The organism is Advenella incenata, assembly GCF_004217095.1.
Taxonomy (GTDB): domain Bacteria; phylum Pseudomonadota; class Gammaproteobacteria; order Burkholderiales; family Burkholderiaceae_B; genus Advenella; species Advenella incenata.
This window is the reverse complement of record NZ_SHKO01000002.1, coordinates 1-57,671: the sequence shown is the minus strand read 5'-3', so window position 1 is coordinate 57,671 and position 57,671 is coordinate 1. Positions and strand designations below refer to the sequence as shown.

Annotated in this window: 47 protein-coding genes and 1 pseudogene (1 of these 48 running past the window's edge); 26 read left to right on the top strand and 22 right to left on the bottom strand. The window is 51.9% G+C overall.

What is annotated here, in order from left to right; genetic code table 11:
- Both EV681_RS11475 and EV681_RS11470 read left to right on the top strand, forming a co-directional pair.
- Window positions 1-911: the 3' portion of a methionine aminotransferase gene (locus tag EV681_RS11475; protein ID WP_165393039.1), read on the top strand. 265 nt of this gene lie to the left of the window's left edge; only the last 911 of its 1,176 coding nucleotides appear in the window; the start codon falls outside the window, past its left edge; its stop codon occupies window positions 909-911.
- 1,036 nt (window positions 912-1,947) lie between these two features.
- Window positions 1,948-2,367 (top strand): HIT family protein, encoded by a 420-nt coding sequence (locus EV681_RS11470; protein ID WP_130304103.1) that lies wholly within the window; start codon window positions 1,948-1,950, stop codon window positions 2,365-2,367.
- Between the two features lie 155 nt (window positions 2,368-2,522).
- On the opposite strand, the gene EV681_RS11465 is transcribed toward EV681_RS11470, so the two are convergent.
- The 4 genes from EV681_RS11465 to EV681_RS11450 all read right to left on the bottom strand — a co-directional run bounded on the left by EV681_RS11465 (window position 2,523) and on the right by EV681_RS11450 (window position 8,414).
- Window positions 2,523-4,076, bottom strand: a complete 1,554-nt coding sequence (locus EV681_RS11465; protein WP_130304102.1) for a phospholipase D family protein — start codon at window positions 4,074-4,076, stop codon at window positions 2,523-2,525.
- Between the two features lie 397 nt (window positions 4,077-4,473).
- Window positions 4,474-5,985 (bottom strand): DHA2 family efflux MFS transporter permease subunit, encoded by a 1,512-nt coding sequence (locus tag EV681_RS11460; RefSeq protein WP_128393331.1) that lies wholly within the window; start codon window positions 5,983-5,985, stop codon window positions 4,474-4,476.
- On the bottom strand, window positions 5,982-7,010 hold the full coding sequence (locus EV681_RS11455; protein ID WP_128393332.1) for an AbrB family transcriptional regulator: 1,029 nt from the start codon (window positions 7,008-7,010) through the stop codon (window positions 5,982-5,984). Before EV681_RS11455 ends, EV681_RS11460 begins: the two co-directional genes overlap by 4 nt.
- 480 nt (window positions 7,011-7,490) lie before the next feature.
- Window positions 7,491-8,414 (bottom strand): LysR family transcriptional regulator, encoded by a 924-nt coding sequence (locus EV681_RS11450; protein ID WP_130304101.1) that lies wholly within the window; start codon window positions 8,412-8,414, stop codon window positions 7,491-7,493.
- A gap of 201 nt (window positions 8,415-8,615) precedes the next feature.
- Here EV681_RS11450 and EV681_RS11445 point away from each other — a divergent pair, with 201 nt between their 5' ends.
- On the top strand, window positions 8,616-9,041 hold the full coding sequence (locus EV681_RS11445) for a VOC family protein (RefSeq protein WP_130304100.1): 426 nt from the start codon (window positions 8,616-8,618) through the stop codon (window positions 9,039-9,041).
- A 554-nt stretch (window positions 9,042-9,595) separates the two neighbouring features.
- Window positions 9,596-11,002, top strand: a complete 1,407-nt coding sequence (gene mnmE, locus EV681_RS11440; RefSeq protein ID WP_130304099.1) for a tRNA uridine-5-carboxymethylaminomethyl(34) synthesis GTPase MnmE — start codon at window positions 9,596-9,598, stop codon at window positions 11,000-11,002.
- A gap of 131 nt (window positions 11,003-11,133) precedes the next feature.
- Here the strand turns inward: mnmE and EV681_RS11435 are convergent, their stop codons facing one another.
- Both EV681_RS11435 and EV681_RS11430 read right to left on the bottom strand, forming a co-directional pair.
- Complete coding sequence (locus EV681_RS11435) at window positions 11,134-11,775, bottom strand: FMN-dependent NADH-azoreductase (RefSeq protein ID WP_128393336.1); 642 nt, start codon at window positions 11,773-11,775, stop codon at window positions 11,134-11,136.
- A 125-nt stretch (window positions 11,776-11,900) separates the two neighbouring features.
- The gene (locus EV681_RS11430) at window positions 11,901-12,413 is read right to left on the bottom strand and encodes a GNAT family N-acetyltransferase (protein WP_128393337.1); all 513 of its coding nucleotides are present in this window, start codon (window positions 12,411-12,413) and stop codon (window positions 11,901-11,903) included.
- Window positions 12,414-12,510: 97 nt separating this feature from the next.
- Here EV681_RS11430 and pdxR point away from each other — a divergent pair, with 97 nt between their 5' ends.
- Window positions 12,511-13,935 carry a MocR-like pyridoxine biosynthesis transcription factor PdxR gene (gene pdxR, locus EV681_RS11425; RefSeq protein ID WP_130304098.1) on the top strand — a complete coding sequence of 475 codons (1,425 nt, stop codon included), beginning with the start codon at window positions 12,511-12,513 and terminating at the stop codon, window positions 13,933-13,935.
- Between the two features lie 508 nt (window positions 13,936-14,443).
- Window positions 14,444-14,926, top strand: a complete 483-nt coding sequence (locus EV681_RS11420) for a carboxymuconolactone decarboxylase family protein (RefSeq protein ID WP_130304097.1) — start codon at window positions 14,444-14,446, stop codon at window positions 14,924-14,926.
- A 285-nt stretch (window positions 14,927-15,211) separates the two neighbouring features.
- Here EV681_RS11420 and EV681_RS11415 read toward each other — a convergent pair whose 3' ends face one another.
- Genes EV681_RS11415 through EV681_RS11400 form a run of 4 tightly spaced genes read right to left on the bottom strand, consistent with a single transcriptional unit; the run spans window position 15,212 to window position 20,509 of the window.
- Window positions 15,212-16,330 (bottom strand): ABC transporter permease, encoded by a 1,119-nt coding sequence (locus tag EV681_RS11415; RefSeq protein WP_128393957.1) that lies wholly within the window; start codon window positions 16,328-16,330, stop codon window positions 15,212-15,214.
- Window positions 16,331-16,335: 5 nt separating this feature from the next.
- Entirely contained in the window at window positions 16,336-17,502 is a 1,167-nt protein-coding gene (locus EV681_RS11410) for an ABC transporter permease (RefSeq protein WP_130304096.1), read from the bottom strand.
- Window positions 17,499-19,469: an ATP-binding cassette domain-containing protein gene (locus EV681_RS11405; protein ID WP_130304095.1), complete on the bottom strand. Its 1,971-nt coding sequence runs from the start codon at window positions 19,467-19,469 to the stop codon at window positions 17,499-17,501. Before EV681_RS11405 ends, EV681_RS11410 begins: the two co-directional genes overlap by 4 nt.
- On the bottom strand, window positions 19,466-20,509 hold the full coding sequence (locus tag EV681_RS11400; protein WP_130304094.1) for an HlyD family secretion protein: 1,044 nt from the start codon (window positions 20,507-20,509) through the stop codon (window positions 19,466-19,468). Before EV681_RS11400 ends, EV681_RS11405 begins: the two co-directional genes overlap by 4 nt.
- 115 nt (window positions 20,510-20,624) lie before the next feature.
- Here EV681_RS11400 and EV681_RS22775 point away from each other — a divergent pair, with 115 nt between their 5' ends.
- Window positions 20,625-21,344, top strand: a complete 720-nt coding sequence (locus EV681_RS22775; RefSeq protein ID WP_128393343.1) for a TetR/AcrR family transcriptional regulator — start codon at window positions 20,625-20,627, stop codon at window positions 21,342-21,344.
- A gap of 243 nt (window positions 21,345-21,587) precedes the next feature.
- On the opposite strand, the gene EV681_RS11390 is transcribed toward EV681_RS22775, so the two are convergent.
- The 4 genes from EV681_RS11390 to EV681_RS11375 form a co-directional block, all read right to left on the bottom strand.
- Window positions 21,588-22,784 carry a CaiB/BaiF CoA transferase family protein gene (locus EV681_RS11390; RefSeq protein WP_130304093.1) on the bottom strand — a complete coding sequence of 399 codons (1,197 nt, stop codon included), beginning with the start codon at window positions 22,782-22,784 and terminating at the stop codon, window positions 21,588-21,590.
- Complete coding sequence (locus EV681_RS11385; RefSeq protein ID WP_128393345.1) at window positions 22,781-23,710, bottom strand: hydroxymethylglutaryl-CoA lyase; 930 nt, start codon at window positions 23,708-23,710, stop codon at window positions 22,781-22,783. The genes EV681_RS11390 and EV681_RS11385 overlap by 4 nt, the downstream gene beginning before the upstream one ends.
- A gap of 88 nt (window positions 23,711-23,798) precedes the next feature.
- A complete protein-coding gene (locus EV681_RS11380) occupies window positions 23,799-24,788 on the bottom strand; it encodes a LysR substrate-binding domain-containing protein (RefSeq protein WP_242612231.1) in 990 nt (329 codons plus the stop codon).
- 123 nt (window positions 24,789-24,911) lie between these two features.
- The gene (locus tag EV681_RS11375) at window positions 24,912-25,865 is read right to left on the bottom strand and encodes a Bug family tripartite tricarboxylate transporter substrate binding protein (RefSeq protein WP_128393346.1); all 954 of its coding nucleotides are present in this window, start codon (window positions 25,863-25,865) and stop codon (window positions 24,912-24,914) included.
- A gap of 491 nt (window positions 25,866-26,356) precedes the next feature.
- Here EV681_RS11375 and EV681_RS11370 point away from each other — a divergent pair, with 491 nt between their 5' ends.
- From EV681_RS11370 to EV681_RS11345, 6 genes are all read left to right on the top strand, one after another.
- Window positions 26,357-27,700: an MmgE/PrpD family protein gene (locus tag EV681_RS11370; protein ID WP_128393347.1), complete on the top strand. Its 1,344-nt coding sequence runs from the start codon at window positions 26,357-26,359 to the stop codon at window positions 27,698-27,700.
- 45 nt (window positions 27,701-27,745) lie between these two features.
- The gene (locus EV681_RS11365) at window positions 27,746-29,890 is read left to right on the top strand and encodes an acetate--CoA ligase family protein (RefSeq protein ID WP_130304092.1); all 2,145 of its coding nucleotides are present in this window, start codon (window positions 27,746-27,748) and stop codon (window positions 29,888-29,890) included.
- Window positions 29,891-29,929: 39 nt separating this feature from the next.
- On the top strand, window positions 29,930-31,078 hold the full coding sequence (locus EV681_RS11360; protein WP_128393349.1) for an acyl-CoA dehydrogenase family protein: 1,149 nt from the start codon (window positions 29,930-29,932) through the stop codon (window positions 31,076-31,078).
- Between the two features lie 135 nt (window positions 31,079-31,213).
- A complete protein-coding gene (locus EV681_RS11355; protein ID WP_130304091.1) occupies window positions 31,214-31,993 on the top strand; it encodes a class II aldolase/adducin family protein in 780 nt (259 codons plus the stop codon).
- A gap of 233 nt (window positions 31,994-32,226) precedes the next feature.
- Complete coding sequence (locus EV681_RS11350) at window positions 32,227-33,213, top strand: Bug family tripartite tricarboxylate transporter substrate binding protein (RefSeq protein WP_128393351.1); 987 nt, start codon at window positions 32,227-32,229, stop codon at window positions 33,211-33,213.
- A gap of 104 nt (window positions 33,214-33,317) precedes the next feature.
- On the top strand, window positions 33,318-34,322 hold the full coding sequence (locus EV681_RS11345; protein ID WP_130304090.1) for a D-2-hydroxyacid dehydrogenase: 1,005 nt from the start codon (window positions 33,318-33,320) through the stop codon (window positions 34,320-34,322).
- A gap of 226 nt (window positions 34,323-34,548) precedes the next feature.
- Here the strand turns inward: EV681_RS11345 and EV681_RS11340 are convergent, their stop codons facing one another.
- Window positions 34,549-35,433 (bottom strand): LysR family transcriptional regulator, encoded by an 885-nt coding sequence (locus EV681_RS11340; RefSeq protein WP_128393353.1) that lies wholly within the window; start codon window positions 35,431-35,433, stop codon window positions 34,549-34,551.
- Here EV681_RS11340 and EV681_RS22545 point away from each other — a divergent pair.
- Window positions 35,432-35,569, top strand: coding sequence for a hypothetical protein (locus EV681_RS22545; protein ID WP_165393038.1), 138 nt, complete (start codon window positions 35,432-35,434; stop codon window positions 35,567-35,569). The genes EV681_RS11340 and EV681_RS22545 overlap by 2 nt on opposite strands.
- 29 nt (window positions 35,570-35,598) lie before the next feature.
- Here the strand turns inward: EV681_RS22545 and yidC are convergent, their stop codons facing one another.
- From yidC to EV681_RS11315, 5 genes are all read right to left on the bottom strand, one after another.
- Complete coding sequence (yidC, locus tag EV681_RS11335; RefSeq protein ID WP_128393354.1) at window positions 35,599-37,278, bottom strand: membrane protein insertase YidC; 1,680 nt, start codon at window positions 37,276-37,278, stop codon at window positions 35,599-35,601.
- A gap of 93 nt (window positions 37,279-37,371) precedes the next feature.
- Window positions 37,372-37,629 (bottom strand): membrane protein insertion efficiency factor YidD, encoded by a 258-nt coding sequence (yidD, locus tag EV681_RS11330; RefSeq protein WP_128393355.1) that lies wholly within the window; start codon window positions 37,627-37,629, stop codon window positions 37,372-37,374.
- A complete protein-coding gene (rnpA, locus tag EV681_RS11325; RefSeq protein WP_130304089.1) occupies window positions 37,626-38,021 on the bottom strand; it encodes a ribonuclease P protein component in 396 nt (131 codons plus the stop codon). Before rnpA ends, yidD begins: the two co-directional genes overlap by 4 nt.
- A gap of 62 nt (window positions 38,022-38,083) precedes the next feature.
- On the bottom strand, window positions 38,084-38,218 hold the full coding sequence (rpmH, locus tag EV681_RS11320; RefSeq protein WP_006578231.1) for a 50S ribosomal protein L34: 135 nt from the start codon (window positions 38,216-38,218) through the stop codon (window positions 38,084-38,086).
- Between the two features lie 291 nt (window positions 38,219-38,509).
- On the bottom strand, window positions 38,510-38,782 hold the full coding sequence (locus tag EV681_RS11315) for a hypothetical protein (RefSeq protein WP_130304088.1): 273 nt from the start codon (window positions 38,780-38,782) through the stop codon (window positions 38,510-38,512).
- 354 nt (window positions 38,783-39,136) lie between these two features.
- On the opposite strand from EV681_RS11315, the gene dnaA reads away from it, so the two are divergent.
- The 3 genes from dnaA to gyrB all read left to right on the top strand — a co-directional run bounded on the left by dnaA (window position 39,137) and on the right by gyrB (window position 44,412).
- On the top strand, window positions 39,137-40,669 hold the full coding sequence (gene dnaA, locus EV681_RS11310) for a chromosomal replication initiator protein DnaA (protein ID WP_130304087.1): 1,533 nt from the start codon (window positions 39,137-39,139) through the stop codon (window positions 40,667-40,669).
- Between the two features lie 2 nt (window positions 40,670-40,671).
- Window positions 40,672-41,781, top strand: a complete 1,110-nt coding sequence (gene dnaN, locus EV681_RS11305) for a DNA polymerase III subunit beta (RefSeq protein WP_128393358.1) — start codon at window positions 40,672-40,674, stop codon at window positions 41,779-41,781.
- A 180-nt stretch (window positions 41,782-41,961) separates the two neighbouring features.
- A complete protein-coding gene (gyrB, locus tag EV681_RS11300) occupies window positions 41,962-44,412 on the top strand; it encodes a DNA topoisomerase (ATP-hydrolyzing) subunit B (RefSeq protein ID WP_128393359.1) in 2,451 nt (816 codons plus the stop codon).
- Between the two features lie 161 nt (window positions 44,413-44,573).
- On the opposite strand, the gene EV681_RS11295 is transcribed toward gyrB, so the two are convergent.
- Window positions 44,574-45,611 (bottom strand): hypothetical protein, encoded by a 1,038-nt coding sequence (locus EV681_RS11295; RefSeq protein WP_130304086.1) that lies wholly within the window; start codon window positions 45,609-45,611, stop codon window positions 44,574-44,576.
- Window positions 45,612-46,301: 690 nt separating this feature from the next.
- Here EV681_RS11295 and EV681_RS11290 point away from each other — a divergent pair.
- The 6 genes and pseudogenes from EV681_RS11290 (at window position 46,302) to EV681_RS11270 (ending at window position 52,950) form a co-directional block, all read left to right on the top strand.
- Complete coding sequence (locus EV681_RS11290; protein ID WP_165393037.1) at window positions 46,302-47,006, top strand: TnsA endonuclease N-terminal domain-containing protein; 705 nt, start codon at window positions 46,302-46,304, stop codon at window positions 47,004-47,006.
- The gene (locus tag EV681_RS11285; protein ID WP_130304084.1) at window positions 46,969-48,936 is read left to right on the top strand and encodes a Mu transposase C-terminal domain-containing protein; all 1,968 of its coding nucleotides are present in this window, start codon (window positions 46,969-46,971) and stop codon (window positions 48,934-48,936) included. The genes EV681_RS11290 and EV681_RS11285 overlap by 38 nt, the downstream gene beginning before the upstream one ends.
- Window positions 48,933-49,868 carry a TniB family NTP-binding protein gene (locus EV681_RS11280; protein ID WP_130304083.1) on the top strand — a complete coding sequence of 312 codons (936 nt, stop codon included), beginning with the start codon at window positions 48,933-48,935 and terminating at the stop codon, window positions 49,866-49,868. The genes EV681_RS11285 and EV681_RS11280 overlap by 4 nt, the downstream gene beginning before the upstream one ends.
- The gene (locus tag EV681_RS11275; protein ID WP_130304082.1) at window positions 49,865-51,187 is read left to right on the top strand and encodes a TniQ family protein; all 1,323 of its coding nucleotides are present in this window, start codon (window positions 49,865-49,867) and stop codon (window positions 51,185-51,187) included. The genes EV681_RS11280 and EV681_RS11275 overlap by 4 nt, the downstream gene beginning before the upstream one ends.
- A pseudogene (locus EV681_RS22905) lies at window positions 51,184-51,522 on the top strand (TniQ family protein); the annotation flags it as partial. The gene EV681_RS11275 and the pseudogene EV681_RS22905, both read left to right, overlap by 4 nt.
- A 186-nt stretch (window positions 51,523-51,708) precedes the next feature.
- Window positions 51,709-52,950 (top strand): MerR family transcriptional regulator, encoded by a 1,242-nt coding sequence (locus EV681_RS11270; RefSeq protein WP_242612230.1) that lies wholly within the window; start codon window positions 51,709-51,711, stop codon window positions 52,948-52,950.
- A gap of 65 nt (window positions 52,951-53,015) precedes the next feature.
- Here the strand turns inward: EV681_RS11270 and EV681_RS11265 are convergent, their stop codons facing one another.
- Complete coding sequence (locus tag EV681_RS11265; protein ID WP_130304080.1) at window positions 53,016-53,591, bottom strand: HAD family hydrolase; 576 nt, start codon at window positions 53,589-53,591, stop codon at window positions 53,016-53,018.
- Between the two features lie 255 nt (window positions 53,592-53,846).
- Between EV681_RS11265 and EV681_RS11260 the strand changes: the two genes are divergently transcribed.
- From EV681_RS11260 to EV681_RS11250, 3 genes are read left to right on the top strand one after another with little or no spacing between them, the layout of a single operon-like run.
- Window positions 53,847-55,412, top strand: a complete 1,566-nt coding sequence (locus tag EV681_RS11260) for a recombinase family protein (protein WP_242612229.1) — start codon at window positions 53,847-53,849, stop codon at window positions 55,410-55,412.
- Window positions 55,409-56,305 (top strand): plasmid partitioning protein RepB C-terminal domain-containing protein, encoded by an 897-nt coding sequence (locus EV681_RS11255; RefSeq protein ID WP_130304079.1) that lies wholly within the window; start codon window positions 55,409-55,411, stop codon window positions 56,303-56,305. Before EV681_RS11260 ends, EV681_RS11255 begins: the two co-directional genes overlap by 4 nt.
- The gene (locus EV681_RS11250; RefSeq protein WP_130304078.1) at window positions 56,302-57,204 is read left to right on the top strand and encodes a plasmid partitioning protein RepB C-terminal domain-containing protein; all 903 of its coding nucleotides are present in this window, start codon (window positions 56,302-56,304) and stop codon (window positions 57,202-57,204) included. The genes EV681_RS11255 and EV681_RS11250 overlap by 4 nt, the downstream gene beginning before the upstream one ends.
- Window positions 57,205-57,671 lie beyond the last annotated feature (467 nt).

Here is a 57,671-nt window from a genome sequence, read left to right as displayed (position 1 = left end):
CCGAGGTGACTGTTACCAGTGGTGCAACTGAAGCGCTAATGGCTGCAATTCTTGCAGTGGTCAATTCTGGAGATGAAGTTATCATCCTGGAGCCAAGTTACGATTCCTACGTACCGGCAATTCGTCTTGCAGGTGGAATCCCGGTTTTTGTACCACTTGTGGCGCCTGGGGATGAACACAGCAGTTATTCAGTGAATTGGGACAGGGTAGGGGAGGCCATAACCCCAAAAACCAGATTGATAATACTGAATTTCCCCCATAACCCTACTGGGATCACCCTGGCTGCAAGCGATCTGGATGCGTTAGAAACGATTGTTGCTGACACAAAGGTGCTTTTGTTGGCAGACGAAGTTTATGAACATATCGTTTTTGACGACAAACCGTTTCTAAGTCTAAGCAGTCGTCCCTCTTTGGCAGCACGAACCTTTCATATTTCATCATTTGGCAAAACCTATCACACAACCGGCTGGAAAATAGGGTACTGCTGCGCGCCTGCACCTATGACTGCTGAATTAAGAAAAGTGCATCAGTTTATGGTGTTTACCGTGAGCTCTCCAATGCAGGTCGCACTGGGTGTTTATACAGCAGACCCCTCAACCTATCTTACATTGCCTGCTTTCTATCAGGAAAAACACGATTTTCTCTATGAAGAACTGAAAAACACTCGGTTTAAACCGATACGTAGTCAGGGCACCTTTTTTCTTCTGGCAGATTATTCAGAGATATCTCAGGACAATGAACTTGCTTTCGCAAAGTGGTTGACTCAGGAAAAGAAAGTGACCTTGATACCAGTGTCTGCTTTTTACCGAAATCCTGATGATGTTGAATCAAACCATAATCTGGTTCGTTTTTGTTTTGCAAAAAAACAAGAGACCTTGATGCAGGCCATTTCGGTGCTTAAGCACCTCTAGTTATTAAACTGTTTGAATATATAAAAGATTAAGAGATAGATACTCTGTGGATATGTTGAAACGGATGAATTTGCGCGCAGATTCATGTACTTAGCGGGAAATTTGGCTGGTGAATACCTGACTTTTGTCCGGTGTATAAAAATGAACAACTTTGGCACTCGGCAGTTTCCCGCTATTTATCAAGTTTTGATACAGAAGTTATTCACAGAGCTTCGCCCAGAGCTTATCCACAGGGCAGAATCGAATAAAAACACGGTTTTGGATGCTTTTTAGCCGGCTTTTTGTTCGCATTTTGGCGGTCTGCTCGATATAAATAGGGGAGTTTTCCCTGAAAATGTTGCGGCAGGGTAGGGTTTCACTGTGCCGTTGGGGCAGGGATATCGGTTGAACGTAAAGACCTTTTGAACATAATTTGCTTTGTTTGAGGGGCGGATAGGGGAAGTCTGCCTGGGGAAGGCCGGATCGGAGGGCAGGATAGGTAGTCTGATAGTGTCAGTGATGAAGCGGGGGAGGTTTTCTATATCCCAGACGGGGTATAGGGCAGGTGCCTGTCGTTGCCAGCTGGCGTATGCCGATAGCTATCCCAAAGAAGGAAATTAGCTGGCTGATGGATCCACGTAGCGCGCTATTTGAGACAAAAAGCGGGTTTGTTTGTGTGAAAAGAGGGCGGATTAAAGAGGTTGTGTGCTGCCGGCAAATCTGGCAAATGCTTAACTCACTGCCAGAGCACAAAAACGTGAAGCCTTGCAGGGCCAGAGAAAACTACGTTTATGCCGTTATTCTTACAGCTATTGAAGCTGGCTGGAGCGTCTCTTCATTTCAGCTAGCGACCCAAAGAACGTTGATGCATGACGAGTCTATTTGTCTTTAGGCAGCTAATTACGGTTTCCCGATAGCTTCAATCACGTTGTTCACAATTCCTGCTTATAATTCGAGATGGTTCAGCGGTGGTGCATATTGTGCCGGGTTGCCGTAATGTCCAGGGCCCTACAGATGGGACCATCCCCGTTTTTAATCAGGCGATAGAGGAGCAAACATGGCCTACGATAGTCAGAATATTTTCGCGAAAATTCTCCGGACAGAGGCGCCGTCCTTCAAAATCTATGAAGACGACAAGACGTATGCCATGATGGATATCATGCCGCAAACGAGAGGACACTTGCTTATTCTGACCAAGGAACCGGCTGAAACGCTACTCGATTTGTCAGTGGAGGGCGCTCAGGCATGTGTGGCCACTGCAAAAAAAATCGCGCCAGCGCTGCTGGAAGTGACCAAAGCTGACGGCTTTATCTTGTCACAGTTCAATAACGAGATCGCCGGACAAACCGTTTACCACGTGCATTTTCACCTGGTTCCCAGGTATATTGGGCAAACAGTGGAGCGTCATGGTCGTGTAAAAGGGGATATGGACGAGATTGCGGCGCTAGCCCAGCAAATCGCTGCGGCCATAAAATAATTTGCCGGCCCCGCCATTCAATTGAACAGGAGGGGCTATGCTTGCCGGGCCATGGCAATGAACGTGGGTAGAACTTATTATAAGATCGCGTCATTGGCCCTGTGAAATCAGCCTCATAAGACCTGTAGACCTCAAAATGTCATAAGTTTTTGCTATTACAACAACCACTCAATAGGCAGTATCGATAGGAACCAGACGATGCCACGTTTAAACAGGCTGGTCTCGGGTTCAGAGTCGTGGCGGATCAGTTTACCGTCACGGCGCTCTATCCAATATACGTCACCCGCTTCAGACAGACGAACTTCGTACGACGTTTTGGCGATCTCTTTATCAAAGTAGTTTTCGATCTGTATTGCCAGGTTGGGGCTCTCAATGACAAAGCCCATTTCGGTATTAAGATGGGTTGATCGAGGGTCGAAGTTGAACGATCCGACAAATACCCGCTTATGGTCAACCGCAAATGTTTTTGCGTGAAGGCTGGATCCCGAACTGCCAAAAGGCCCAGCGCTGTCATTACGTTTGTCTGTGAAGGATATGCGTCGCAGCTCATAGAGCTTGATCCCTGCGGCCAGCAGATCTTCACGCCGTTTGGCGTAGCCGGCATGGACGGCGGAAACGTCCGTGGCATCCAGTGAATTGGTCAAAATCCGCAGTTTGACACCGTCCCGGGCCATTTTTGTAAATACCTCCACGCCGGCGGCTGTAGGTACAAAGTATGGGGATATCAGATCAACGTTACGGGTGGGGCGCCCGAGAATGTCAGCCAGTTGATAGGTCAGTAAGCCGTTTGACTTTGCCTTGCCCAGGCCTTTGGCAGGGTCATCGCTGACCATCCTGATATCGGCCCACTCGAAACGGAGGTCGCCCTTTAGCATCTTCGAGATAAACGGCGAGGTTCTGATCGCTTGCGTATATTGGGCGGCAGCCTGAGACTTTATCAGGCTTTCGGCCCGGGCTTTGAGCTGGGGCAAGATTGTTGCATCGACCTTTGGCAAGATCAAGTCGACAGGATAAGACGACTTGCTTTCCCAGTAACGATCAAAATCGGTGGAAACGTCGCGTGCAGCCTTGCCGATAGCCAGAACATCCAGATCGGCAAACAAAACGGATTCACCCGCCCCGAAATATTCGTCACCCACATTGCGTCCGCCAATAATGGTTGCCTGGTTGTCTGCAGTAAAAGATTTGTTGTGCATGCGGCGATTGGCACGCATAAAGTCAGTAACGAAGCCAATGGATTTGGGCCAGCGTACAATGAACGGATTGAACAGCCGAATCTCGATATTCGGATGGTTATTCAGGGCTGCAAGCGCTTCATCCAGACCAGCCGTACCGTTGTCGTCGAGCAGAAGGCGGACGCGAACGCCTCTGTCGGCCGCTGTGCGCAGTTCTTCAAGAAGCAGGGTGCCTGTGATATCGTCATGCCAGATGTAGTACTGCACATCCAGCGATTTTTGCGCGGCGCGTGCAATTAGCGAGCGTGCGGCGAACGCTTCATGGGCGTCTGCCAGTGCGTATATACCGCTTTTGCCGGGATGTGCCCGGACCAGGGGCAATATGGCCTGTCCTAATGTCGTATCACTGGTCTGGGCTTCGTTCAATGCCTTGCTGCTTGTTCGATCATCCAGGGAAGGCAAGGAGCAGCCTGCCAGCAGGCAGGCGAGTATGCAAAGTAGAAAAGGTCTGAGCAATGAAAAAATGCTGTTCATATGGGACGACACCGGGCAGTTGATAGCGTACTTTAAGTTAGGCAGTATATTTGGGCACAATATGTTCGGCTCGCTGGGCCTGGTGCTCCAGGAGCAGGAGGTTTTCCGTCAGTGTATCCGCCTTGCGTGTGGTCTGGTTGTTCTTGACGCATCTGGTTCTGACAATGTTGGATATGTAGCCAAGACGCGCCAAGGCGCGGGACGACGTGTTTGGATTTTTCCATAATATTTCAATTGAAATATTATGGAATTGCCCGCGCAGTTGCCAAGCCTGTTTCCTGAAGGAACAAACGAATGAACAGCAGCAATGATGAATGAAAAAACGAACAGGTGGGTGCAGGAACGATTAAGTCGATTTAACACCTGGCACCTGTTCTCCCGGGCTTTTCTGTTGCGTCTACGGCTTTATGTTACCGCTCTGCGCTGGCTTCGCTGGTGATTTACTATCAGGTACTACAACGGACTTGCGCCGGCGTTTGGACCTCACCCGGTTTTTCCGTTCCTTGTGTACAGTAATCCCTTCGCCAGCCTTGGGATCCAGTTTATAAAACCAGTAGGCGGCGACAATGGACAGGAGCCCGATTACCCAGAACCCAGTATGGATATCGCCAATTGAAACTTGACTGGCACCTCTCAGTTGCATGCTCAGATCCAGCGTAACGGTGGCAATACCCATGCCCAGGCTAATGCCGATCTGTTGCGCGGTGGCAGAAAACGAGCTTGCCTGACTCATTTGTTCCGGTTCGATATCTGCGAAGGCAAGGCTGTTTACACCGGTGAACTGCAATGAGCGGAAAAAGCCGCCTATCAAAAGCACGGTGCCCATAAGCAGTACCGGCGTACTCTCGATGAAAAATGCATTTGCGATTGTCATTAACCCGGTAAGCGTGCCATTTATTAAAAGCACCTTGCGAAAGCCCCACCGACCGAATACCGCTGTCGCGATGAATTTCATCATCAGCGATCCGATGGCCATCGAAAAGGTGATCATGCCGCTGGCCAGCGCGGAGTAGCCAAACCCGACCTGGAACAAAAGGGTGAGCAGAAAGGGCATCGCGCCAACCGACAGCCGTGTCATGTTGCCGCCAATTACCGCAGCCGAAAAAGTGGGGAGTTTGAGAAGAGACAGATCGATAATGGGTTCCGGATGGCGCCTGGCATGGCGTATGTACAGCAGTGTGCACACCAACCCAGTAGTAAGCAGCAACAGCGGATACGCATATCCATGGGTATGGTTGCCGATGGCTTCAATGCCGATAACAAACGTGGCCATACCCACGCCGCTGAGCAGGAAACCGAGCCAGTCCAGCCGGGGTTTTTTCTCGCTGCGATACTCAAGCACGTACCTGAGTACAAGTGCAATGCCGATGATGGCGATTGGAATATTGATGAGAAATATCCAGTGCCAGGAGGCATAGGTCACCAGGAAGCCACCCAGCGGCGGGCCCAGAATCGGGCCAAGCAGCGCGGGGATCGACAGAAATGATGTCGCTCTCAGGATCTGGTTACGCGGTATCGTACGCAGCATGATAATACGACCTACCGGTACCATCATTGCACCTGCAATACCCTGAATAAACCGGGATACAGTCAGAGAAGTCAGATCCCAAGACAATGCACAGGTTAGCGAAGTTAGCGCAAACAGGCTGATTGCAAAGAGAAACAGGCGTTTTGCCCCGAACCGGTCGGCAGCCCAGCCGCAGATCGGAACAAACATCGCTACCGCCAGCAAATAAGAGGTAATGGCCACGTTCATGCGAACCGGGGTCGACTGCAGCGATACCGCCATCATGGGAAGGGCAGTAGCCACCACGGTTGCGTCGAGCATTTGCATGAACAACGCGCAGCCAACTATAAATGGTATTAATTTGACAGCAATATCTTGCTGGACGGGAGCGCGGCTTTTCATGTGAGTTGATATTTTTTTGAAAGTAACCGATACAACGGCCCTGTAACGAGTAACACAAATACCATTCGTGATACATGGAAGGCCGTCACAACGGGCGGGCCCAATTGCAGCACTTTTGCTGTGATGGTCATTTCTGCGATGCCACCCGGGCTATTTGCCAGATACAGCGTTGCCAGCGGAATATCGGAAATCAATGTCAGCAAGGCGCAAAAAACCAGCGCCAGGCACAGGGATCCAACGCAAACCAGCGCCACCACGCCCAGGTATTTTGGTGCGCGCCTGAAGAAGTCTGGCCCGAATTTGTCACCAAGCGACCAGCCGATGAACATCTGCCCGGCGTGTTGAACTTCCGGGGGAATGACAGACAGCTCAATATGGTTGCTTGTTAACACAGTCATGATAAACAGTGGACCAAGCACCCAGGGGTTGGGAATACGCAGTTTGCCAAATGCAAAACTGAATGCACACGTAATGGCGACCATTTGAAAAAAGCCGCTGTAGGAAAATGGGATCGCGGCCGTTGTGTTCACGGTCAGGCCGTGCAACCCAAGAAATTTATACACAAATGGAATGGTCACCACGACAAGTAATACACGCAGACTATGGGCGGAGGCCACTCTGTCTATCCGTGCATTATTGCGCTCGGCAAGATTGGCCATTTCGCTGGCGCCGCCGATAGCCGAAGCGAACCAGGCAGTTTTGAAATCCACCTCGCCCCAGCGGCGCAGGGCTAAAGCGCCCGCGCTGCCCAGAAACAGGGCGAACAGCATGCCCAGCACAATAGCAACTGTGTTATCCAGAACAATGTGCAGGACTTCCTCGGTGAAATACAGGCCCAGGGAGGTGCCGATCACCCACTGGCCCATACTTCGGAAGGCCACATGCGATTGTGTGCGTGCGCCGCGTAACTTGCTTATCGCGGTGACAAGCAGTGGCCCGATCATCCACGGCAGAGGCAGATGCAGCCAGTTCGCCAGCAAAGCACCAGCAAGTGCGAACAGAAACCCGGCTAAATAGCGCTGCATCATATTCCGAAGATAATTGACATACTTTAAGCGTTCATTGTACGTTTTCAAATGAAAAAATGCGAAGGAAAACTGTTTATATTTGAAAAGTCTTATATAAGACTGCGCCATAACGTCGTTTTTTTCACGCCATGAATGCAACTGCCCGAAACAGGATCGGTCGGGTTCAATGAATATGCCCAGTAAATACATCTGAAGTGGGCGCTCAATGAACATGCCAAATGAATACATCACCGGCAGGTTGATCCGCTGCGCCGCAGCGACCCCGGAACCCTTCGTGCTATTTGAAGATATCGGGCGTCCCAGGACGATCAGATGCCTGCGGGCTACAACGTGGCTTGCGGTGCAGTCCCGATCAATCTCCTGGCAGCCTCAATTCCGGTAGCGCTAACGATTCGTACGGAGGTTTTTATGATTGTTGATGCGACTTTTCTTTGTGCTGATGCTGTTCGCGTTGAGTCTATGGCATCCGCCTGCTGCTCAATGGCCAGTTAGACGGCTATTGAGGCGTGGCGGGGATGCTGCCATGACTTGCTGGTGTGCTGCACATTTCATGATCGCTTGAATAAGCTGGCGAACCGGTTCGGCCAGGCTTTGTTCCTGTCGATGAAGCAACCCGGTTTCGCGATAGAAGGTATGGACGCCTAAATCAATGGCGCGAACTTTCACAGGCCAGTGCGCGAACGCGGCGGTTTGCGGGAACAGGGCGACGCCAGCACCGTTTGCCACCAGCTTGACGATCGTTTCAAGTTCATCACATTCGCAAATTTCGTGCAGGGCGACATGCATTTGCCGCAGGAAACGATCAACCAGCCGTCCACCGAAGGAAGCACGGTCGTAGCGGATAAACGGCTGCTCAGACAGCAATTGGGTCCAGTCGCTACCGGCAACATGAGAAGGAACAATAAGCCTGAATGGTTCGCGTGCCAGCGTCTGCCATTGCAATTCGCTTTGCAACTGAAACGGCGGACGGATAATCGCCGCCATGTCTATGTCACCCGCATCGACCAGGTTCACCATATCCATGGATACGCCGGGGATGATGCGGGTATGGCAACCCGGGCTGGTGCTGTGAAAATCTGCCAGCGCATCAGGCAAGACAGTTCGTTGCAGCGTTGCGATGGCGCCCACGTTGATATGCATGGCTTTGGCGCTAGCGACAGGCGTGGCTCCCAGATTGCTGTAAAGCTGGATCAATTCCTGCGCCTGCAACAGCAACTGTTGCCCCTTTGCATTTATTTTCGCCGATCGTCCGTGCCGGTCAAACAGCGCGAACCCCAGCTCAACCTCCAGACGCTGCATCTGGGCGCTTACTGCTGCCTGGGTCAGACCTACTTTCTGCGCGGCCCCTGCGAACGTGCCCTCACGGGATACCGCAATAAATGTTTTGAGCTCCCGGATCATTGCACTCTCAATATATAAATAATATTTGTACATATTACAAATATATATTGATTTTATTTTTTTAAAGTCGGGCCTACAATAAAAAATATCGAGTACCGTGCCGAACATGCTGGCGCTTACCAAGCGTGATGGCATTTGCAATAAGCGTTGTCGGCCGCAATTTTGCTAAACCCATATCACTTATATCAACCAGGAAAACCAATGAGCTTGTCACCTTTTCATCTAGCCATTCCCGTCTACGATCTGGCGGCTGCCCGCCATTTTTATGGCGATGTGTTCGGCCTGTCCGAAGGACGTTCCAGTGAGCAATGGGTGGATTTTGATTTTTACGGACACCAATTGGTGATTCACGAACATCCGCAAACGGCGAGCCAGCAACAGGCGCATACCAATGCCGTAGACGGCCATAACGTGCCTGTGCCGCACTTTGGCGTCGTGCTTGAGTGGGACCAGTGGGAAGCCCTATCGGAGCGCCTGAGAGCGCGTAATACCAAGTTTGTGATAGAACCGGGCATTCGCTTCAAAGGCCAGGTTGGTGAACAGGCCACCATGTTTCTGTTTGACCCCTGTGGTAACGCACTGGAATTCAAGGCCTTCAGGGACATGAACCAGTTGTTTGCCAAGTAAAAAGCAAATCGAAGCCTGGCGGCAGGGCAGGGAGACGGAGACGCGTGGGCTCGGCCGGCAGTATTTAAGGCGCTTTATGAGAAAAAGGAAGGAGGCAGGCGCATTAAGGGAAGGTGCCATAAGCGCGGGTTCGCAGCAATGTCAAACGAACTGTTGTAAATTCTGGTGTGCCAGACCTTCTGGCAACGCAGAAAATCCGTGCTGCAGAATACGGTTTAAACAGTGGATTTAATCACTGTACGAGAGACACTGTAATCTGCACCTGTTCCTGTACCGACTACACCGACCATAGGCGAAAAAAATGCCCGCACAATGTGCGGGCAAGTGGCTGAGATTTAATTCTATCACTATTTGCAAAAAAATCTACGGTTCGCCGCCATAAACCTGTTTCAGTCGTCTTAACGACCTGATTGTGGTGATGAGGCCGATTGCCGGGTACATATCAGCATTTGCCCAGTATTCTCTGCGCCGGGACACCTGAATTATTGGGCAAGTTTGCCGATCAGCCCCTGAAATAACCGATATAATAGGCTAACTTCACTGATGTTTCGCCTATGTCCGCACCTGCCAACGATCCCATTGCTGCTATCGCAACCGCGCCAGGGCGCGGCGGTATCGGCGTCATTCGTATCTCCGGCCCCGATCTGACCGGCCTGATCTCGCAGCTGTTCGGGCGGGAACTGGCGGCGCGCCATGCCTATTTTCTGCCATTTTGCGACAGCAAGGGCGAGCCCATTGACGAAGGCATCGCCATCTATTTCCGCGCGCCGCATTCGTACACCGGCGAAGATGTGCTGGAATTGCAGGGACACGGTGGTCCGGCAGTGTTGAAAAGAATACTCGATCGTTGTTTGCAGGTGGGCGTGCCATTACGTATGCGTCACGCCGAACCCGGTGAATTTACTCAGCGCGCTTTTCTGAACAACCGTCTGGATCTGGCACAGGCCGAGGCCGTGGCCGACTTGATCGACGCTTCCTCAGAGGCAGCCGCGCGCAGTGCCATGGCCTCTTTGAGCGGTTCCTTTTCTGCACAGGTGAACAATCTGGCAGATCAAATCATTCATCTGCGCATGTTGGTAGAGGCTACGCTGGATTTTCCCGAGGAAGAAATCGAATTTCTGGAAAAATACCAGGCGCGCGAAACATTAGGCGGCATTCTTGGCGACATGGCAGAACTGGTGCAGCAGGCGCGCCAGGGCATGATTCTGCGTGAAGGCTTGCATGTCGTGCTGGCGGGCCAGCCCAATGTTGGTAAATCCAGCCTGCTTAATGCCCTGGCAGGAGACGATATTGCAATTGTCACTCCAATTGCCGGCACCACGCGTGACAAGGTCACGCAGCAGATTCATATTGAAGGCGTACCCATTCATATCGTGGATACGGCAGGCCTGCGCGACACTGACGACACTGTAGAAAGTATTGGTATCGCACGCAGTTGGGCGGAAATAGCCAAGGCAAATGTGATTATTCACTTGCAGGATGCACGTACGCCAAATGACGAGCTGGATGCTGGTATTACACGCCGCCTGCCACAACGCACGCCGGTGCTGGAAGTATTCAACAAAATCGATCTGCTTGACGAGGCGGCCCTCAAAGCGTTGATTGCGCGACCCGCGGCAAATGGCAATACAGCCAGCACGCACGAAGTCTCGCGCATTCTGATCTCAGCGGTTCACGAAACCGGCCTGGATGTGTTGCGCAGCAAACTGTTGCAGATTGCCGGCTGGAATCCGGGTGCCGAGTCCCCGTGGCTGGCTCGCGAACGGCACCTGGAAGCGTTGCAAAAAGCTGCGCAGCATTTGCTTAACGCCAAGGAACATGCTGCGCAGAATGATCGCGTGCTGGATCTTTTTGCCGAGGAATTACGCCTTGCACACGAGTCGCTGTGGAGTATTACCGGTCAGTTTTCCAGCGATGATTTGCTGGGCGAGATATTTTCGAATTTTTGTATTGGGAAGTGAGACGGGGTCGCTGAAATTTCATCGACGTCTGCTGGCATACCCTCGCGAGATATCCATATTTGGCCGCCAAAGCTGGGAGCACTGAGAAAGGGCCACAGGCTGTGGCACAAAGCTGCCAAGCGCTGGGACCATCAGCATGACTCTTTGGATTCAGCTATTGCGGGGCCAATATTCATCACATGATCAAGCGCATCTTGCCGCTGAACTTTGACTTTATTCACATCTAGTGCCATTCCCTGAGCCGAAAAAAATCGCAAATCGTGCAATCCGATCGTTGCCAGAATGGCTTTCAGATAGGGCGTGAGAAAATCCGGCTGGCGACTGTGTTCACTGCCGAAGAAGCCCCCAGATGCGATCGCGATATAAACTGGTTTGCTGTCCAGCGTGCCCACTTTGCCTGCAGGAGTGATATTGAAACTGCGATTGACGCGTACCACAAGGTCTATCCAGGTCTTGAGCGAAGCGGGCACGGTGAAGTTGTGCATGGGTGTGCCAATGACAACCACATCAGCTTCTTCGAGTTCGCATATCAGTCTTTCTGATTCTTGCAGCGAACCCTCATACGACAATTTATCAGCGTTGTTACGGGCGGCATTGGCCAGTGCTTTTGCATAGTCGGCATCAATGGCGGAGGTCGCATGTAAACGCCAGTCGCGCCTGATAATGCGGCTAACCGAGTGCAGGCTGCAAAGCTGATTCACAATGGCTTGGGAAAGCTGCGTGCTTTCAGATTCTTCGCCACGTGGGCTGAATGTTAAATGCAATAATTTCATTGGCGTTCCGTGTTCGATGCTTGTCTATCTGGTTGCAGTAAAGATAGCGATATCAAATTGGTAATCACAATTGTGATTAATTTATTATGAGCCCGTTTTTTATAAAGCATATTGCCCGGGATGGATCAGTTGACGGCCGGTAGCGTCATGCCAAAATGCAGCGCTGTGCTTAACAGGCCCTGGCGAAAATAGAAGCGCTGTGCAAGCGAATTGGCCAGGCCGGTATCCAGAACAAGACGCGTACACCCGGCATCAGTGCCTATGTTTTGCAGCGCTTGCAGCAGCCTGGCGCCGCAACGCTGGCCTCTGGCTGTGTCCAGTGTAATCAGATCGTCTACATACAGAAACGGCCCGTAGATGAGATTTTCCTGCAGGCGATAACCTGCGATTGCGATTACATCTGTGTTATTCCAGATGGCAAGCATGCGATAGCCTGCATTCTGCTGCATCCGCTGCACACGTTCAAGCATATCGTCCGCATTTGCCAGATGCGGGCGCAATTGTTGCATGACGGAAAAGGCTGCGCGTATCTGGGTTTCGTTTTCCAGGTGCGCCAATATGATGGTATCTGCTTTTTCCGGTGCTTCGTTGCTATCGGACTCACCGATAGCGCCGGTGCCTTGGGCTACTTGTGCCATTTACGGTTTCCTTTTCAAATGTGATAGGTCTACAAAGAGATGGTAATGCCGTTATGCCATAATCTGAAGAGCCAAGAACTACGATACGGACTAGTCCATGAATCAGACACAACGCTATGGTTTATCGTCTCTGGATCCTCAGGCCAGCATGCCTTTGTATCAGCAGATTTATCTGCGCCTGCGCAACGCCATCACCGACGGCTTGATATCGCCAGGCCAGCGAATTCCTGCAGCGCGTGCGTTAGCCAAGGAACTGGGCCTGGCGCGCGGCACGATTGAGACCGCCTACAGTTTGCTGGCCTCGGAAGGTTATGTGCAAGCGCGTGGGCAGGCAGGAACGGTGGTCATGCCCGGGCTCGCACATTTGGGTGGCACGCCGTTACCGGCAGAGCCAGTTTCCGCGTCATTTACTGCAATGCCACAGCATCAGGCAGTTGCACCGTTCCAGATGGGATTGCCCGCACTGGATGCCTTTCCGCGCAAAATCTGGGCTCGTCTGGCCGCCCGCTGTGCACGCAGTACCCAGATCCAGGATATGGTTTATCCACCCTTTGCCGGCGTCACGATATTGCGTGAGGCCATTGCGGGCTATCTGCGAGTGTCACGCGGCATCGATTGCGTACCGCAACAGGTATTTATTACGTCGGGCTATCGGATCACAATTGATTTGGTGTCCCGCACATTGCTGATGGCGGGCGACAAGGCGTGGGTGGAAGATCCTGGCTATGAACCGACCAAAGATGTGCTCAGAAGCGTGGGGATGTCGCTGGTACCTGTGCCTGTTGATCACGATGGTATTTGTGTTGAACAGGGTAAACAGTGTGCGGCGGATGCCCGTCTGGCGGTCGTCACACCCGCGCATCAGAGTCCCTTGAGTGTGTCGCTATCGCTGGCGCGGCGCGTGGCGTTGCTGGACTGGGCTGCGCAAAATGATGCGTGGATTATTGAAGATGATTACGACGGTGAATACCGTTATCTGGGTCGCCCATTGCCCGCGCTCAAAAGCCTGGACGGCGAGGGTAGGGTGATTTACTCAGGTACGTTCAGCAAGGTTATGTTTCCTGGCCTACGTCTGGCTTACTGTGTTGTCCCGCAAGGGCTGGTGACGCGGTTCGAACAAGCTGTGCAGATACACGGCAGCGGCGCGCCGGCATTAGTGCAGGCAATTGTGACGGCATTCATGAAGGAAGGCCATTTCAGCCGTCATATCCAGCGGATGCGCCGTTTGTACGCAGAGCGACGTGAAGTGGTTGCTGCCGGTTTGATGGACGTACTGGGAGATCGCTTGCGTGTGGAGCTGCAGCCGGGCGGCATGCACCTGATTTTGCGTTCCCGGGATGATGTGGCCATGGATGATGTGGCGATTGCGCACCGAATTTGCGCTCAAGGGATGTTTGCGCATGGCCTTTCGGCATGGTATCTGAAGCCGCCTGCCACCCATGGCCTGCTGATGAGTTTTACCAATGTCGCTTCCCGCGAAGCGGCGCGCCAGTTGGGCGAACGCATCCTGCCGTTGTTGTAGATGGGCATGCGAGCCATTGAGAATTGACGCTAAAAATACAGATAGCTACAGCATTACTGCCCAAACAATTTGGGGCCACTGACATTGCTACCTGCTATGGCTTCAGGGCAAACCGGTTTGCCGAGCCGGAATAGCTCTCCTGGCGCGCATCTTCATTTTTCTGCAAGCAAGGACATGCATGCTGTGCGGACTTTCTGGCAGAACACTTAGCAGAAAACAGGGGCAGTGCGGGAAAATATGAAATATAAGCGCCCGGTAAGGCATATGCACATGCGACATGGCTCGGCCCCAATCATGGCCTACAGCTAATCGTCACTCTTGGCTCTTTTGTCTGGCCGCCTGCTGCTTTACTATGCACTCATGGTTTTCATTTGGCATGAACAGCAGGCAACGGCAAGGGCAGCAAGCCGTACTCGCTGGATAAGCCATGTATAGATTAAACGGATGGCCGGTACCCGTTTGCCAATCCGGTATATCTCAACTGTCATAGACATTTTCGGAGTTCACAATGCAAGCCCGTTACGATTTCCCCAAAACCGCCCCCGCTGTCTACAAAGCCATGTGTGCCCTGGAAGGCGCCGTCATGCAGAATCCAGATCTGGAAAAATCCCTCATTCATTTGATCAAGATTCGTGCTTCCCAGATCAATGGCTGCACATTCTGCGTGAATATGCATTTGCAGGAGGCTCGCGCCGATGGCTTGAACACGCAACAACTTGACTTGCTTTGCGTCTGGCGTGAAGCGCAGGTGTTCAGCGCCAAGGAGCGTGCGGTGATTGCCTGGGCCGAAGTGATAACACTTGTTTCACAAACCGGTGCCCCGGACGAGGATTACAACGCCATGCGGCAGTTCTTTACCGAGGCACAGATTGCCGGCTATACCCTGGCGACCGTCGCAATCAATGGCTGGAATCGCCTGGTGCTAACCGCCAGAACCGTCCATCCAGTGGATGCATCTGCAACAGCACCTGCTGCTGCGGCAGCGGCCTGATACCGAACCGGCTAGATTGATATTAGCGGACAGCAGGATTCGATAGCAGGATGGGGTCGTAGGACGTTAAAGGCGTGGATCAGCGTGTGCCGGCCACGCCATTACTACTCCCAACCGGCGTCCGGGAAATGATTGGCATGTTGCGCTCGGGCGCAAAGTACCGCTGGCCAGGCGCCGAATGCCCGCTTCAAGGCGCCGTGTTTCAGGTGATCAGCGTTATCAAGGATGCGCTATTGCCGGATAGCCCGGCTGCAGTTGGGCGCTGTCTCGCATTGCCCGTTATCGCTACAGCTTATTGCGAAATAGCCAGGCGGCAAGCGGCATGGTCACAAGTGTGATTCCCACAAATGGAATAAAGTCATGCCATAGCAGCGTGAGTGGCGCGCCTTCCAGATAGATTCTTCGTACCAGGTCAATCGCAAAGCGCAGCGGGTTGGCGTAAGTGGCCATTTGCATGAAATGGGGCATGTTGCTCACCGGTGTTGCCAGGCCCGATAGCAATGTGAGCGGCATGATCAGCACAAAAGTGTAGAGCATGGCCTGTTGCATATTTGCCGACAAGGCCGAGATCGACAGGCCGATCCCGACAATGGTGATCATGAACATCAGCATGGCCAGCAAGAGCGCCCAGAAGTTGCCAGTCATCGGAATATCAAACCAGTAAAGTGATATTGTCAGTACCAGCATTGCTTGCGAGAGCCCGATGGCAATAGACGGAATCGCCTTGCCGATCATGATCTGTAGCGGCGTATACGGTGTTACCAGTAATTGGTCGAAGGTACCCTGTTCGCGCTCGCGCGCCACTGAAAGCGCCGCCAGCATGATGGTTTGTATCATGCTGAGCGAGGCGATCAGCGCCGGCACAATATTCCAGCGCGACTCCAGATTAGGGTTGTACCAGGCGCGTGACATGACGGTCACTGCTGGTTTGGCCTGGTCATGTCCATCGCGCTGGTTATAGGCCGATATGATGGCCTGTAGCTGCCCGACGGCTGACCCCGCTGTCGTTGAGTTACGCCCATCCAGAATGACCTGCAACGGCGTGGTATGGCCTGCTGACAGCAGGCGCTCGAAATCGGGACTGAAATGCACTACCAGCAGGGCCGAACCAGTATCGATCACTTCTGAAATCTGGCTCGCAGAATCAAGCGTTGCGACCCGATGAAAAACCCCGGTGCCGTCAAAGCGTGCGATGAGTTCGGTGGATGCGCCGCCGCGACTTTCATCCAGTACAGCGTAGGGAACGTTGGTTAAGTCGAAATTGGCGGCATAGCCAAACAGCAGGCTTTGCAGGATCGGTGGCACGATCAGAATGACCCGATTGGCCGGATCTTTGAGCACCGCAATGAATTCCTTCTGGCAAAGATTGGCCAGACGCAGCAGATAGTTGAAAAAGGCCAGCATACGGTTCAATCCAGTTTCTTGCGGGTGACAAAACGCGCCAGTCCCAGCAGAACGACGGCATAGACAGCCAGCACACTGCAGTTTTTGATGATCATGGGCCAGTAGTTGCCGGCAAGGAAAAGCGATTTGACCAGTTCAAGAAAGTACGTTGCCGGAACCAACTGGCCAATGACGTACACCGCTGTGGGTACATTGCGCAGATCGAAGATAAATCCGGTCAGCATCATGGCCGGCAGGAAACTTGCCAGCAGCGCAACCTGGCTGGCCAGAAACTGGTTCTTGGTCATGGCAGAGATCAGCAGCCCGATGCCCAGAGAGACAAACATGTACAGCATGGATGCCAACACCAGAACCCACATCGACCCGTAAATGGGCACATCGAACAGCACGCGGGCGGTGACCACGCACATGACCAGTCCAAGCAGCCCGATAAAGAAATAGGGGATGATTTTTGCAATCAGAATTTCGACCGGCCGCACCGGCGTGACAAACAGGGCCTCAATCGTGCCGCGCTCCCATTCGCGTGCCATGACCAGTGCAGTCAGAAAGGTCCCAACCAGCGTCATGATAAGTGCAATAAGCCCGGGTACCAGATACCAGGTGCTGTTGTTGGCGGCGTTAAACCACATGCGATCGACGATGACCACAGAGCCCGTCGCAGCAGGGCTGTGGCTGCGCGAGGCCTGCTTTTGCCCCCATATGGCTACCGCACCCTCCAGATAGCTTCTGATGGCGCTGGCGCGTGTCGGGTCAGACCCGAGTAGCAGCGTCTGTACCTGGGCATCCCCTACAGACAGACGTCGCGCGAAATCGGACGGGATTCTGAGGATGGCATCCGATTCGTGCGCCTTCATCATCTCGGTGGCTTCGTGCATGGATGTCACTTTGACCGGCACAAAATAGTCGGAAAGCTCCAGGCTGGAAACCAGGCTTTGCGCCACGGGCGAGGAATCTTCCAGCACGACGGCGACACGCGCATCGCGTACATCAAAGGTAAGGGCATAGCCGAAAATGAGAATCAGCGCTATCGGCAGACCGATACCAATCATCAGATTACTGGCGTCACGCCACAGTTGGCGAAACTCCTTACGCGTTAACGATATCAGACGTAGCCAGAAGCCGCCGCTACGATTCGGACGCGTTGTCGATGCAGATTTCGACTCAATATTCATGCCGCCACCTTCTGGCTATTGCCGCGTTCGCTGCGTCCCTGCTCCACAATACGGATGAAGGCCGCTTCCATGGTCATCCTGTCGGTCCCGCCTGCCTGCGTACGCACTTCATCCGGTGTGCCATAGGCCACGAGCTTGCCGGCATCTTGAATGACAATCCGATCGCAATATTCGGCCTCTTCCATAAAATGCGTTGTAATCACAATCGTGGTGCCGCCACCGGCAAGCCGGGTAATGCGCTGCCAGAAGCCGCGACGAGCCAGGGGATCAGTCCCACTGGTGGGTTCGTCCAGAAACAGCACATCGGGCTCGTGCAGCAGCCCAACGGCCATGGCCAGGCGTTGTTTGACGCCGCCGGGTAACTGTCCGGCCGGCATCTTCTCATAGCGTTGCAGTTCGAACTGCGTGGTAACGGCGGTAATGCGGTGGGCCAGACGCTTGCTCATCAGCCCATAGGCGCGACCAAAAAAACGCAGATTCTCCATCACTGACAGGTTGCCATACAGGGCGAACTTCTGCGAGACGTAGCCAATACGCTGACGGGCTTCGGCGCGGGCCTTGCGCATATCCATCCCGGCCACTTCGGCGTGACCACTCGTAGCAGGCAAAAGCCCGCAAAGCATGCGAAAAGTCGTGGTTTTGCCCGCGCCGTTGGGGCCAAGCAAACCAAAAATCTCACCGCGCTTGACATTGAAGGTCGTGCTATCGACCGCGGTAAATTCGCCGAACTTTCTGACAAGATCCCGGACATCAATCACGATACCGTTATTGCCGTTTCCTGAAGCCGTGTGCGGGGCCTCATGCAAGTGTGGTTGGTCTATGGCATCTGCGGCGCTCTCCCGGCTTGTCTGCTGCGTCTGGGTCGCACTCCTGGAGTCTGCAAAGCCTGGAGCAGCGTTATTCCTGCTCCGGGTAATCTGGTCGGTGGTTGCGTCCATATCAAGGTCGCTACCACTGCGCAGCAACACCATGAATCCGTCCTCAAGGCGCGCTTGCGCCGGTTCCAGTGCTCGCCCGTTCAATTGCAGTTGTGATGGATCTGATTCGGGGCGCCGAATGACACGAACATCTCCCGCTTCCGGTACTGCATCGATGACTGCGGCGGTGTTATCCAGCAGTTGTGCTTGCAGGTCGCGGGGGTGTTCATTGCTGGTCGGCGTTACCAGATAGCACAGACCACGAGCATGTTCACTGGTCGCCTCTGGTGGGCCACTGGAAAGTAGTCTGCCTTCATGCAGCACGTATACACTGGCGCAGCGTTCCGCTTCGTCCAGATACGCGGTGGTCAGCAGCACCGACAACTGTTCCTGTTCGCGCAACTGCTGCACAATTTCCCATAATTCACGCCGTGACAGAGGGTCTACGCCAACAGTTGGCTCGTCCAGGAGCAGCAACTGGGGCGAGCGAACCAGCGTGCAGGCCAGACCCAACTTTTGCTTCATGCCGCCCGATAGTTTACCGGCCAGGCGCGCGGTAAATCGTTTCAGATCGGTCATCTCCAGCAGGTTGGCAAAGCGCTCACGGCGCACGTCCTGTGCAACGCCATGTAAATCGGCATACAGGTCGAGGTTTTCCTGCACACTCAGGTCTTCATATAGCCCGAATTTTTGCGGCATATAGCTGATGCGATCCTGCACCGCCTGCGGATTGCGAATAACGTCAATACCCAGTACCTGCAATGAGCCTGTGTCTGGGCGCATCAGCCCGGACACAAGCCTGAGAAATGTCGTTTTGCCAGCCCCATCGGGACCAACAATTGCCGTGAGCTGGCCCGTGGCTACCTGCACGTCCACGTTGTCCAATGCCAGTACCGTTGCACCTGTTTCCTTTACTTTGAAACGCTTGCTGACTCCGCTGGCGCTAACGGCCACCTCGGCGCTGTCTGCCAGATTATCTGTTTTCCCGGCAAAGCGGCCATCCGTTGCTGCGGCAGCGCTACTGCCAGCGGCAGGGTTGCGGCTGGTCATTTGTTTGCTCCGGACGAAAGCTGGCTATCGGTATCAGGCACTGCCTTGTCAAGTGCAATATTGACGGTAGCCGGCATGCCAAGGCGCAGCCGGTTCTGCGGATCGTCAACCAGAATACGTACTTCGTAGACCAGGCTGGTACGCAGCTCTTCAGTCTGTACATTCTTTGGTGTAAATTCTGCCACCGGTGAAATATAGCCAACACGCCCGGAGATGGCTTCATTCGGATGGCTGTCGGTCATGATTGCAGCTGCCATATCGGGCTTGACGTGCCCGAGCTGGACTTCGTTCACATAGGCCCGGACCCATTTGGGCGAGGTCAGGGCCAGGGTATAGGCCGGTTTGACCGGAGAGGCCATATCTCCGGGTTCCAGCAGCCGTGCGCGGACAATCGCATCGGTGGGTGATGTAAGGACGGACAGGGCCAATTGATGTTCCAGCAACGCCAGATTCGCTTTTGCTGCAGCCAATTCGGCCTGTGCCTGGGCAATATCCTCATCACGCGGTCCGATCTGGGCCAGTTTGAGGGCCTTGCGCTGGTTCTCAAGCTGCGCTTCGGCTACCTGAGCCGAGGCCAGTGTATCGTCCACTTCCTGTTTGCTGATCGCCTGGCCACCGGAGCGTGTTGCAATGTCTTTTAACCGTTTGTGGCGGCTCTGAGCCTGCCTGGCTTCGGCCTCTGCAGCCCTGACCTGGGCCTGCAACTGCTCCACTTCTTCCGGGCGGGTGCCGTTTTTCAATCGCAATAACGCCTGCTCCTGTGCACCTACTTGTGCCTTTGCCTGATCAGCTTGCAGTACCAGACTGCGGGTATCCAGCGTGGCCAGTATCTGCCCAGCCTTCACACTGTCGCCTTCCTCGACCCGCATTTCGCGTACCCGGTCGCTGTTTTCAAAAGCCAGCGAGATCTGCCGGATATCGACATTGCCATAGAGCGTCAGATGATCGGCTGTTGGGGCAGACCTTCCAAAAAACCACCATGTGCCGGCCGCGATGGCGACGATGGCAAAAACTACTACAACTGCGATTTTCTTATTCATGATTGAAATAATCCGTTCACGTCGTGTGTCGGGCAAGAGCAAAATGAGCTATAATTCTAATTCAAATTTGAATTATATGTAAAGCATCCATTTGTTATTATTGATTCCACATATCATGATTGCTAAAAACAGCCCCCGCGGCAAAAGCCCCCAGGCAGCCTCTGCCAGCCCCGTTGTTCGCAGTGGTCGAGCCAGCCGTAGCGACGGCGACGCGACTGTGCGACATATTATTGCGCAGGCGGGCGCCCTGTTTGCCGAGCGCGGCTATGCAGATACGACCAGCAAGGCAATCTGCGAGGCCGCTGGTGTCAATATGGCAGCTGTGAATTATCATTTCGGCAGTCGTGATGGCCTGTATCTGGTCCTGCTCAAGGAAGTGCATCGTGAAGTCATGAGCCTGGATTTTGTACGGCAGATCGGCCATAGCGCAGCATCGCCTTCGAAAAAACTGTACCTACTCATCGAAGGGCTGTTGCGCGCAACCTATGATGCCAAGAGCTGGCATATTCGGTTATGGGCGCGAGAGTTGCTGGCGCCATCGCCTCTGTTGTCGCAAATTATGGAAGAAGATACGCTGCCCAAGTTCGAAGTATTGCGCGAGGTTATCATGGAGCTGACCGGCATGCGTGTAGCCGATCCGCAGTTGCTACGATCCGTGTTGAGTGTCATCGGGCCGGTTATGATGCTGTTGATACTGGACCGGCGTATTGCAACGCCGATACAGCCGCTGTATTCGCACTCGGTCGAAGATATGGCTCGTCACATGCATACGTTTACGATAGCCGGATTGCAGGCGATAGCGCAACAGGCGGGCTATGCCGCAGACAACGGGTGAGTTGGCGCAATGCCTGTTCGCATCGACGCAGAAGGCCCGCGCTTTACGGCCGATCTCACTCTGGTCCCCGTCTATGGCCAAATCAGCACGACCGACTATCTGATGAAAATGGTGGCTAACGCCGCTTTGATACGGTCAATGTAGCGGCGTATCAATGGAGCGGGAAAGTTCATCGATTTCGGGACCAAAGTCTTTCGTTATGAATCAACCCGCTGCCACCCAAATCAGTCGTTGTGCAATCTCCTAGGCAACCTTCAGCACCCCGGCCGCCGCCAGGCGGGCGATCTCGGCGGCCTCGTAACCCAGATCACGCAAGACGCTCTCGGTGTGTTCACCAATACGTGCGATGGGCTGCCGCGGCTGCAGACGCTGGCCGTCCATGCTGATCGGCAACAACGGCATAGGCGTTTCCGATCCGTCTTCCAGTATCTGGCGGCCCAGGCCACCACTCTGTTGCAGGTGCGGGTCATCGAACAGCTCTTCAGGCTTGGTGATATAGGCAAACGGGATTTGTCGGGCTTCAAAAACGGGCGCCAGCGCGTCGGCCTCCATACTTTTGAGCGTTGCACCCAATTCAGGAATCAGCCAGTCGCGCGCGAGCACACGATCATTATTGGTTTTCAGGCGCGGATCGAGATACAGATCCGGGCGCTGCAGAATCTCGCACAATTCCTTCCATGGCGCATCGCCGGTAGCGGCGATGAACATAAGGCGGCCACCGGCCAGTTCGAACGTATCATAAATGCCCCAGGCGCTGATGCGTTCGGGCATGGGGTTGGCGGCCACACCCGTGACTGCATACTGCTGCATGTGTTGCGCCGAGAGCAGCACGCAGTTTTCGAACAATGCGCTCTGGATTTCCTTGCCCCGGCCGGTGCTGTTGCGTTGAAATAGCGCAGCCAGCACACCCAGCGCACCGAACATGCCGCCCATAATATCGTTTACCGAGGTGCCGGCACGTAGTGGCCGGCCAACGGGACCCGTCATATAGGCCAGCCCGGCCATCATCTGCACCACTTCATCCAGGGCCAGGCGCTTCTCGTAAGGGCCTTGTAAAAATCCCTTGTGCGACACATAAATAAGCCCGGGATTGCGCGCCTTCAGGCTGTCGTAATCAAGGCCCAGTGAAGCCATGCGGCCGGGCTTGAAGTTTTCGACAAAAACGTCTGCTGAATCGACCAGCTTGAGGACGGCATCAATGGCCTGCTGGTCATTTATGTCAACCGAAATACTTTTCTTGTTGCGGTTGAAGGTACGGAAAAAACCGGCGCCAGCACCCAGCAGTTCGCGGGTTTTGTCGCCGGTAAGCGGTTCTACTTTGATGACTTCAGCGCCCAGATCGGCCAGAATCATTCCGCAGGTTGGCCCCATTACCATATGGGACATTTCAACGACGCGGATACCTTCCAGGGGCAATGCTTGTGATGTGACAGAATTCATTGTGTTGCTCTTTGCTGCGTGAATGTGTTGGGCAGACCTGCCCGATTGATAAAGCCGTAAAGGGGTTCCTGCGGCAGGGCCTGCGACAGGATCTGCCGGCAGGCCAGCAGGCTTTCAACTGAAATACCGGTGTGATAGCCCATCGATTCGAGCATGAAAACCAGATCTTCGGTGACCACGTTGCCGGTGGCGCCAGGCGCGTGTGGGCAGCCGCCAATGCCGGCCAGTGATGCATCAAACTCCCTGATGCCGTTTTGCAGTGCGATAACCGTATTGGCCAGACCCATACCGCGGGTGTCATGAAAATGCATGCTGCGCAAACGCTCGCCCGCTACAGCTCGTACCGCCGCTATGACCTGCTGCACCTGCGCCGGGGTTGCGTGTCCAGTCGTATCGGCAAGCGCAACGGTATCGGCGCCTGCTGCGATACTGCCGATAACGACATCGCATACGTCGTCCACGGGCACTTCCCCCTGCAGCGTACAACCGAACACGGTAGACAGGCCCGCTATCAGCGTCGTACGGCTACCGTGGGCATCGATCAGTTCACGGATACGTCCGAACTCCTGCACCATTTCCATGGGCTTGCGGCGGACATTGGCCAGGCTGTGCTGTGTGCTGACAGAGATTGGGGCCACGATGCGATGTACGCCAGCCTTCAGGGCGTTTTCTGCGCCCTTCAGGTTAGGCACCAGCGCAGTGACGGTCAGGCCATCAAACTGCAGGGCATAGTCGACGATTTGCGCGGCGTCTGCCAACTGGGGCAACAGCTTTGGCGGGACGAATGAGGTCACTTCGATATGGCGCAATCCGGCGTCGTATGCAGCGCTGATCCAGCGCTTCTTGGCTTCGGTTGGCATGGTGGTGGCGATGCTTTGCAGGCCATCGCGCAAGCCGACCTCCTGAATATGGACATGATCTGTCATGACGGTTCCTTTACGTTGATGGGAACAGTCTACGACGAATTGCCGTTTACGGTAATGTGCCGATGGTCATGGTAACCATCAGGTTTCGTTATGGTCGGGGGCGTTCCTGGTTTGTTCTGTGGGCGGGCAAGGCGCGGGTGGCCTGGGCCTGCAGGTGATCAAAGAGTTTCTGGGCTGACCCCGACAGGGCCTCGTTGGCGCGGGTACACAACACGAAGTTGCGTCGTGCCCATGGATCGTCCAGCGGAATCAGCTCCAGATCATAGAGCCTGACATAGCGTTCGACGGCTTCGCGCGGTAGAGCCGCAATGCCCAGATTGGCTTCGATCAACCGATAGGCCGCGTCAAAGGAACTGACGTGCGTGCGATAGGTCAGGGTCTTGCCCTGACGACCCGCTATATGCGACATCAGCGTGTTCATGGAGGTTTGCATGGAAAAGCCGATTTGCGGATAGTCCAGCGTTTGCTCGAACATAAGCGATTTTTTGCCGGCCAGCGGGTGGGCCTTGTTGACCACGATCGCGAAATGGTCGTAGCGGTAGGGCGTCACACAGGTGTTGCCGGTTGGCACGAAATCGCGACAAATGCCGATATCAGCATTGCCTTCTTCTATTCTTCTGGGAATATCACTACTGAAATGCTCTTCCAGATCAACCTGGATGTTCGGATGAGTTTCCAGGAACGAAGTCAGATCAGCCGGCAAAAATTCCATGATAGCCGAGACATTGGACAGCAGCCGCACATGGCCCTTGACCCCCTGGGCGTGCTCACTCAGCTCGCTTTGCAGCTTACGATAATCCACCATAATACTGCGGGCATGTTTTAGCAGTACCAGGCCGGCCGAGGTGGGCGTAACGCCGCGCTGGCTGCGCAACAACAGCGGCGCACCAATTTTTCTTTCTATTTCAACCATGCGCTTGCTCACGGCTGCGGCAGACAGCAGCTCCCGCTCGCCGGCACGTGCAATGCTGCCGGTTTCACACACGGCGATGAACAGATACAGGGATGTAGGATCAATGGACCACAAATCAAACTCGCGAAAACCAGGTTTGATCGGGATTAGAGCATCGGTAGACATGTAAGTAAATAGTGAAAAACCATGTAGGGACACCATCAGCCCAAGACTGGCTACCCTTGCAAAGCCATCAGGAACGCAGCAGGGCCATTTAACTGACCCAGGCTGCTTCCGGTATCAACATCCTTATTTGAGCAGCGCTGCGCTCTCGTCGATATCTTTCTGAATGGTTTTGCCAAACGTCTGAGGATCGGATACAACAATATTAAAGCCCAGGCGTTCGAGTTTGTCTTTCACATCTGATGTGGCGAACACATCCTTGACTGTGGCCTGCAGCTTATCACGAATGTCGTCAGGCAGATTTGCCGGTGCAATCATGCCAAGCCAGGGCTCGTAAACATAGTCAGCAACCCCCGCTTCGCTCAATGTCGGCAGATCGGGCAGGATCTGGCTGCGTTTGGAAGAAGTGACCGCCAGACCGCGCAGCATGCCACCCTTGATTTGTTCGGAGACGCTGGCAACGGCCAGAAAGGCGACCTGGATCTGGTTTGATACCAGATCGTTCACAATTGTGTTGCCGCCCTTGTAGGGGATATGGGTCATTTGCACATCGGCCCGCTTTTCAAAGAGGACGCCGGCCAGATGCAGGGCCGTGCCGACACCGGCCGACCCGTAATTGAGGCGTTTGGGTTCTTTTTTGGCAGCGGCAATCAGTTCACCCAGGGTTTTGTAGGGGGAGGTATTGGGCACGGCGACCACCAGCGGCGAGGTCACCAGATTGGATACAGGGGTGATATCTTTCACCGAATCATAGGGCAGGTTCTTGTGCAGGCTGGGATTGACTGCATGGTTCGAGGAGATCAGCTCCAGGGTGTAGCCATCGGGCTTGGCGCGAACCAGTTCGCGAGTACCTGAAATATTGGATGCGCCGGCCAGATTTTCCACCACGATAGATTGCTTCAGAGCCTGTCCCATGCCGGGCGCAAAGGTGCGGGCCAGATTATCCAGCCCGGAACCGGGCGAGCTTGGCACAATCAGTCGAATGGGGCGTTCAGAAAAACTGACTTCGGCATGGGCAGCAGATGCAAGCCCGAGCGCAACTGCACAGGTCAGCAGGAAAAAAGAGGGGCTCAGACGCATAATGTTTGTCTCCGTGTCGGTGATCACGGCGCAATCACCACTGTGTTTATTTTGTAATTGAGTTCTGTTGCCGTACAGGAACGGCGTCGATTGTAACGCCATGGCAGCCCGTAACAGCTTCGGTTGAAGTCTAAGCCGGATTTTGCGTTAGCGTAAGCTACCAAAAGTCATGGACAACATCACCTTTGGTGATGGCAGGGCGCGTGTCGGCTGTCCATGCCGTGCCCGACGGACCACCCGTGAAGGGCTGGCGCTTGCGAACGCACTGCCGCCGGCGGCGCCAAGCCGATCCAAATCACAACTGAAAACGCAGGATTGCGGACCATTGCCGGCGCAGGATTTTTGCCCGCCGGATTCAAGCAGGATGGTTGCTTGCACGGTACGAGATAGCAGCGTTCACAAACTTTCAAAGCCCGACGGTGCCAGTTGCCTAGAATGAATGCTTACATTTGCTTGCTGCCGCAAGCCGGCCTTCACATACAAAGCGATCTATGCTCATACATGAACTTGCTCATTACGGCGCTCGGGAAAGCGGTGAACGCACGCTGACCGATCCGGTACTTCATCATACGAAACGCGCGGTGTTAGATTGGCTGGCCGCGCTGTATCCTGGTACGCGCATGTCGCCGGGCGTTGAACTGGTTCGGGCGCATGCGGATGAAACGGGTGTGGGCTTGGCCCGTCTGCCGGGCTTTGGCACTACTACCTTTCCTGCTACAGCCGCCTGGATCAACGGCAGTGTGTCGCATACGGTGGAGTTCGATGATATTTTCCGGGATGGTGTCTATCATCCGGGCTGTCCTGTCATATCCGCAGCACTGGCGGCCGCAGATACGCGCGACGCTAACGGGCTGGCGTTTATGAAGGCAATTGTGGTGGGGTATGAAATATCCACCCGACTGGCTGCAGCTATTCAGCCAGCGCACTATCGCTATTTTCATACGACCGGAACGGTTGGCAGTATTGGTGCTGCCGCTGCCGTGGCAGCGCTGTATGCGCCTGGCGATCAGACGGTGATGCAGCACGCCATAGCCACTGCAGCGACGTTTGCTGCCGGCTTGCAACAGGCGTTCCGCTCGGACGCCATGACCAAGGCACTGCATGCCGGGCACGCTGCTGCCGTGGGCATACGGGCGGGCACTGCTGCTGCGGCTGGCGTAACCGGCGTAGCCGACATTCTGGAAGGCGAGGCCGGCTTTGCTGCGGCATTGGGCGGAACGCTGAATCTTCCCGTGGTCACTGCAGGTCTTGGCCTGGACTACAACATCACCCGTATTACCCAGAAAAATCATGGCTGTTGCGGCCATACCTTTGCTTCCATTGATGCCGTGCTCGCGCTGCAGCAGGAACATGGCATCAGGCCGGAAGACATCGCGTCGATCCACGTGGCGACCTATCAGACGGCGATCAATGTGACTGGAAATGCGGATCCGCTAACGGCCTTTGAAGGCAAATTCAGTTTGCCCTATGTGGTTGCCCATGCGTTGCGCCACGGTTCGGTCAGGCTGAACGCCTTCGATACAGAGCGACTTACAGACACGGACACGCGCGTCTTGATGAAAAAAATCTCTTTGACTGCAGATGAGCTGCTGACCGCCGCGTTCCCGCGTCATCGCTCTTCGCGCGTAACGATTGTGATGAACAGTGGCCAGACTCATGAACACTATGCGCAGGATCGCAAGGGAGATCCTGAATGTCCGCTAGATGATGACGAACTTAATGATAAATATGACGAGCTGGTTACGCCAGTGCTGGGCGCCCAGGCTGCGGCCGCACTCAAATCGCAGATCTGGATGCTCGAAGCGTTGCAAGTACGGCAGTTGTCGCTTAGCTGACGCCCGAGACAATAAAAATTTCATAACGAATTAGTGGTAAATACGATGACACATGACGATTCAAACCCGCGTGGCGATTGCTCTTCGCAGCGTCGGGCATTTAATAGGGCGTTGCTCAACCCCGCGTCGGTAGCACTGATTGGCGCCTCGAGCAATCAGAAAAAAAATACCGCCAGGCCCTTGCGTTTCATGCAGAAACACGGCTTTGCCGGCAATATTTATCCAGTCAATCCGTCGGCCACGCAGATCAATGGTGTCAAAGCCTGGGACAGCATCGACCAGCTTCCCGATAACGTGGATCATGCGTTCGTGATGATCGACAGTACTGGCGTCACCGACGTGGTGGAGCAATGCGCCCGCAAAGGCATAGGCATGGTCACAATCTATTCAGACGGCTTTGCCGAAGCGGGCGATGAAGGCATTCAAAGGCAACGAGACCTGTGTGCGACCGCAAGGCGACTGGGCGTGCGGGTGCTGGGGCCCAACAGTATTGGCCTGGCCAACGTCCATAGCGGTGGCGTCATTTCCGTTAATGCCGCGTTCGAAATGGACAATCTGACTGCTGGTGATATCGGCATTATTTCGCAAAGCGGCTCAATGATGGGCTCGCTCATGTCGCGTGCGGCTGCGCGTGGTTTTGGTTTTTCCCATCTGGTCTCGGTCGGCAACGAAAGCGATATTTCAGTTGGCGAAATACTGGATGCCATGGTGGACGATGATGCGACCCGCGTGATACTGCTGTTTCTGGAAACCTTGCGGGATGTGGACACATTAAGTTGCGCGCTGGAACGGGCGCGCAGTGCTGGCAAGCCGGTAATTGCATACAAACTGGGGCGCTCGGAGCAAGGGGATGCGCTGTCGCAATCGCACACCGGTGCCATTGCCGGCAATGACGCCGCCATGGATGCCTATTTCCGCGCCCATAGCGTCATACGGGTCAACATGCTGGAAGCCCTTTTTGAGATCGCGCCTCTGGCTGCGCGCTACGCGCATCTGCGCCCACAGGCCTGGGGCGATACGCCGGCGCGCGTCGCTGTCATAACCACCACCGGTGGGGGCGCGGCAACCGTGGTCGACAACCTGGGCCTGCGCGGGTTTGTTGCGGTTGCGCCGCCCGCACCTTTCATTTCGCATATGGCCTTGCGGGGCCTGAACATACGCCAGACACCGGTCATCGACCTGACCCTGGCGGCAAGCAGTGAACAGTATCAGGACCTGCTGACCGAAATCATGCAGACGGACTGGTGTGACGCGGTGTTATGCATTGCCGGCTCTTCAGCGCAATTTCATCCGCAATATGCGGTCCAGCCCATATTGAATGCAGTTGCAACAGCTCACGGCAACAGCAAACCGTTGGTAGCGTTCCTGTCGCCCGAAGCACAGGCATCATTGCTGTTGCTGCAAAAAAACGCCGTTGCGGCCTTTCGTACGCCCGAATCATGCGCCGATGCATTAGCCGCATTCTTTGTGCCGCTCGGGCAGCGCCAGCCAGAGCAATTGCCGCCTGGGACGTTACCTGATGGCTGCCCGGCAAGCGGCAACTTGAGCGAGCCGGAGGCCATGTCGGTCTTTGCTGCGCTGGGCATCGATGTCGTTTCGTCCGCCATGGTGCAACCGCAAGCCGCAGACCATTTCATTGACTATCCGGTGGTGCTGAAGGTTGTCTCGCGAGACATTCTTCATAAAACGGAAGCCGGTGGAGTGAAGGTTGGCATTGACTCTGAGCAAGCGCTGGCTGCCGCGTTAAATACGATGGCAGACCAAATCAAGACCCATTGCCCGCAGGCTGCAATTGACGGCTATATGGTGCAGAAAATGGAAGGTCGCCTGATCGAACTGATGCTGGGCTATCGGCACGACCCGCTTGTTGGTCCGACCGTGATGCTTGGCGCCGGCGGCATCACTGCAGAGCTCAAACCAGATTTTTCCCTGCGCCTGGCGCCGGTGTCAGAGCAAGTGGCCTGGCAGATGATCCATGAAGTGAAACATACACAATTGATTCGTGGCTACCGGCAACTGCCTGAAGGTGATTGCGCCGCGCTGGCCCGCGCCATTGTTGCCATCTCCAGACTGGCGCTGATCGACTCTCAACCGGTAACCGAAGCTGAGATCAACCCACTGTTTGTGCGAAAAGACGGCGTTGTTGCGGTTGATGCAGTTGTTCGTTTGCGCGAAATATCACAGTTGTAATAAATATCAAATAAATTTAAAGCAGGAGTATAAAAAGACATGGATTTCGAACTCAATACAGAACAAAAGGGCTTTGAGTCGGCGGTGCGTCGCTTTGCAGAAAATGAACTGCGTGATGGCGCCGTCGCTCGTGCACATAGTCAGGACTATCCATGGGATATATCCGGACGCATGGCTGATCAGGGATTGCTTGGCATCACCATTGCTGAAGCAGACGGCGGGCTGGGCGGCACGTTGATGGATGCCGTGATTGCCATACAGACCGTTGCATCGGTGTGTCCGCGCAGTGCCGATGTGGTTCAGGCCGGCAACTTCGGCGCGATCCGCGTGCTTGCCGAGTATGGATCGGACTTTCAGAAAGAGAAATATCTGAAGCCGCTGCTGGCAGGCAAGGCGCTGATTGCAGTTGGCATGACCGAACCGGATGCCGGCTCAGCCGTGACAGAGCTCAAAACCACGGCCACCCGCGACGGCAAGGGCTGGCGTATCAATGGAACGAAAATTTTCACGACACACGGACCCCACGCCGATTTCATTCTTGCCTACGTACGTTTCGGTCCGGGTACCAAGGGTATCGGCTCGGTCATGATCGAGACCCGGGCAGAGGGCATGCGACTGGGTAAACGTTCCGCCTTTATGTCCGACGAGGAATGGGTCGAGATTTTTATGGACAACGTATATATACCTGATGAGCAAGTGGTGTTGGGCGAAGGCGGATTCAAAAAGCAGATCGCCGGTTTTAATGTGGAGCGACTTGGCAATACTTCTCGGTCACTGGCACTGGGGCGATACGCCTACGAAGAGGCCCGGCAGTGGGCGCTGCAACGACGGCAGTTCGGCAAGCTGCTGTGCGAGTTCCAGGGCATCCAATGGAAGTTTGCCGACATGCGCATCAAGCTTGATGCTGCACAGTTGCTGCTGTACAAGGCCGCCTCTGGCGCAGATAGCGGTTTTCCATCTCCTACCGAGACGGCCATCGCCAAGGCGTATTGCAACCAGATCGGTTTTGATGTGGCCAACGAGGCATTGCAGGTGATGGGCGGCATGGGTTATAGCCGTGAATCGCTGGTGGAATACTGTGTGCGTCGTTGCCGCGGCTGGATGATCGCAGGCGGCTCCATTGAGATTCTTAAAAACCGCATTGCCGAAGGCGTGTTTGAGCGCACGTTCTCTCAGCGGGCTTCTTAGGCTACCCATTGCAATCAAAGAATGTGTATTTCAATTGCTATATAGGGTTAACACCAGTGAGCGATTGGCACAGCTGTGTTTTATTATGAATACTGGTGAATGCAAAAGAATACATATTTTTAAAAGGACCAAATGATGAGTCAGATACACCTGGCAAGTGCAAAACAGACATGCAGCAAGGCGGAGTGGCAGGCGCGCGTAGACCTGGCGGCCTGCTACCGCCTGATGGCGCACTACGGCATGTCGGATATGATCGCCAATCACATCTCGCTGCGTGTGCCCGACGAAGAAGATGCGTTCCTGATCAATGCCTATGGGCTGCTGTACGAAGAGATTACGGCGTCGAGCCTGCTCAAAATTGACCACAAAGGCAATCTATTGAGCTCCCCGGATTTCGGTGACCTCAATTACGGCGTAAACAAGGCAGGCTTTGTGATTCACAGTGCGATCCACGAAGCTCGTCGCGAAGTTGCCTGTGTGATTCATACGCACACCTGGGCCGGAATGGCAGTCTCCTCGCTCAAATGCGGGTTGCTGCCATTGAACCAAACAGCCATGCGTTTCCTGCGCATTGCGTATCACGACTACCAGGGCGTTGTCCTGGATCTGAGTGAGCAGGAATCGCTGGTCAGGGATCTGGGCACGTCCGAAGCCATGATCTTGCGCAATCACGGCCTGCTTACAGCTGGCAATACCATAGGCGAGGCGTTCAACTGGATGCATCGCCTGGAGCTGGCCTGCCGTGCGCAGATTGCCGCCATGTCCTGCAATACACCGTTGAACGAGGTGAGTGCGCCAGTGCTGGAAGAAACCTATAAAAATTATCAGCCCGGCACGCGCCGCCCCTACGGGCTGATGGAGTGGCCGGCACTACTGAGAAAAATGGAAAAGCTGGACCCGAGCTTTATGGACTGAGCCGGCGCTTTTGCGTCTTGAGATCTGGATATTGCGCTCAGTTCGCGAATGTCCTTGCGGCTCATTCGGGCGGGCAGGCAGGCCTTATGCAAGACATGTTGTGGCATCACCAACGCAAGCAGAATGGACACCATTGCGGTGAGCCATGAGCCTGTGCGCATTTCTGCGGCTGAGTGCCGGAAAAATAGCTATTCACAGATGTAATTACTTTAATAAATTCGAGGAGACAAACCATGTACAAATGTAATTCAAAGATCGGGCACGCCGCCGTTTTGGCCGCTATTGTGCTCATGCAAGCGACTGCATCGACAGCGTTGGCGCAGGAATGGCCGACCAAGCCGGTGAAAACGGTGGTTGCCTTTACTGCAGGCGGCACCACCGATATTATTGCGCGTGAAGTAAGCAATGAGCTGAGCAAGATGTGGGACCAGAGCGTTGTTGTAGAAAACAAGCCGGGCGCAGCGGGCAACATTGGTACAGGCGCAGTGGTTAATGCCAAACCCGACGGCTATACGATCCTGATGAATTCGATCGGCCCCATCGCCGTCAATCCATACATCTACGCCAAAAGCGACTTCAACACGATGACTGATCTGCGCGCAGTGGCATTGGTGGCTGATGTACCAAACGTACTGGTAGTGGCGCCCTCGCTGAATGTCAAATCAGTACAGGAACTGACCAAACAGATCGAGGCCAAGCCGGGGTCATTCAATTGCGCGTCTACCGGTGTAGGTACGGCCGCGCATTTATCATGCGCCATGATGGCCAAAACGCGCAATCTGACGGTAACGCATATCCCCTATAAAGGCGCGGATGCCTTGAATGATGTCATGTCGGGACGCGTGCAGTTCATGTTTGCGACATTGCCTTCGGTCATGGGAAATATCAAGGGTGGCAAGCTTATCCCGCTGGCTGTTTCCACCACGAAACGCTCGCCTGCGCTCAAAGATGTACCAACCATGCAGGAGGCCGGCTATAAGGACTTTGCCATGGGATCCTGGTTCGGCTATTTCGCACCGGCAAAAACACCGGAAAATGTCATTCAAAAACTCAACAAAGACATCAACACTGTGTTGCAGAATCCCACGGTCAAAACCAAGTTGTCCAATGAAGGCGCCGAGCCGGTGGGCGGCAGCGCCGAATCCTTCACCCAATTTGTGAAAGCTGAAAATGAGAAGTGGAAAGCGTTTACCGCTGAAATGAATATTTCCGCAAAATAAGCGGTTGCTGTCCCAATTGCAACAGACTTGGTTCATCATCTTTACATAGGGGGCGGCACACCTGCTTGCCCCCTTTCATTCTTCTCTATTGCACTTGAAAAATCATGGCAACACAGGCATTGAATATACTGATTTCAGCAAAGATTCTGGCGTACGTGCGCGAGGCTGCAAGCTCGCGCTACGGACTGGAGCAGATCCACTTTATACCCTATAGCGGTCAGCCGCTGGACGAGCAGACCCTGGCGCAGGTTGATATTGCATTTGTGTCCAGGGATATCACGGGGCGTTCAACCAAATACGTGCTGGATCCTGCAACGGACATCTTTTACCAAATGTTGGAGCACGCGCCCAATTTGCAGTGGGTGCACGTGCATTCTGCGGGTGTGGACCGTCCGGTCTATGTACGCCTGCGTGACAAAGGGCTCAACGTAACCAGTTCCACCGGTGCGCTGTCGGGGATCGTCGCGCAAAGCGCGCTGGCTGCGGTGCTGGCATTGAACCGGCGCTTTCGTTTCCTGGAACAGGCACAGCGCGAGCACGTGTGGGCACCGCTGCTGGACGAATTGATGCCGGCAGATTTGCAGGGACAGCACGTCTTGCTGGCCGGCTGGGGGCCCATAGCGCAGACCATACAGCGCTATCTAAACATGCTTGGCATGCGAGTGACCGTATTGCGCAACAGCGCCGTTACCACCCCGACAGACATTCCCATGGTCCCATATGAGGCCATGCACCGGTTATTGCCCGACACCGACTGGCTGATCCTGGCCTGTCCCTTGACCGAGACGACGCGTCGGCTGGTTGATCGCACAGCGCTGGATGCGATGAAACCGGGTGCCTGTATTGTTAACGTGTCGCGTGGCGAGGTCATTGAAGAGGCGGCGCTGATCGACGCATTGTGCAATGAACATATCGCCGGCGCCTATCTGGATGTGGTGGAGAAAGAGCCGCTTGAATCGGACTCGCCGCTATGGGATATGCCAAACGTCATTGTATCGCCGCACACGGCCGGCCATTCCACCGGCAACGAGGCGCGAGTTGCTGACATGTTCCTGGAAAATCTGAACAACTGGGTTCAGGGGCTGCCGTTGCGCAATCTGGCGCGTTAATACTCGCAGGCAAGGGCGCCAGAACGCCGCAAGGTCTTGGCAAACGCCGCCGCCAGCGCCTGTCTGAGCTTAGCAAGATGTAACGCCCGCTTCCCATTGCGCCCTTGTGTGTCGATGGCTGTATGCTGTGATGAAAGGGTACGGTTCATGCGTCTGGTGACTGCGGGCCACTCATGCCGTGATGCTGTGTCCTTAACGCAATTGGCCAGGACTGCGCATCATTACGCTATTGCATCAGCGCATCCAGTAGTTCGCGGATCAGCGGCTGCTGCGCATCAATGGCTTTTACACAAACATAGAACTGCCGCTGCGCCCAGCTGTCTTCCAGTCGCAACAGCTGCAGCCCCATGGGCTGCAAATAGTTGGCCGCGATTTTTTCGGGCACCACGCCAATACCCAGGCCTTCCATGATCATCCGGCAGCGGGCTTCAAAATTGGAGACCTGCAGGTTCACATTGGGCGGGCGCGACAGCGAGGGTTCCACATAGGCCAGAAAAGAGTCCAACGAATGGCGAGGAAAGTAGCCAAGCAGATCGTATTCCAACGCCTCTTCAAGAAACAGCGACTGTCGCTGTGCCAGCGGGTGCCCGTTGGGAACAACCAGGCCCACCCTGTCCTGTTTATAAGGATAGGACACCACGCCCGTGGCGGGCTGATCAGCATGATAAATCCCGATGTCGCCCGAATCTTCTGCAATCAGTCGTGGCACGTCGTAACTGTGGCATTCGACCAGATCGATCCGCAATCGGCTATGGCTTTTCAGGTAAGACGCCATCTGCTGGGGCAGAAATTGCAATATGGTGGATGGATTGGCCAGCAGTCGTAATTGGGCTTTTCCGTCATTGGCAAATTCGTGAATCAGATTCTCGGTCAGGCGCAAGTTGCGCAGGATGGATTTGGCGTGCTGGTACAGCAACATACCCGCCGGCGTGGGTTCAACGCCGCGACCGTGCCGCGAGAGCAGGGTTTTGTCCAGATGCTGTTCCAGATCGGTAATCCGCTTGCTTATCGCTGAGGTGACCAGATTCTCGCGCTGCGCCGCCCGGGACAGGCTTTTTTCCTCTACGGCAGCGACAAACGCTTCCAGGGAAGGGATATCCAGCTTTTTCATGCGTCTCTCTTATGTGTGTTCTGGTGGTCGCAAGCCGACCCATGACGTGCTGCAAAATCATAACATGAACAACCGGGCAGAAAAAAACCGCCATTGCATTCGCAATAGCGGTCTGGAGCCCATGCGGGCGGCCTGAGGGCAGACCCCAAAGGGTCTGTCTCTGGCTTAGCCTATCTTGGCGTCGTTGGCTGCCTTGTTCATATTGTGCGTGATGAACCACTGCTGGGCAATGGACAGCACGTTATTGACGCACCAGTACAGCACCAGGCCGGCTGGGAACATGAACATCATGGCGCCGAAGATAAGCGGCATGAACATCATGATCTTGGCCTGCATCGGATCCGGTGGTTTCGGATTCAGACGCATCTGCAGGAACATACTGGCCATCATGAAGATCGGCAGGATAAAGTAAGGGTCGTGTACCGACAGATCATGAATCCAGCCGATCCATGGCGCACCGCGCATTTCGACGCTGGCCAGCAGGACCCGATACAGGGTCAGGAAGACCGGAATCTGCACCAGGATAGGCAGACACCCACCCAGCGGATTGATTTTTTCCTTGCGGTACATTTCCATCATGGCGGCATTAAGCGCCTGACGGTCATCCCCGTGTTTTTCTTTCATGGCCTGCATGCGCGGCGCGACGTTCTTCATCTTCGCCATGGATTTGTAGCTGGCGGCCGATAGCGGGAAGAAAATCAGTTTGATCAGAACCGTGAGCAGAACGATGGTCCAGCCCCAGTTGCCGACGATCGAATGGATCCATTGCATAACCGCAAACATCGGTTTGGCAATGATTGTCAGCCAGCCGTAATCGACCACGACGTCCAGGCCTGGTGCCACGGATGCCAAGGCATCCTGGTCCTGCGGGCCGACCCACAGTTCGGCACGGCTCGTGACGCTGGCGCCGGGTTCCAGTGTGCCCAGTGGCTCGACGGTGCTTACCGCGTACAGGCCTTCGGGGGTTTTGCGCAGGTTATACAGGCGATCTTTGCCTTCTGGCGGTACCCAGGCCGTGACGAAATAATGCTCGATCATGGCGATCCAGCCGTCTTTGGACTGCTTGATATACTCGGCGCTGTTTTTGTCTATGTCTGAAAAAGAGAATTTCTGGAAACGCCCCTCTTCAGTGTAGATCGCCGGACCGGTAAAGGTATGGTAAAAGCTGGAGGCGCCCGGAGGATCTTTGCTGTCACGGGTGATCTGCAAATACTGCGAAGGCTGTTGTTGTTCCTGACTGGTATTGGTAATAACGTCCTGAACGTCAACCCGGTACGTTCCCTTGTTGAAGGTGTACGTACGCGTTACTTTGAGGCCGCCCGATTCGGATTCAAACACAACCGGCAGCGTATCGCCGGTCATGGTTGTTTCGGTCGACACCAGTTTGAAAGGCTTGTACTGGTCTGGGTAATTTTTCTTCTGGCCTGCCGGAGCAACAATACCGCTTTGTACTGTATAGCGCGAGGTCTCGTTGTTCTCCAGTAGAACGGCAGACTTGGTTTCGTCGGCTGTATCCCGGTGCTTACGTAACTCGGCATGTACCAGCTGCGCGCCCATCGTATCGAACTGCAGACGGAACTCGTCTGTCTCGACATCAACAATCTCGGATGGTGCGCTAGTGGCAGCCTGTGCCTGGGCAGGCGTAGTTGACGCACCCGGCACCGCTGGTGCAGATGGCGTATCGGCTTGCGGTGTTGCCGAAGCCGGTGCAGTATTACCCTGCTGCGCGACCTTGGGCTGTTCGCCAAGAAGAGAGGGATGACCGGTATAGGTTTGCCAGTTGTTCCACAGCATAAATGCCGAGAAAACAAATATCATCCAGAGTATGGTGCGTCGGATATCCATGTAACCTGATTACAGTAAGAGCGGTTGGAAAAACGCACTAGTGTAACCCAGTGCATATTGCGGGAATGCGGTTTTGCAGGCAGTCTACTGAAATTATTCATGATTTGTCGCGGTCGTGGTGCCTGTGGAGGCCTTGGCCGGTGGCACCGGATCATGACCGCCTTCGCTAAAGGGATGACAGCGACAAAGCCGTTTAGTTCCCAGCCACAGGCCCTTGCCGGCGCCGTGCGTATGGATAGCCTGTTCCATATAAGCCGAGCAGGTGGGCGTAAACCGACAGGACTGACCTACCCAGGGACTGATAAAGTACCGGTAAAAACGGATCGGTGCAATCAGAATCTGGCGAATCATCGCTGTTCCTTGTTATCGGGGCGGCTGGCGAGCGCGCGCGCGAAATGGCTGTCCACTTCCTGGCGCACCCGTTGGCGCAGTACGGTCAGCGAACACGGCTCGATCTTGCCGTGCAGGCGCACCAGATAATCGGCGGCAGGCAGGTTCAGACGGTGATGACGAAAGGATTCGCGAATGACTCGCTTGATGGTGTTGCGGGTTGTCGCCCGCACAGCGAAGCGCTTGGCGATAATCATGCCCAGTCTTGCAGTGGGCTCGGGCAAAGGGGGCGAGGGCTGCGCGTGGTTCAGAGTGAACAACGCCCCCCGGGACACACGTCTTCCTCTCAGAAGATTCGTGAATTCAGAGGGGCGGTGCAGTCGCGCCGCTTTGGGATAGGTGGCGCTTTGCATGAAACGGACAGGAACCGTCTTCAGCCTGATCAGGCGCGATCGGATCGGGGTCCGGATCGCACTCAGACGGCCAGACGTTTACGGCCTTTGGCGCGGCGAGCGTTGATCACTGCGCGGCCACCACGGGTTTTCATGCGGACACGAAAGCCGTGTGTGCGTTTGCGACGAGTTACGGAAGGTTGGTAAGTACGTTTCATGGAAATTCCACCAAAAATAAAGAGCTAAAGTTAAATACGGCTACTGCCGGACGGTTTGTTCGCCGCCGCTTGTCAAGACAAAAGCATTGATACGGTGACTCTGCCCGCAGCCAAACCTCGCAGGAGTGATGCTTGGGCTGATAACGGGTTACAGCAAAGGCTGACCGCAGGCTGTCTATTGTGTTGTGTCGCAATGCCAGCCCTAAACGGCTGTTTCACTGACGACCCATCACATTGTTCTGCGCCGCTGCCTGGAGCAGGTGTTGCCACTTGCAATCCGGGTGAGCGGGCTTAGCTTGCTGCCCGACTCTGGCTGCCCATCAGGCAACCGACCTGCTTGTCGTGTGCCCGGTGTCGCTCGCACCCCGCATGCGCGGACTTGAGCAACATGACAAAAAGCGAACCGACAACAGCAAAGCCCAGGCTCACATCCCATTGAATAACAAGGGAAATGTCGAACCTGCTTGAAACCGGCCCCAGAGTCTTTTCCAGCGTTTTTTTACGTATCGCTATGCCTGAAATCTTAAAAGATACTAAAAGGCAGCGGCTGAAAAATGCGTTCATCACGCATCCACTATGCCGTCCGCTAAACCCATCCGCTAAATATCAGGCACGTATCGCAATTTTGTAAAGCCTTATATTTCATCAAATTTTTTGTGAATAGTCAATGGTTTAGGTGGCTTTTCCAATAATATTTGCCTTTCTGTTGTCAAGTGTCTGCTGATGGGTATGCCCGATCTGCGAACAATCACGGCAAGATGATGCAAAATTGCCTCAGATAGCCCCTTATTGCCCGATGTTTCTATCCTTTTTGCTACAAAGCGCCGGTTGCTGTGGAAACTTTGAAACAGCTGGGCTGCCTGTGGATAACTTTGTCCGAATCAGGGTAAAATAGGATGTTTTCAGATTGACGTCGATATGCAAGAGTTTTGGCAATCCTGCGTGCTTTCCCTGGCCCAGGAACTCCCCCCCGAACAGATGAAGGCATGGGTGCACCCCCTGTCTTTTCTCAGTTTTGATGAAGAACTGGGCGAAGTTCGCGTGTCCGCGCCAAACGCCATCAAACAGAACTGGGCACGCACCAACTATACACAGCGCATCCAGGAACTGGCCAGCAACTGGTTCAATCGGCCTGGTATCCGGGTCATCTTCCAGGTGGCGCGTCGCGACCATCATGTGTCCCAGGTGCATGGCCCGGCCACGTCGCCGCCGACTGGTATGCCTGCTGGCCCAACGGCTGGCGCCCCGGCGCCCCGTGAATACACTAACGGCGCGGCCACCCAGCTCAATGGCCATGGCGCCAGTGCAGCGCTGCATACGGCAACCCGGACAACAACGGCTGTGGAACCGGCAGCAACCGGCAAAGAGCCCGTCGTTATTATCGAGACAGTCGGACAGGCACCTGAAGACCACGTGTACAAACGTTCGCACATGAATGCGAACCTGACGTTCGAAAGCCTGGTCATTGGTAAATCCAACCAGCTGGCCAACGCCGCCTCTGCGCAAATTGTTGAAAATCCTGGCGTCTCTTCGTATAACCCGTTCTTTCTGTATGGCAGTACGGGTCTGGGTAAAACGCACCTGATGCACGCCATCGGTAACGCGCTATTTAAGGCAGGCAAGGTCAGCCGCGTTCGTTATATTCACGCCGACCAGTATTATTCCGACATGGTCAAATCGTTCCAGACCAATACTTTTGATGATCTGAAGCGGTATTATCATTCGCTGGATCTGCTGCTGATCGATGACATCCAGTTTTTTCGCAAGAAAGAGCGCACCCAGGAAGAGTTCTTTCTGCTCTACGAAACCATGGTGCAGCGCGGCCGGCAAATCGTGATTACGTCCGATACCTATCCGCGCGAATTGCAGGACATCAACAGTCGGCTCACGTCACGTTTTGATTCAGGCCTCACGGTACAGATCGAACCGCCCGAGCTGGAAATGCGGGTCGCCATCCTGTTGCGCAAGGCCGAAGAAAAAACTTCCATCGTCCTGAAAGAAGAAGCGGCATTCTTCATAGCGAAGCATTTGCGCAGTAATGTCAGGGAGCTGGAGGGGGCGCTGTCCAGGGTCTCGGCTTATGCTGGCTTTCATGGCGTGAAAATTATCACGGTCGAATTTTGCAAGGAAGCGCTCAAGGATCTGCTGTCGGTATCAATCGGTCAGATTACCATCGAGAACATCCAGAAAACGGTGGCCGATTTTTACAAGCTGAAGGTCCAGGAAATGTACTCGAAACGTCGGCCGGCTAATATTGCCATGGCCCGGCAGATCGCCATGTACCTGGCCAAGGAGTTAACGCAGAAAAGCCTGCCGGAAATTGGAGATTCGTTCGGCGGCAGAGATCACACAACGGTGCTGCATGCGGTTCGCAAGATTACGGAACAGCGTGCCAAGAACGCCGAGTTGAATCACCAGTTACACGTATTGGAACAAACCTTAAAAGGATAATCATGCAACTGTTACAAGCGAATCGCGATGCGCTGCTCAAACCGCTGCAAACGGTCGCCGGGATTGTAGAGCGCCGGCACACGATGCCGATCCTGGCAAATATTCTGTTGCGTAAAGAGGGGAATAAAATTGCGTTTGTGGCAACTGACCTAGAGGTCCAGATCACCACGCATGCCGACTTCGGCGTGGGTGACGATGTGGAGTCTACAACGGTTGCCGCACGCAAGCTGCTTGACTTTGTACGCGCACTGCCAGCGGCCAATGAAGTCAAACTCAAGCTGCAGGACGGCAAACTGGGCATTCAGTCCGGCAGAAGCCGCCTGGAGCTGCAAACCCTGAATGGGTCAGAGTACCCGACCGTGTCGGTGCCCGAGAGCTGGAACGTGTCTTTCACAATGCCGCAAAAGGCATTGCGCAAGCTGTTTGGCATGGTGCACTTTTCCATGGCGCAGCAGGACATCCGTTATTACCTGAATGGTACGCTCATGGTGTTCGAACCTGGTATGGTGCGCGCCGTGGCCACCGATGGTCACCGTCTGGCTCATGCCGCTGAAGATATCGAAGGCATCCAGTCTTCCAGCGAAGTCATCCTGCCACGCAAAACCGTTCTGGAAGTGCAGCGCCTGCTGGACGACAGCGACGAGCCCGTCAATATTGATGTATCGGCCAACCAGATTCGTTTCACCTTTGGCGACATTGAATTGATTTCCAAGCTTGTCGAAGGCAAGTTCCCCGACTTCAAGCGGGTTATCCCCAGCGACTACACGCGTCATTTCAACGTCAATCGCGAAGCGCTGCAAAGCAGTTTGCACATTGCATCCATTCTGATGACAGACAAGCTCAAAGGCATCAAGCTGAACCTGGAAAACAATCTGCTGCAAATGAAATATATTAATGCAGATCAGGAAAATGCCCAGGACGAAATCGAGATTGATTACAGCTTTGAGCCGCTCAGTGTTGGCTTTAATGTGACCTATCTGCAGGATGTGCTTTCCATGGCGAAAACCGACGAGGTCATTTGGTCGGTCAAGCCCGATGTCAACGCCTCGGCGCTGATTACCCTGCCGGATGAAAAGCACTTCAAATACGTTGTCATGCCAATGCGTATCTAAAAATCGTGACAGCCGGTCCAATCTTTGCCCTGCAAAGGGGGGGCCGGTTATTGTTCACAGCGGGGTGCGTACCGCGACACGCGCCGGCAAAAGATTTTAAATTTCAATTGAAATATTGCCGCTGCGTTCAGGCAGTCGCTCCCGCCAAAGCAGTTAATTAATAGAAGAGTTACCAAAACTATGTCAGAAAATACCCAGCCAGTTCAGGAAAACGAATACGGCGCCGATTCCATCAGAATGCTCAAGGGCCTGGAGGCCGTGCGCAAGCGCCCCGGCATGTACATTGGAGATACATCGGACGGCACCGGTCTGCACCACATGATTTTCGAAGTGGTGGACAACGCGATCGACGAAGCACTGGCGGGATATTGCGATGATATCGTGGTGACTATTCACACCGATAATTCCATTTCCGTGACCGATAACGGTCGTGGTATTCCAACTGACATACACAAGGGTGACGAATTTCACCGCAGCGCGGCTGAAATCGTCATGACTGAGCTGCACGCCGGCGGCAAATTCGACCAGAACTCCTATAAGGTGTCGGGCGGTCTGCACGGCGTGGGTGTATCCTGCGTAAACGCATTGTCCGAATGGCTGCGTCTGACCATTCGTCGCAATGGTCAGGTCCATCAGATGGAATTTCAGCGAGGCGCGCGCGTAGAGGCCCTGAAGGTAGTTGGCTCGACCGATAAAACCGGTACCGAAGTGCGCTATCTGGCAGACGGTCAGATTTTCGAGAACATTGAATATCATTACGAGATCCTGTCCAAGCGATTGCGTGAACTGTCGTTCCTGAACAATGGCGTCAAGGTTCGTTTGATTGACGAGCGTCAGGGCAAGGAAGAGAACTTTGCGTTCTCTGGTGGTGTAAAAGGGTTTGTCGAATACATCAACCGCACAAAAACGGTTCTGCATCCCAATGTGTTTGCCGTCTCTACAGAGTCGCAGGGTGACGGTCCAAGCATTACCGTTGATGTGGCCATGCAATGGAATGACAGCTATGGTGAAAGTGTCTTGTGCTTTACCAACAACATTCCACAACGCGATGGCGGTACTCACCTGACCGGCTTGCGCGCCGCGATGACACGTGTGATTAACAAGTACATCGGCGATAACGAAATGGCTAAAAAGGCCAAGGTCGATACCACTGGTGACGATATGCGCGAAGGCTTAAGCTGCGTGCTGTCGGTCAAAGTGCCCGAGCCCAAATTCAGCTCGCAGACCAAGGAAAAGCTGGTCTCCAGTGAAGTGCGCCCGGCAGTGGAAGAGGCAGTGGCCCGCACGCTGGAAACCTTTCTGCTGGAAAACCCCACCGATGCCAAAGCCATTTGCGCCAAAATCGTGGATGCAGCACGAGCCCGCGAAGCCGCGCGCCGCGCACGCGAGATGACGCGTCGTAAAAGCGTGCTCGAGGGTGCCGGCCTGCCCGGTAAACTGGCCGATTGCCAGGAAAAAGACCCCGCCAAATCTGAAATCTATATTGTGGAGGGCGACTCTGCGGGTGGTTCGGCCAAACAGGGGCGCGATCGCAAGTTCCAGGCCATTCTGCCACTGCGCGGAAAAGTGCTGAACGTAGAAAAAGCGCGCTTTGACAAACTGATTGCCAGCGAACAGATCACAACCTTGATTACCGCATTGGGCACCAGCATCGGGCCGGATTTCAATGTGGAAAAACTGCGCTATCACCGCATCATTATCATGACCGATGCCGACGTTGACGGCGCGCACATCCGCACGCTGTTGCTCACGCTGCTGTATCGCCAGATGCCTGAGCTGGTCGAACGTGGTTACGTTTATATCGCCCAGCCGCCGCTTTATCGCGTCAAATGGGGCCGTGAAGAGCGCTATCTGAAGGACCAGGCTGAAGAGGCCCAGTTCATGATGCAGGTCGCACTCAAGGACGCCGGGCTGGAGCCTCAGGGCGGCGCTGACGTGATTACGGGTGACGCGCTGGCAGAGCTGGCTCGCCAGTATGTGATTTCCGACAGCGTGATTCATCGTCTGTCCAAAATCATGGATGTCGAAGCCCTGTCTGCTATTGCGGAAGGCGTGGTGATTAATCTGGAAGACGATGCGTCTGCCAAGGCGTCTGCTGAACAGATGCAGGCCGCCTTGCACGATCCTATCCATCCTCTGGCGGTCACTGTCACGGCAGAGTTTGATCAGGAAACCGAGAAGTACCGCCTCGTGCTGCGTCGCATGCATCACGGCAATATCAAGGTCACTGTATTTGACAGCCGCTTTGTCGACGGTACCGATTACGGCGTCATGTCACGTGCAGCCCATACCTTCAATGGTCTTATCGACAAAGGTGCGCGCGTCTATCGTGGTGAGGGCGACAAGCGCAAGGAGCAGTACGTGAGCGACTTCCGCGAGGCCATCCAATGGCTGCGTGCCGAAGCCGATCGTGTGGTCAGCAAGCAGCGCTATAAAGGTCTGGGTGAGATGAATCCTGGCCAACTGTGGGAAACGACCATGGACCCCAATGTACGCCGCCTGTTGCGCGTTCAGATTGAAGACGCGATTGCCGCCGATGAAATGTTCACCACGCTCATGGGCGACCAGGTCGAACCACGTCGTGCGTTTATCGAGCGCAATGCATTGATGGCGGGAAATCTGGATGTGTAGGTGTTTGTCGAGTCTCACAATTAGTGAAATTGTCTCACAATTGATGAAATTGGAATCTCACAATTAGTGAAAATATTCGGATTTGCTAATTAAACGAAAAATAGGCAGACATATCAAAAATGTTTGCCTATTTTTTTTGTTGGTCGAAATTAAGAGTCGACTTACGGGAAAAGTTTATCGACCATTGATTGAGATGGAGCTACCGTTGGTCTATATGGAGCATGCTTACGAATGAACCGAGCAGTTTCCTGCAACTCGCGGTTTTCGAAATACTTTGATGTAAACGTGTCGTTGAACGAGTAGTTCATGTCGCGCAAATCGTCTAATCGAATTTCAATTTCTGAATAGACGCGATTCCAGTCGTCCAGGGTTTTGATACTTGTACGAGGCGGGATTAGAAATAGATTAAGTGAGTTGATGGGGAGTTCCTCTAACTTACGGGACAACAGTGTTGATCGGTCGTACACATGTTTTTGTTTTTGTTCTGTGTTCAGCGTGAGCCCTAGACTGGGCATGATCGGAAAGAATGCATTTAAATATTGAACCTCAAATTGATATAAATTGAAGTCTAAAACAGGCTTGTAGCCACCGAACCACTTTATCTTATTAAAAATTGTGGCACGAATGATAGAAAAAAAGATCAAGCGAAGATTATTAATATTTGGAATATGAGCTCCAATTATTAATAATCCTCGATACAGTTGCCGGGCTATACGTTCCTCCAGAACGAACTCACCCTTGTGCTTAGCCAATTTGATCAAAATAACGAGTACGGCTAATGAATCCAGAGTCACATAACGAAGTACTTTATCAGTAAAGGAATCTCTGTATAGGTTTGTACGTAACCACCAATCCCTCGATAAGCGATTCAAATATCGACCTGAAAGCTTAGAGAAATAAAAATAAGCCTGTTCTTCCGATAACGTTTCGTGAAAGAAAAGTTCCCAAAACACGTTGCGGAGAAGCCATTGGCTATCAGAGACCTTGGTTTCACACTTAATTTCTGCGTCTACATAGGGAAATTGCTTACCACTGAACTGTTTATAGTACCTATTCGAAGCTCGGTTCTCCGGACAATCAATAATTCCGTCAATGACTCTCTGCAGTCGCGAAGGAGGAGAGCAACCCGTTCTTTTCATTAACTCTATACACCATAATGGAGGCACTAATTTGCAAATAATATCGTGTAGAGTTGCCATACTAACGATTTCCGAACTTAAGAAAACCATAATATTTTGATTAAATTAAAGAAATTATTTTTATAGGCCAAAAATGACACCTGAAAAAGACGGATGCTATTAGGTCAGATTTTCGGTATTCTATGAGAATTGAGTGTGACTTTATACGTCAAAGGCCTCACTTAACCGGAGCCAGTAGATGCAGAATGCGTATAGGTACAACTTGTCGATATACGAGCAATTGACTGAAAAGTATGGTTACTTTATTCCTGCGTTGCAGGTATGGCGACTGCTCGGCTATACGTCGACTGCCGCGTATAGAAAAGCACGGAGCAAAGGCACGCTTCCCATACAAGAGTTCGAAGTGGAAAACAGAAAAGGCAAATTCGTTTCTACTGAGGACGTTTCTAACTGGATAGAAAGCCAACTTTTACAGGAAAAATCGAGACAACAGGAGAGACTATGAAATAAAAAAACCGACCAACTTTTACATTGCTCGGCTTTTATCTGAAACACAGAGCCTCTTGAGTAGAGGGACTGCTATAGCGTGGAAACTTTAGTATTCCTTTTCTCAGTGGCAAAGTCAAGCCATATACCGAATAAAGCGAAATTTTCTCGATAAAAATTTATTGAGAATAGGTACTCTTGCGCCTCAAATGTGCGTTCCAAATGGACTGCAGGGGAATCTGTTGCTCAAGAAAAGGAATTTATATGACGAATCGAAAAAGACTGCATAACCGATATAGCTTTCATACGCCCGCTCGACGTGTCGTTACACCGAGCGGTAGCATCGTGCGGGGAAAATTCCCATCATCGAAGAATAACAGGATGGTGCGATATGAGGGCCTTATTGAAGCTGATGCGGTCATTAGCTTTGAATTGAATCCTGCGATTATCCACTATCGTGAACAGCCTTACAAAGTCAAATATCCACGCAACGGAAAGCTTAGAACCTACACGCCTGATTTCGAGCTGCTTCTCTCAAACGGTGAAACTTTGCTGGTAGAAATTAAGCACTCAGAATTTATGCGGAGGCTCGAAAATAAAACTAAGTATCAAGCGATAGCCGATTGGCTTCAGATTAAACGGACGCAATACACAATAATCACAGAGCAAGAGCTTCGAATTGAACCGCGATTAGGCAATTTGCGATACATATATCGTCAGTTAAGCAGGAAACAAAACCCGAGAACACGTCTCCAGATAATCATCTCTTCCCTCAATGAGTATGAACAATCAACAGTGGGTCGATTAAACATTGCAGTTGCGAAATATCAACTGACCGCGTTTGATTTCCTCGCTGCTGGATTAATTAGTTGCTCTCTGGATGAACCAATTTCCAACTCTACCGCATTGATACGACTTGAGGAGAACGATAATGGCTGGTTTTACATTTGCAAGAAATACGGCTTTTAATTGGAATGAGCGTCCTCATCGTATTGAACAGATTAATCCAGACGGTTCTTTTGTTCTTCATTGTTTAGAGGACGGCAGTATATCGAGTGCTGAGAAAAATAAACTATTTGACGCATACCTAAATTCGGAACTTGAATTTACGATCTCGCCAAAGGACGAAGACGCAAATACATTTTGTCGTCCTTTTGAAGAAATCGGTGAAAGTAAGACTATGGAGATGCGGCGTCGAATGGCTTATATCAATGGTCTACGCGAATTAGGGGGTAGGGAGAATACTGTAGGTGAGATTGAGCAAATGATACAAGCGATTTCGATATCGATTAATGATAGTAATCCTCCATCCTACGTTACGCTCACTCGGTGGCAGACCCGAAACCATTTTGCAGGGGGAGATGTTCGCTCGCTTGTTCCTCGGACTGATAACCGAGGCCCTAAATGTAGATACCAGAATATACAAATAATACGACTATTCGAAGAGTCAATTATCGAAGCGTTCAAAAAAAGTCCGAAATCTACGATAAAAGATGTACGAGTAAATCTGTCGAGAAAGCTAAAGGTAGAAAACGAATTTCGTCCGAAAGAGCTCCAACTAATATTACCCTCTAGGGCCACCTGCTACCGAATGCTGGATGACATAGATCGATTCGAAGTTGCTGTTTTGCGGGATGGTAGGCGGCTAGCGTCACGGAAGTACAAGCTAGTTGGAAAAGGCGTTCAGACTACAAGGATACTTGAACGCTACGAGATTGATCATACTCCCATGGACGTTTTTGTCGTGGATGAAAAAACGTTTCTCCCGCTAGGACGCCCTCTACTAACGATAATTCTTGATCATAATTCAAGAATGCCGGTCGGGTACTACATTAGTTTTAGCGCTCCTTCAGCTGCTGTAGTTCAGGCGGCATTGAAGCACGCAATTCTTCCGAAAACACTCATAAAGGTACCTGGACTTCAGACTCAAAATGAATGGATGTGCTGGGGTATACCAGAGCAGATAGTGGTCGATAATGGACTTGAATTTCATGGTAGCGCCATGGAGTACTTGGCTTTCAACTTGTATATCCAACTTATGTTCTGCCCAAAGCATGAACCTCAGTTCAAAGGAGCGGTCGAGCGCTATATTAAAACGATTAATTATCAATGCGCGCATCTACTGCCTGGCATGGCATTTGCAAAATACTACGAGCGGAAAGACTATGACCCACTGAAGCATGCCGTCTTTACTCTAAATGAACTAAAGGCGATTGTTGAAAAATGGATGCTCGATGACTATGCACAATCTATCCATGGTGGCTTAGGAGTGTCACCTTATTCGAAATGGAAAAAAGGCCTGGAAACGGTTACGCCCAATCTACCGAAGGACATTGATCAGCTCTCACCGGTATTTGGTATTCCTATAATTCGTAGCCTTAGAAAAGATGGAATCTTGGTCAATAGAATTCGTTACTCGGATAGTGCCCTACAGCCTATTCTCTCAAAGTATGGCCCTGGAGTGAGAGTAACGGCAGTCTATGATCCATATGATCTTGGTCAAATTCGAGTCTTTGAGCCAAATAATAATGAACGATATGTCCGCGTGAATGCGGTTAATTTCGAGTACGCAAATGGGCTTACATCAAATCAGAACGAAGTCATTCAGAAAAAGCTGAGAGACGACGGGAAAGATTCGAGCGACTCGAATGCAATTATGAAAGAGCGAATTGCGCTGCAAGAGTTTATTGAGGGCTGTATGCAAAACCGAAAACATTCGGTTCGTCGTAAAGCTGCTCGGATAAAGTCACCGGTAATAGTAGGTCAACATGACAATACTGCGGAAAAGAAAGCTCGCTCCGTTCCCAGCAGAGATAGGAGTAAAAAGTACGATCGACCATTGTCGAGAAGTGAGGGCTCGCAGATGAATACTTTTAAATTCGTGAGGAATGAAAAATGAACAAAGCGCAATTGCATCAAGCCATCTACGATCTTGAGACCCAGTATGTAAATTACGATGGCTTTCGTACTGTAACTGAAAAAATGAACGATGTGTTGTCTCTCTATCGCGCTACTGGATACGTCAAAAATCTCTGCATTGTGGGAGAATCTGGTACTGGAAAAACTAGCGCGGCGGAGCTACTTAAGCAAAGTAATCCAGACGCTGAATTACCTGAATTATCAGTTCGGACGATAGTTTATGTCGAAGTGCCATCAGTTGGGACAGTTAGTGCACTCGCGTATCAAATATTGGCTGCACTTGGCGATCCATATCCATCAAAAGGGCTGATTCCGGAACGAACTCGTCGAATCCAAATCCTTCTGAAAGCGTGTAAAACAGAGATGATCCTGCTCGACGAGGCGCAGCACGTCTACGACCGAGGTCAACGTAAGTCCCATTATGCAACATCAGATTGGCTAAAAGGATTGTTGGACGCAATCGGCATACCCCTGATACTTCTAGGTATTTCGAGGCTCGAGATGCTATTGGACGTGAACGAGCAACTGCGTCGTCGGTTTGAATCTCCAATAAATCTAACCAATCGAGCGTATTCCGAAATCGAATCAGAAACATATGAAATTGTGAAATTGCTTGCACCGTCAATGATTATTCCGCTGTCGGCGGATGATCTACGGGGCAACGATGCTGCAGCCAGATTCTATTTTGCCACCGATGGCCGAGTTGCGTATATAAAAAAATTACTCATTGCTGCCATGGAAGTGGCCTTCGAGTCAGGAGAGAGTGTGGTTTACATATCAACGATTGAGCGAGCTTTCTCTGAAAAAATTTGGAGTGCGGGGGTTGATAAACTCAATCCATTCAGTCCAGATTTTGCGTTCAGACGGTTGGATAACGTCGGGGAGCCCTTTTGTCAGGATAGAGTGATATGAACCTTACTCCGTTTTCTCGATACGCTGTTCGACCGCATTCGCTCCCGGGCGAAAGTATTATCGGCTATATCTACAGATATATGTCGGCAAATGGTCATGTATTACGAGAAAACGGATATTACCAGACAGCAAAAAAGATGCTTATGGCGAGAAGCATTAATCAATTCGAAAAGTGTATTGATATTCTTAGCCAAGCTATCGATGATGAGTATCTTATTGACTCTATTTTTTGGAGGGACTACAAGTGCCTGAACTTTGGAGTTTCAGAGAAATTGATGAATTTCAGGGCGCATACTGTTTGGTATTGCCCACATTGCTTGTGCGAGAATGAATATCATCTCTCCTGTTGGCAGGTCTTTGGCATACATTCGTGCCCTTATCATGGAGTTTTGCTATCAAGTGCCTGTCCCGAATGTGGAAAAACACTTGCTTGGATTTCCCTTTTGCCAAATTGGAGTTGCAGTTGCGGATGCAGGCTAACAGATCGTACAACCAATGTACGTAACGTGCATTGGAAAATCCAAAAGAGGGATCCGATTCAATATCTTTCCCCGCATTTAAGACCTTCTGCAAAATATGTAGATAATTTCTATACGTTCAAGCTAGATCAAACGGAAGTAATAAAGCTGGTGGTCGCAAAAGACTTGGCCGAAAATAAGCAACTTGATGAAAGTAAACACACTTCAAAAGCTGGCACTCGGCTTGTTTTTCAGTTTATTCGGTATCTCCATTTCTGGCAGCGAAAAGGTTTTGGGTATCAAAGAACCCAAAAGATAGATCTAACCTTCTTAACGCTTTGCCATAAAAATCCAGGATATATGGGGGAACAAATAGGTCGTAACCAGAGCGCCACATTCCGTATCTACCGACGTGGCCATTTTTCCATCCATTTTCTAGAGTCAATTCCTGAATCAGCGTGTACTGCATTTGTTGAGTATTGTGCTGTTTGGTGGAACAGAAATTGTCACAAATTAAGATATCTAAAAGCGTCAGAGGCACAAAGTCGGGATCATTTACCAATACCAGCTGTAGCAATAATTTCAGGGCATAAGGAGGAGCAGGTTTTTGAATTACTGGAAAATTTGTTGATTGTTGCGATTCTGGGCTATGACATCGATGATCTTGATCTGTGTAAATCGCATTGGATTATCCCCGATGCTATAAGTCTTCCCTCAAATAATAGCCCTCTTAATGAGTTAATCGACTATTTCATGAGGTGCACGGCAGAACGACTAGAGAAATGGAATCAGTACTTGAAAGAGGATTTGAAGCGGCTGGAATCTAAATTTGAATTCACTTATCTCGGGTTTCTCAATTGAACTCTAGGAATTTTTTAATTCGACCGTCTCCTCAAATGCATGAATTGAGGGATGGCTATGCTCATAGGTTACTGAGAGTGAATGGATTTTCGGACACTCGAGGATTTTTTTATGCTTCGGATTCATACGGATTACTTAAGGAGCATATGCCAGCTGATTGGGATAAGAATGTAAATTTATTTGATAGGTCCAAGTATTCCTCGGAGAAGTTGTCTGGGCTAGCACAACAAAGAGTATTTACCCCTCATATACGGTGGTGTTGGGATTGTTTAGAAGAAAGTCAACACTGGCGGGGTGAGTGGATACTTCGCACATCCGTTATCTGTGTTCTCCACAAATGTCGACTTGAAGATCGCTGTATCAATTGCGTATCTACTGCAGTTGTATCAGCCCATCCGGAGAAGTGTCATTGCTGTGGAACGGCACGTCGAAGTGCCTGCACGCAAAAAATTGCTGAAAACTTATTGCGATTTCAGAGATTGCTGTATAACTGGCGAGAGACAGCACCGGAACAGAAGCTGTTGTTCGGTCTGGATTTCTACCAGGCTGCAAAGTTGATTTTTTACCTGGGGCAATTTGACCTTGGCGTTGTGCCGGCAAAGATGCGATTTCGTGTAGAGGATCGTACGGTTGAAAACGATTATCTCATCCTTAAACGGGCAGTAAAAGCGATATCAAATTGGCCTCGCGGATTTACACAACTAGTTCGATCCATTCAACCTGAAAGTACTACTAATAGTCTCAAAAAGGATTTTAGATCCTTCTATTTTGTGCTTTATCGATCCTTGAAGGAACCCTGCTATCAGTTCGTTAGAGATGTCTTTGAGAAATACATTAATGACTGTTGGGCTGGCGTAATAAGTGCTAGAAATACCTCATTCTCTAAGAGTGCTCGCCAATCCCATCCGCGTCAGACGTTAGCTGTAGTTGCAAAAGCAGCAGGTATAGAAAACGCTGCAGTTTCTCATTTGGCTAAAGCAAACTTAGTGCCGCATAATGTAGTAAATTTCCCTACCGGACGGAGATCGTTATCCGTTGACAAAAACGTTCTGAGCTCGCTTGAGTCTAGTCAAAAGGACCGTCTTACATTAAATGAAGCAGCGTTATTACTGAAAATTCCAAGGCGTCGTTTGCGTATTTTGTTGGATAACGGAGTGGTGAAGGCACGGTTGTCTCCAGTAATTCATCGAACAGCGTCTTGGCATATTTCTAAGCGTGAAGTCTGCATGTTATTGATTACTCCCACTCTACGATCAACCTCCAAAAGCGTATCGTTAAATCATATTTTTAGGTATAGCCGACTAACGGATCACGAGTTTGTGGGGCTGGTAAACTCGCTGATAGATGGTGCGTTAGGCTCGGTGGGAATCAATAGACGAATCAAGCTGGGTGAAGTAGTGCTGGAGAAGCAAGGCTTTCAGACCTGGTTGCATAAATTCCGAAATATTAACACCGGCACGGTATCGATTGATGAAGCAGCTAGAAAATTAGGTATCAAGCAACAAGTTGCTTATGAGCTCGTTCGATCTGGATTGTTAGAAACAGTAAGTTGCAAAGCTGATAGTCGAAGGGTCGCTCTTGAGACGCTAAATGAATTTCAATCTGAGTATGTAGCTCTTGCTGAGCTAGCGAGAGTAAATAAATGCTCACCTCGCGCTATGAAGAGGTTTTTGAGCTGCTCTCCAGTCACAGGGCCGGAAGTAGATGACAATCGGCAGTATTTCTACAGAAGAAGCGACTTAGTAAACTTTGATGCACTCTAGAGTGGGGGAGTTTGCTCCTAATATCGTAAAAGGGGAAAATGCTAACACTCAGAATTTGACACTATCTATAAATAGCCTGCCAGTGCCCCCAGCAGCGTATCACCACTTTTGCGGTCTAACCATCTTGCCTCCATTCCAAAAGCTATGGGCCCTTCCAGGTCGCAACGCTTACTGTCCCCGATGAAAAGCACTTCACTGGGTTGACACGAGAGTTGATCACATACTTGGCTGTAAATGGCGGGCTCGGGCTTGGCAGCGCCGACCTCGAAACTTAGGATATGAGCATCCACAAGGGGAAGTAGTTGCCTCACTACGGGCCCATATGCAGCCGCTAAATTCGAGCAGACAGCCATTCGCTTGCCGTGCGTCCGTAATTTATCAAGTGTTTGCTGGACTTCCGGGAAGAGCTGAAGCCCAGCGAGCTCCTCATTGAGTTCGGCTTGAATGATGGGCAGCATATGGGACAATCCAAGTTCTGATGCAAAATCTGCTAGGCCAGCATTTCGCGTCAAAAACTGACGGCGTTCAGCCGCTCGATTATGTTCGCCTTGAGTTAAGTGTCGGTACGGATTGATAGGGTGTCCACCATATTTGATTAATGTACCAAATGCATCAAAGCAAACAGCTGAGATATGTTTCATGTTCGTCTACCATTGTGGAATATGACGGCAAATTTTAGTAAATGATTAGATGATACGCTTGCAGTGACGCTGTCAGTTAAAGTCAGTAATTCCACTTCTCAGACTCTCATGCTTTGCGTTTGATCACAAGGAGAACTGGATTTGAAAAACTTTACGTTTAATTGTTTTGTTAAACAAGGTATATATTTCACAAAATCGTCATAACCAATTTCTACCATGTAGCTTTCACACCACTCCCATAGAGTTGGAGGTTGGATGTCGAATCACGCTGATAATTCTATTAAACAGCCGAGCGACTGCCCGATGCGGGTAGCCCAATACGTGCGCATGTCCACCGAGCATCAGAGGTATTCGACAGAAAATCAATCGGCAGCTATTTCTGAATATGCAGCGCTGCATAACATGAGAATAGTTAAAACCTATGAAGACTCTGGGAAAAGCGGCCTAAATCTAAAGGGTCGAAACGGACTACAGGCATTACTACGTGATGTGGAACTGCCGTCCCCGGGATTTCAGGCCGTTCTCGTCTATGACATCAGCCGTTGGGGGAGATTTCCTGATCCGGACGAGGCTGCAGCATACGTACACGCGTGCAAAAGCCGAGGTATTCAGATCATATACTGCGCTGAGCCTTTCAATAATGACGGCTCTCTTCCCTCGACCGTTTTCATTGGTATAAAACGCAGTATGGCGGCTGAATATAGCCGCGAATTGTCTGTTAAGGTATTTAATGGCGCTTGCAATATCATTCGTCATGGATATCGTCAAGGTGGTGCTCCTGGCTTCGGACTGCGCAGACAATTGGTCGACGAAAATCACAACGCTAAAGGGCTCTTATCGCGGGGAGAAAATAAAAGCATTCAAACTGATCGTGTGATCCTAATACCTGGTCCAGAGCGGGAAATTGCCACTATTCACCGTATTTATAGACTTTTTCTTGAAGAAGGTATGCCTGAGCGCGTCATAGCATCAGTGCTTAACCGAGAAGGGATCTTAAACGACATAGGCACGCCTTGGACTAGGGGCACTATCCACCAAATTCTAACAAATGAAAAATATATCGGAAACAACGTTTACAACCGTTCTTCCTTCAAATTAAAGATTCAACATGTTCGTAATGCCCCAGAAGATTGGGTACGGAGGGATGGCGCTTTTGAAGCAATTGTTCCTATTTCTCTATTTTTGCAAGTACAAGCGGTTATTGCGGCAAGATCGCGGCATATAGATGATGCTCAAATGTTGAGCATGTTAAAGCTAACCTTGGCGAGACATGGAGCGCTTTCAGGGATGCTTATTGACGAAGAGGATGAGGTGCCTTCCAGCTCTGCATATAAGAGCCGTTTTGGAAGCTTGCTTAGAGCATATAGTCTCATTGGTTACAAGCCTAAGCGTGATTATGCCTATTTGGAAATTAATAGGGCTTTACGTCGGCGGCATCCAGAGTTGGTCGAAGAAATGACTTCTGAGATAGCGAAAACAGGAGGCAGGGTTGTGCGTAGTGCGGAGACGGACTTGCTTACGATAAACGGCGAATTCACGGCCTCGTTGGTAATCGCACGCTGTAAACCGACAAAAACAGGCAAATATCGCTGGTGTATCCGCTTCGATGCAAGTCTTGAACCCGATATTACTGTAGTTGCCCGAATGGAAGAATCCAATAGATACATTCATGACTACTATGTCTTTCCGGCGATTGATTTTAGTCCCAAGACATTACCACTTTTGGAGGATAACGGATTCACGCTTGACGCTTACCGTACAGATTCTCTGGACGGCTTTTATCATTTGGCAGGACGTGTACCTTTGAAGGAGGTTGCATGACTAAATCACATCAATCGGTAGAAATGATCCCCATTGATCAGATTTTTATTGCCAATCCACGATTGCGGAATCAGAAAATACATAAAACTATTACAGACAGCATTGAACAGATCGGGCTAAAGCGGCCTATCACCGTTAGACGAGTGTCGTCAGATAATGGGGACTTACCCTACGCTCTAGTTTGTGGTCAAGGTAGGCTTGAGTCGTGTAAAGAACTCGGACAGATCGAAATCGCGGCTCTCGTCCTAGATGTCGATGAAGAAACGGCTCATCTAATGAGTATCGTCGAGAACGTTGCACGACGTAATCCTAGGGCATCCGAGACCATGGAGCAAGTACGAGTGCTCAAGCAAAGAGGATATACCGACGCTGATATTGGGACCAAATTGGGTTGTACGGCTTCATGGGTGAATAATGTCGCAAATCTACTTGAAAGAGGGGAAAAACGGCTTTTGGCTGCTGCTGAGGCTGGGCACATCCCCTTGCATTTAGCTGTCAGTATTTCTCGGGTCGACGACAGTGAGGCTCAGCAATTATTGCTTGAAGCCTACGAGAACGGAGATCTGAAAGGGCGCAAAGTGACAATCGTACGAAAAATTTTGGAGCAGCGGTCCCGTAGTGGGAAACAGGGTACTAATATTTTCTCCAGAGCGCAGAAAAACAAACCAATGACATCCGAAGATCTGATGAAAATTTATAAACGTGACGTAGAAATGCACAAGAGAATTCAGAAAAAATCGGAGTTCACACAGCAATCGTTGCTATTGGTGCGGCAGATTTTTAAAGAATTGTTCGCAAATAAAGAGTTTCGCAGCTTGTTGAGAAAAGAAAAGCTGACCAGCGTTCCGCAACCGTTAGCTGATCTGTTACCTCAAGGCGGGCTAAACAAATGACATCGCCGCCGCCAAAATCGATCCGCCTCGGATTTGAGCGGGACTGTATAGAAATCCCATTGGATAAGTTACGCTATACAGTGGAATTACCAACAGGCATTAAAGAATCAATCACATACCGGCAGATACGCAGTTCTGTGCAGGTTATCGGCCTCGTTGAGCCAATTGTGGTGGTACTGAACTCGAGTCAAAGAAATACTTTCCTGATATTAGACGGTCGTATGCGGGTTGAAGCGCTTCGAGATTTAGGGGCGCAACAAGCGCTGTGTTTAATTTCCACGGATGACGAAGGTTACACGTACAACAAACGGGTCAATCGTTTATCGGTCGTGCAAGCCCACCGTATGATCGTTCGTGCAGCCGAGCGTGGCGTTTCGGTCAAACAGCTGGCGGAAGCTTTGAATGTGTCGACTGATGCGATTCGTCAGAAATTTCGTCTGTTGGATGGGATTTGTGATGAGGTCGTAACGCTGCTCGCCGAAAAGCCGGCTACATACGGAATGTTTCATGTACTGAAGCAAATGAGGCCCTTTCGACAGATCGACGTGGCGCAGTCTATGGTGAATCTCAATAACTATTCCCTTAAGCTTGCCAACGCCATGCTACAGAATACGCCCATTGAGCAATTAACGGAAAGAGCCGCCGCCAAAAATCAATCAACAGTTCCTAGCGAGGCAATTCGAAGACTTGAGCGTGAATTGGCCTCAATGCAATCGGACACGCGCCTGCTGGAAGAAGGATATGGACCGGCCAGCCTTGAATTGGAAATAAATAAATCCTACATTGAGGAGTCACTATTGGAAAATGCTGCTGTGGTTCGCTGGTTAGCGAAAACGCATCCTGATTATTTGCAGCAACTTCAACGTATCGCCAATATCAAAGAGCTTCCAACGCAGTGAGTCTGTCGTAAGGTCGGAACAGGTCGACGATAAAAAGACCGATTTTTTTGCAGAGTCATTATGTTTATAATAGGATTTAACAAATAACACTAGTCCACACAGAGAAGCTGCCATGCTTTATTTAGTCCTATTTCTATCCACCTTTGGTGCCATTATTGCGGTTGCCATGATGGGATTTAATTGGCTCGATAAAAGGCAACGTGTAGACTCTGAAACGGTAAAGCCATTGGTGTTACCAAGTCAGTCTAAATTTGCAAAATATTTTAAATGATAGATTAATACCGTCATCATTAAACATCTAATGAAAATCTGAGTATATTTGGTAAGTGGTCGGCAAACTCACCTAGAAAGAGCTTATGAAGTCAATCGGGAGTAAGCGTCCGGTAAACCCATCTTGAATATCAGCGACAGATCGTAGAGGATTGAATCTCCATCAGGTTCTTGGTGGAGTAATTCATCCCAGTAGG

Bases quoted from the DNA above. Each gene is read 5' to 3' on its own strand.
- EV681_RS11470 (WP_130304103.1), top strand. From the start codon at position 1,948: ATGGCCTACGATAGTCAGAATATTTTCGCGAAAATTCTCCGGACAGAG.
- EV681_RS11465 (WP_130304102.1), bottom strand. From the start codon at position 4,076: ATGAACAGCATTTTTTCATTGCTCAGACCTTTTCTACTTTGCATACTC.
- EV681_RS11460 (WP_128393331.1), bottom strand. From the start codon at position 5,985: ATGAAAAGCCGCGCTCCCGTCCAGCAAGATATTGCTGTCAAATTAATA.
- EV681_RS11455 (WP_128393332.1), bottom strand. From the start codon at position 7,010: ATGCAGCGCTATTTAGCCGGGTTTCTGTTCGCACTTGCTGGTGCTTTG.
- EV681_RS11450 (WP_130304101.1), bottom strand. From the start codon at position 8,414: ATGATCCGGGAGCTCAAAACATTTATTGCGGTATCCCGTGAGGGCACG.
- EV681_RS11445 (WP_130304100.1), top strand. From the start codon at position 8,616: ATGAGCTTGTCACCTTTTCATCTAGCCATTCCCGTCTACGATCTGGCG.
- mnmE (WP_130304099.1), top strand. From the start codon at position 9,596: ATGTCCGCACCTGCCAACGATCCCATTGCTGCTATCGCAACCGCGCCA.
- EV681_RS11435 (WP_128393336.1), bottom strand. From the start codon at position 11,775: ATGAAATTATTGCATTTAACATTCAGCCCACGTGGCGAAGAATCTGAA.
- EV681_RS11430 (WP_128393337.1), bottom strand. From the start codon at position 12,413: ATGGCACAAGTAGCCCAAGGCACCGGCGCTATCGGTGAGTCCGATAGC.
- pdxR (WP_130304098.1), top strand. From the start codon at position 12,511: ATGAATCAGACACAACGCTATGGTTTATCGTCTCTGGATCCTCAGGCC.
- EV681_RS11420 (WP_130304097.1), top strand. From the start codon at position 14,444: ATGCAAGCCCGTTACGATTTCCCCAAAACCGCCCCCGCTGTCTACAAA.
- EV681_RS11415 (WP_128393957.1), bottom strand. From the start codon at position 16,330: ATGCTGGCCTTTTTCAACTATCTGCTGCGTCTGGCCAATCTTTGCCAG.
- EV681_RS11410 (WP_130304096.1), bottom strand. From the start codon at position 17,502: ATGAATATTGAGTCGAAATCTGCATCGACAACGCGTCCGAATCGTAGC.
- EV681_RS11405 (WP_130304095.1), bottom strand. From the start codon at position 19,469: ATGACCAGCCGCAACCCTGCCGCTGGCAGTAGCGCTGCCGCAGCAACG.
- EV681_RS11400 (WP_130304094.1), bottom strand. From the start codon at position 20,509: ATGAATAAGAAAATCGCAGTTGTAGTAGTTTTTGCCATCGTCGCCATC.
- EV681_RS22775 (WP_128393343.1), top strand. From the start codon at position 20,625: ATGATTGCTAAAAACAGCCCCCGCGGCAAAAGCCCCCAGGCAGCCTCT.
- EV681_RS11390 (WP_130304093.1), bottom strand. From the start codon at position 22,784: ATGAATTCTGTCACATCACAAGCATTGCCCCTGGAAGGTATCCGCGTC.
- EV681_RS11385 (WP_128393345.1), bottom strand. From the start codon at position 23,710: ATGACAGATCATGTCCATATTCAGGAGGTCGGCTTGCGCGATGGCCTG.
- EV681_RS11380 (WP_242612231.1), bottom strand. From the start codon at position 24,788: ATGTCTACCGATGCTCTAATCCCGATCAAACCTGGTTTTCGCGAGTTT.
- EV681_RS11375 (WP_128393346.1), bottom strand. From the start codon at position 25,865: ATGCGTCTGAGCCCCTCTTTTTTCCTGCTGACCTGTGCAGTTGCGCTC.
- EV681_RS11370 (WP_128393347.1), top strand. From the start codon at position 26,357: ATGCTCATACATGAACTTGCTCATTACGGCGCTCGGGAAAGCGGTGAA.
- EV681_RS11365 (WP_130304092.1), top strand. From the start codon at position 27,746: ATGACACATGACGATTCAAACCCGCGTGGCGATTGCTCTTCGCAGCGT.
- EV681_RS11360 (WP_128393349.1), top strand. From the start codon at position 29,930: ATGGATTTCGAACTCAATACAGAACAAAAGGGCTTTGAGTCGGCGGTG.
- EV681_RS11355 (WP_130304091.1), top strand. From the start codon at position 31,214: ATGAGTCAGATACACCTGGCAAGTGCAAAACAGACATGCAGCAAGGCG.
- EV681_RS11350 (WP_128393351.1), top strand. From the start codon at position 32,227: ATGTACAAATGTAATTCAAAGATCGGGCACGCCGCCGTTTTGGCCGCT.
- EV681_RS11345 (WP_130304090.1), top strand. From the start codon at position 33,318: ATGGCAACACAGGCATTGAATATACTGATTTCAGCAAAGATTCTGGCG.
- EV681_RS22545 (WP_165393038.1), top strand. From the start codon at position 35,432: ATGCGTCTCTCTTATGTGTGTTCTGGTGGTCGCAAGCCGACCCATGAC.
- EV681_RS11340 (WP_128393353.1), bottom strand. From the start codon at position 35,433: ATGAAAAAGCTGGATATCCCTTCCCTGGAAGCGTTTGTCGCTGCCGTA.
- yidC (WP_128393354.1), bottom strand. From the start codon at position 37,278: ATGGATATCCGACGCACCATACTCTGGATGATATTTGTTTTCTCGGCA.
- yidD (WP_128393355.1), bottom strand. From the start codon at position 37,629: ATGATTCGCCAGATTCTGATTGCACCGATCCGTTTTTACCGGTACTTT.
- rnpA (WP_130304089.1), bottom strand. From the start codon at position 38,021: ATGCAAAGCGCCACCTATCCCAAAGCGGCGCGACTGCACCGCCCCTCT.
- rpmH (WP_006578231.1), bottom strand. From the start codon at position 38,218: ATGAAACGTACTTACCAACCTTCCGTAACTCGTCGCAAACGCACACAC.
- EV681_RS11315 (WP_130304088.1), bottom strand. From the start codon at position 38,782: ATGAACGCATTTTTCAGCCGCTGCCTTTTAGTATCTTTTAAGATTTCA.
- dnaA (WP_130304087.1), top strand. From the start codon at position 39,137: ATGCAAGAGTTTTGGCAATCCTGCGTGCTTTCCCTGGCCCAGGAACTC.
- dnaN (WP_128393358.1), top strand. From the start codon at position 40,672: ATGCAACTGTTACAAGCGAATCGCGATGCGCTGCTCAAACCGCTGCAA.
- gyrB (WP_128393359.1), top strand. From the start codon at position 41,962: ATGTCAGAAAATACCCAGCCAGTTCAGGAAAACGAATACGGCGCCGAT.
- EV681_RS11295 (WP_130304086.1), bottom strand. From the start codon at position 45,611: ATGGCAACTCTACACGATATTATTTGCAAATTAGTGCCTCCATTATGG.
- EV681_RS11290 (WP_165393037.1), top strand. From the start codon at position 46,302: ATGACGAATCGAAAAAGACTGCATAACCGATATAGCTTTCATACGCCC.
- EV681_RS11285 (WP_130304084.1), top strand. From the start codon at position 46,969: ATGGCTGGTTTTACATTTGCAAGAAATACGGCTTTTAATTGGAATGAG.
- EV681_RS11280 (WP_130304083.1), top strand. From the start codon at position 48,933: ATGAACAAAGCGCAATTGCATCAAGCCATCTACGATCTTGAGACCCAG.
- EV681_RS11275 (WP_130304082.1), top strand. From the start codon at position 49,865: ATGAACCTTACTCCGTTTTCTCGATACGCTGTTCGACCGCATTCGCTC.
- EV681_RS11265 (WP_130304080.1), bottom strand. From the start codon at position 53,591: ATGAAACATATCTCAGCTGTTTGCTTTGATGCATTTGGTACATTAATC.
- EV681_RS11260 (WP_242612229.1), top strand. From the start codon at position 53,847: ATGTCGAATCACGCTGATAATTCTATTAAACAGCCGAGCGACTGCCCG.
- EV681_RS11255 (WP_130304079.1), top strand. From the start codon at position 55,409: ATGACTAAATCACATCAATCGGTAGAAATGATCCCCATTGATCAGATT.
- EV681_RS11250 (WP_130304078.1), top strand. From the start codon at position 56,302: ATGACATCGCCGCCGCCAAAATCGATCCGCCTCGGATTTGAGCGGGAC.